General features: G+C 58.4%; 38 protein-coding genes, 6 tRNA genes, 2 rRNA genes and 2 pseudogenes. 7 read left to right on the forward strand and 41 right to left on the reverse strand.

The window, feature by feature from the left end; genetic code table 11:
• Positions 1-522: 522 nt before the first annotated feature.
• The 25 genes and pseudogenes from KGL31_13660 to KGL31_13780 all read right to left on the reverse strand — a co-directional run bounded on the left by KGL31_13660 (position 523) and on the right by KGL31_13780 (position 21,140).
• A complete protein-coding gene (locus KGL31_13660) occupies positions 523-1,827 on the reverse strand; it encodes an MHS family MFS transporter (GenBank protein ID MDE2322937.1) in 1,305 nt (434 codons plus the stop codon).
• Between the two features lie 513 nt (positions 1,828-2,340).
• Positions 2,341-2,757: a PIN domain-containing protein gene (locus tag KGL31_13665; GenBank protein ID MDE2322938.1), complete on the reverse strand. Its 417-nt coding sequence runs from the start codon at positions 2,755-2,757 to the stop codon at positions 2,341-2,343.
• Positions 2,732-2,968, reverse strand: coding sequence for a type II toxin-antitoxin system VapB family antitoxin (locus KGL31_13670; GenBank protein ID MDE2322939.1), 237 nt, complete (start codon positions 2,966-2,968; stop codon positions 2,732-2,734). The genes KGL31_13665 and KGL31_13670 overlap by 26 nt, the downstream gene beginning before the upstream one ends.
• 495 nt (positions 2,969-3,463) lie before the next feature.
• Positions 3,464-3,952: a DUF4440 domain-containing protein gene (locus tag KGL31_13675; protein ID MDE2322940.1), complete on the reverse strand. Its 489-nt coding sequence runs from the start codon at positions 3,950-3,952 to the stop codon at positions 3,464-3,466.
• Between the two features lie 131 nt (positions 3,953-4,083).
• Complete coding sequence (locus KGL31_13680; GenBank protein ID MDE2322941.1) at positions 4,084-4,299, reverse strand: hypothetical protein; 216 nt, start codon at positions 4,297-4,299, stop codon at positions 4,084-4,086.
• Between the two features lie 575 nt (positions 4,300-4,874).
• Positions 4,875-5,705 (reverse strand): hypothetical protein, encoded by an 831-nt coding sequence (locus KGL31_13685; protein MDE2322942.1) that lies wholly within the window; start codon positions 5,703-5,705, stop codon positions 4,875-4,877.
• A gap of 247 nt (positions 5,706-5,952) precedes the next feature.
• Positions 5,953-6,276 (reverse strand): hypothetical protein, encoded by a 324-nt coding sequence (locus KGL31_13690; GenBank protein MDE2322943.1) that lies wholly within the window; start codon positions 6,274-6,276, stop codon positions 5,953-5,955.
• Positions 6,277-6,443: 167 nt separating this feature from the next.
• The gene (radC, locus tag KGL31_13695) at positions 6,444-7,106 is read right to left on the reverse strand and encodes a DNA repair protein RadC (GenBank protein ID MDE2322944.1); all 663 of its coding nucleotides are present in this window, start codon (positions 7,104-7,106) and stop codon (positions 6,444-6,446) included.
• A 4-nt stretch (positions 7,107-7,110) separates the two neighbouring features.
• Positions 7,111-10,041: a type I restriction endonuclease subunit R gene (locus KGL31_13700; protein MDE2322945.1), complete on the reverse strand. Its 2,931-nt coding sequence runs from the start codon at positions 10,039-10,041 to the stop codon at positions 7,111-7,113.
• The gene (locus KGL31_13705; protein ID MDE2322946.1) at positions 10,014-10,400 is read right to left on the reverse strand and encodes a helix-turn-helix transcriptional regulator; all 387 of its coding nucleotides are present in this window, start codon (positions 10,398-10,400) and stop codon (positions 10,014-10,016) included. Before KGL31_13705 ends, KGL31_13700 begins: the two co-directional genes overlap by 28 nt.
• Complete coding sequence (locus tag KGL31_13710; protein MDE2322947.1) at positions 10,397-10,702, reverse strand: type II toxin-antitoxin system RelE/ParE family toxin; 306 nt, start codon at positions 10,700-10,702, stop codon at positions 10,397-10,399. Before KGL31_13710 ends, KGL31_13705 begins: the two co-directional genes overlap by 4 nt.
• A gap of 49 nt (positions 10,703-10,751) precedes the next feature.
• The gene (locus KGL31_13715) at positions 10,752-12,050 is read right to left on the reverse strand and encodes a restriction endonuclease subunit S (protein MDE2322948.1); all 1,299 of its coding nucleotides are present in this window, start codon (positions 12,048-12,050) and stop codon (positions 10,752-10,754) included.
• Positions 12,047-14,029 (reverse strand): SAM-dependent DNA methyltransferase, encoded by a 1,983-nt coding sequence (locus KGL31_13720; protein MDE2322949.1) that lies wholly within the window; start codon positions 14,027-14,029, stop codon positions 12,047-12,049. Before KGL31_13720 ends, KGL31_13715 begins: the two co-directional genes overlap by 4 nt.
• Positions 14,030-14,197: 168 nt before the next feature.
• Positions 14,198-15,538 carry an ATP-binding protein gene (locus tag KGL31_13725; protein MDE2322950.1) on the reverse strand — a complete coding sequence of 447 codons (1,341 nt, stop codon included), beginning with the start codon at positions 15,536-15,538 and terminating at the stop codon, positions 14,198-14,200.
• Between the two features lie 140 nt (positions 15,539-15,678).
• Positions 15,679-16,046 (reverse strand): annotated as a pseudogene (locus KGL31_13730) (HNH endonuclease).
• The gene (locus KGL31_13735; protein ID MDE2322951.1) at positions 15,977-16,135 is read right to left on the reverse strand and encodes a hypothetical protein; all 159 of its coding nucleotides are present in this window, start codon (positions 16,133-16,135) and stop codon (positions 15,977-15,979) included. The pseudogene KGL31_13730 and the gene KGL31_13735 overlap by 70 nt, the downstream one beginning before the upstream one ends.
• Positions 16,136-16,824: 689 nt before the next feature.
• On the reverse strand, positions 16,825-17,037 hold the full coding sequence (locus tag KGL31_13740; protein ID MDE2322952.1) for a DUF2283 domain-containing protein: 213 nt from the start codon (positions 17,035-17,037) through the stop codon (positions 16,825-16,827).
• Positions 17,034-17,282, reverse strand: coding sequence for a DUF4258 domain-containing protein (locus tag KGL31_13745; GenBank protein ID MDE2322953.1), 249 nt, complete (start codon positions 17,280-17,282; stop codon positions 17,034-17,036). The genes KGL31_13740 and KGL31_13745 overlap by 4 nt, the downstream gene beginning before the upstream one ends.
• A 127-nt stretch (positions 17,283-17,409) precedes the next feature.
• Positions 17,410-17,583 carry a hypothetical protein gene (locus KGL31_13750; protein ID MDE2322954.1) on the reverse strand — a complete coding sequence of 58 codons (174 nt, stop codon included), beginning with the start codon at positions 17,581-17,583 and terminating at the stop codon, positions 17,410-17,412.
• Positions 17,567-17,887 carry a nucleotidyltransferase domain-containing protein gene (locus KGL31_13755; GenBank protein MDE2322955.1) on the reverse strand — a complete coding sequence of 107 codons (321 nt, stop codon included), beginning with the start codon at positions 17,885-17,887 and terminating at the stop codon, positions 17,567-17,569. The genes KGL31_13750 and KGL31_13755 overlap by 17 nt, the downstream gene beginning before the upstream one ends.
• A 34-nt stretch (positions 17,888-17,921) precedes the next feature.
• The gene (locus KGL31_13760; protein ID MDE2322956.1) at positions 17,922-18,233 is read right to left on the reverse strand and encodes a DUF433 domain-containing protein; all 312 of its coding nucleotides are present in this window, start codon (positions 18,231-18,233) and stop codon (positions 17,922-17,924) included.
• A gap of 276 nt (positions 18,234-18,509) precedes the next feature.
• Positions 18,510-20,075, reverse strand: a complete 1,566-nt coding sequence (locus KGL31_13765) for a hypothetical protein (protein MDE2322957.1) — start codon at positions 20,073-20,075, stop codon at positions 18,510-18,512.
• A 367-nt stretch (positions 20,076-20,442) separates the two neighbouring features.
• A pseudogene (locus KGL31_13770) lies at positions 20,443-20,624 on the reverse strand (nucleotidyltransferase domain-containing protein).
• Positions 20,625-20,674: 50 nt separating this feature from the next.
• Positions 20,675-20,884: a type II toxin-antitoxin system HicB family antitoxin gene (locus KGL31_13775; protein MDE2322958.1), complete on the reverse strand. Its 210-nt coding sequence runs from the start codon at positions 20,882-20,884 to the stop codon at positions 20,675-20,677.
• A gap of 1 nt (position 20,885) precedes the next feature.
• Positions 20,886-21,140, reverse strand: a complete 255-nt coding sequence (locus KGL31_13780) for a type II toxin-antitoxin system HicA family toxin (protein MDE2322959.1) — start codon at positions 21,138-21,140, stop codon at positions 20,886-20,888.
• Between the two features lie 406 nt (positions 21,141-21,546).
• Between KGL31_13780 and leuC the strand changes: the two genes are divergently transcribed.
• The 3 genes from leuC to pcaD are packed head-to-tail and all read left to right on the forward strand — an operon-like array spanning position 21,547 to position 24,369.
• Complete coding sequence (gene leuC, locus KGL31_13785) at positions 21,547-22,950, forward strand: 3-isopropylmalate dehydratase large subunit (protein ID MDE2322960.1); 1,404 nt, start codon at positions 21,547-21,549, stop codon at positions 22,948-22,950.
• Positions 22,947-23,570, forward strand: coding sequence for a 3-isopropylmalate dehydratase small subunit (locus tag KGL31_13790; GenBank protein ID MDE2322961.1), 624 nt, complete (start codon positions 22,947-22,949; stop codon positions 23,568-23,570). The genes leuC and KGL31_13790 overlap by 4 nt, the downstream gene beginning before the upstream one ends.
• A gap of 10 nt (positions 23,571-23,580) precedes the next feature.
• Positions 23,581-24,369: a 3-oxoadipate enol-lactonase gene (gene pcaD, locus KGL31_13795; protein MDE2322962.1), complete on the forward strand. Its 789-nt coding sequence runs from the start codon at positions 23,581-23,583 to the stop codon at positions 24,367-24,369.
• A gap of 77 nt (positions 24,370-24,446) precedes the next feature.
• Here pcaD and KGL31_13800 read toward each other — a convergent pair whose 3' ends face one another.
• The 3 genes from KGL31_13800 to KGL31_13810 all read right to left on the reverse strand — a co-directional run bounded on the left by KGL31_13800 (position 24,447) and on the right by KGL31_13810 (position 28,967).
• On the reverse strand, positions 24,447-24,734 hold the full coding sequence (locus KGL31_13800; protein ID MDE2322963.1) for a hypothetical protein: 288 nt from the start codon (positions 24,732-24,734) through the stop codon (positions 24,447-24,449).
• 392 nt (positions 24,735-25,126) lie between these two features.
• A complete protein-coding gene (locus KGL31_13805) occupies positions 25,127-26,431 on the reverse strand; it encodes a hypothetical protein (protein ID MDE2322964.1) in 1,305 nt (434 codons plus the stop codon).
• Positions 26,432-26,528: 97 nt separating this feature from the next.
• Entirely contained in the window at positions 26,529-28,967 is a 2,439-nt protein-coding gene (locus KGL31_13810; protein ID MDE2322965.1) for a transglycosylase domain-containing protein, read from the reverse strand.
• A 357-nt stretch (positions 28,968-29,324) separates the two neighbouring features.
• Between KGL31_13810 and gltB the strand changes: the two genes are divergently transcribed.
• From gltB to KGL31_13830, 4 genes are all read left to right on the forward strand, one after another.
• The gene (gene gltB / locus KGL31_13815) at positions 29,325-33,914 is read left to right on the forward strand and encodes a glutamate synthase large subunit (protein ID MDE2322966.1); all 4,590 of its coding nucleotides are present in this window, start codon (positions 29,325-29,327) and stop codon (positions 33,912-33,914) included.
• Positions 33,907-35,352 (forward strand): glutamate synthase subunit beta, encoded by a 1,446-nt coding sequence (locus tag KGL31_13820; protein MDE2322967.1) that lies wholly within the window; start codon positions 33,907-33,909, stop codon positions 35,350-35,352. Before gltB ends, KGL31_13820 begins: the two co-directional genes overlap by 8 nt.
• Positions 35,353-35,649: 297 nt before the next feature.
• Positions 35,650-37,359 (forward strand): S8/S53 family peptidase, encoded by a 1,710-nt coding sequence (locus KGL31_13825; GenBank protein ID MDE2322968.1) that lies wholly within the window; start codon positions 35,650-35,652, stop codon positions 37,357-37,359.
• Positions 37,360-37,520: 161 nt separating this feature from the next.
• Positions 37,521-38,063, forward strand: coding sequence for a YqgE/AlgH family protein (locus KGL31_13830; GenBank protein ID MDE2322969.1), 543 nt, complete (start codon positions 37,521-37,523; stop codon positions 38,061-38,063).
• A gap of 97 nt (positions 38,064-38,160) precedes the next feature.
• On the opposite strand, the gene KGL31_13835 is transcribed toward KGL31_13830, so the two are convergent.
• The 13 genes from KGL31_13835 to KGL31_13895 all read right to left on the reverse strand — a co-directional run.
• Positions 38,161-38,236, reverse strand: a tRNA-Lys gene (locus KGL31_13835).
• A 68-nt stretch (positions 38,237-38,304) separates the two neighbouring features.
• Positions 38,305-38,381 (reverse strand) — tRNA-Arg (locus tag KGL31_13840).
• Positions 38,382-38,494: 113 nt separating this feature from the next.
• Positions 38,495-38,571, reverse strand: a tRNA-Arg gene (locus KGL31_13845).
• Between the two features lies 1 nt (position 38,572).
• Positions 38,573-38,647: transfer RNA gene (locus tag KGL31_13850), tRNA-His, on the reverse strand.
• Positions 38,648-38,696: 49 nt separating this feature from the next.
• Positions 38,697-38,774: transfer RNA gene (locus tag KGL31_13855), tRNA-Arg, on the reverse strand.
• A 22-nt stretch (positions 38,775-38,796) separates the two neighbouring features.
• A tRNA-Pro gene (locus KGL31_13860) sits at positions 38,797-38,873 on the reverse strand.
• 50 nt (positions 38,874-38,923) lie between these two features.
• Positions 38,924-39,526, reverse strand: coding sequence for an RdgB/HAM1 family non-canonical purine NTP pyrophosphatase (rdgB, locus tag KGL31_13865; GenBank protein ID MDE2322970.1), 603 nt, complete (start codon positions 39,524-39,526; stop codon positions 38,924-38,926).
• Positions 39,527-39,562: 36 nt separating this feature from the next.
• Positions 39,563-40,300, reverse strand: a complete 738-nt coding sequence (rph, locus tag KGL31_13870; GenBank protein ID MDE2322971.1) for a ribonuclease PH — start codon at positions 40,298-40,300, stop codon at positions 39,563-39,565.
• 35 nt (positions 40,301-40,335) lie between these two features.
• Positions 40,336-40,908, reverse strand: a complete 573-nt coding sequence (locus tag KGL31_13875) for a GerMN domain-containing protein (GenBank protein ID MDE2322972.1) — start codon at positions 40,906-40,908, stop codon at positions 40,336-40,338.
• Positions 40,890-42,380, reverse strand: coding sequence for an N-acetylmuramoyl-L-alanine amidase (locus tag KGL31_13880; protein MDE2322973.1), 1,491 nt, complete (start codon positions 42,378-42,380; stop codon positions 40,890-40,892). Before KGL31_13880 ends, KGL31_13875 begins: the two co-directional genes overlap by 19 nt.
• Before the next feature lie 278 nt (positions 42,381-42,658).
• Positions 42,659-42,775, reverse strand: a 5S ribosomal RNA gene (gene rrf / locus KGL31_13885).
• 51 nt (positions 42,776-42,826) lie between these two features.
• A complete protein-coding gene (locus KGL31_13890) occupies positions 42,827-43,132 on the reverse strand; it encodes a helix-hairpin-helix domain-containing protein (protein ID MDE2322974.1) in 306 nt (101 codons plus the stop codon).
• A gap of 67 nt (positions 43,133-43,199) precedes the next feature.
• Positions 43,200-43,564: ribosomal RNA gene (locus KGL31_13895) — 23S ribosomal RNA — on the reverse strand; the annotation flags it as partial.

Below are 43,564 nucleotides of genomic sequence, written 5' to 3' on the forward strand. Positions count from 1 at the left end.
CTCGGTGGTCGGTTCTGTGGTCTGCTTCGTCATGGCGGTGCTCTCCTCTCGTTGACCGGGTGTCTGCCCGGTGGGTTCAAATGTCACCCGAGAGGGTACACCGCCTTTCTCCTATTTGCACACCTTTTGAATATAGCTCTGAAATATCGCGAAGCTAGCTGCGGGGTATCGCCCTCTGTTCTGGTCCGTCATTCCGCCTGCCTGTGCGTCTCCGCACCTGTCTGCGTCGCACACGCGACAGGCAGGCGCAGACAGGTGCTTAACACGGAATCCAGCCTTTGACATGATGTGTCCCTTCCTCCTGTAATGTGTGCGCCTTATGAGCCTGTCCTGCAAACCCTCGTTCACCCTTCGACATGCTCAGGGCGAACGGTATTGGTATTGAAAACATTGACTTATTCCGTTCGTGGTGAGCCTGTCGAACCACAAGCAGGGGTTTGCAGGACAGGCTCTTATGAGGTTGTAGAAACTCTCCACTCTGAATTCCCGATGCCCGACTCGCCGACGATCGCGATCCGCATGTCAGAGCACGTCGTCTTTTGTTTCGCGCGACACGATCAGCCCGATGAACGTCAAGACCGCCGACGCGGACAGATAGTAGCCGACGTATTGCAGCCCATACGTCGTGGCGAGGTATGTCGCGGCGTATGGCGCCAGCGAGGCGCCGAAGATGCCGGCCATGTTGAATGTCAGCGAACTGCCGGAGTACCGCACGGCGGTCGGAAACAGCTCGGAGAGCACCGTACCCAGTGGTCCGTAGACCAGGCCCATCAGACACAGCCCCACGACCATCGTCATCACCGCGCCCGCCGTGCCGGCGGCGAACATCGGCGCGAGCACCACACCGAATGCGAAGATGCCGCCGTTCACCCACATCAGCATGCGGCGACGCCCCCGCTCGGCCATGACGGCGGCGAGCGGGATCGTCAGCGCGAAGAACAGGATGCCGAACAGTTGGATGATCAGGAACTTCTCGCGGGTGAAGCCAAGCGCGCTGGTCCCCCATGAGAGCGCGAAGACGGTCATCAGGTAGAACAGCACGAAGGCCGTGAGCGACACGACGACACCCACGACGAGCACCTTGCTGTGATCGCGGAGCACCGCCAGCATCGGCACCTTCACCGGCTCGCGGCCCTTCAACGCGTCGCGGAAGACCGGCGTCTCGGTAATCGTCAGCCGCACGTAGAGGCCGACGAGCACCAGCGCGGCGCTGGAAAGAAACGGAATGCGCCAGCCGTACGCGAAGAACTGATCGTCGGTGAACCACTCGGAGAGCGCGAGAAAGATGCCGCCGGAGAACAGAAACCCGACCGGCGCGCCGAACTGCGGGAACATGCCGTACCATGCGCGCTTTCCGGGCGGCGCGTTCTCGACCGCCAGCAGCACGGCACCGCCCCACTCTCCGCCTAGCCCCAGGCCCTGGCCGAAGCGGCAAATCGCCAGCAGCAGCGGCGCCGCGACGCCGATCGTCGCGTACGTCGGCAGCGCCCCGATGGCCACCGTCGACACGCCCATCGTCAGCAGCGCGGCGACCAGCGTCGTCTTGCGACCAACGCGATCGCCGAAGTGGCCGAAGAGCGCGGAGCCAACCGGCCGCGCAAGAAAGGCGATGCCGAAGGTCGCCAGTGAGGCGAGCATGGCGGACGCCGGATCGGACTTCGGAAAGAACAGCCGTGGAAACACAAGCACCGCGGCCGTGGCGTAGATGTAGAAGTCAAAGAATTCGATGGTGGTGCCGATCAGGCTGGCAAACAGGACCTGACCGGGGCTATTGATGCCCTTAATCGGCATGACAGAGGCTGAAGTCGCTGCGCGAATATCGTTCATCGCCACCCGATGATACTCGGAAGAGACCCTCTCGATTCTCGCGAAGGCGCTCCAACCGCGGCCCGCATGCGCACCAGACGCGACATCCGCGCGAGGCCGGCCAGGTCGGTGATGCTGGTGCACGCGGTAATCGACGCGCAAGCCGCGCCTATCCATGCGGTGGTCGCTCTGTCATCGTGCGCATTCAAATCGCTGTCGCTCCGAAAGACCGCATGGCGATCATTCCCTCGTTGCCCCACATCTCAAGCCTCGCCAGTGCGCTCAAAACGACCGGCAAACGCCGGGTCTTTCAGTTGTTCTTCAAGGGAATGATCGAAAGTGGTCTTTTTCATCTCGCCGACGTGGGCACCGTGCTGGGCGACCCGCAGAACCATCTCCGCCCCGCATGGCGGGCAGGCGGTCTTCGGAGCGGCCCTGGGCGGCTCCGGTCAGAAGAACACTCTCCCACCACGGACACTGAACGAGCAGATTCGGGATGCGCTCATCTCTACGCGGCATTGAACGAGTTTTCCCCTACCGCCTTTCCCTCTTGGCGGATGGTGGTGTGTGATACAGTCGGACTCCAGGAATCTGTTCGAAGTGTTTATCGAGGGAGAAGACCAGGAGATGGTGCCCCAGCGCCAAGGCGCCGAGCGCGACATCTGTCAGGGGCACAGTGACTCCCTGGCGTCTGAGGGCGCAGGCGAGTTGTCCGGCGGCCTTCCAGATCTCTGTAGTGATCTCAAGCGTGGGCAGTCCACCGAACACCTCAGCGATCGTCTGTCCCTCCCGTTCACTCCTGACCCCCTGGAGGAGTTCAGCCAGGACGGCGCCCGTTGTGACCGCTCGCTCTTCCAGCACCAGCCGTTCGACAAAGGAGGCGTTGGGGGCCGAGCCCTTGAAATACTCGATCCACAGAGAGGTATCAATGATCACGCCATCGGCGCTCATGCGCGTGAGCCTCCTGTAGCTCCACCTCCTCGAGCTCTGGGGTGACATCGTCAAGAACGATTTGACCTTTGAGGGCGAGGAGTCGCTCCCGCTTCTTTCGTTTCACAAACTCCTCCATCGCCATGACGATGGCCTTCGTCTTGGACTGTTTCCCGGTCATCTTTTGCACTTCCACAAGCAGGCTGTCTGGGATGTTTAATGTTGCACGCATTGCTCTCACCTCCAGGAGATGCTTGCATCGTATGCTGCGTGCAGATGATTGTCAAGTATAATGGAGACAGGTTTGAGGTCTCGAGAGGGGCCGATGGTCTGGACGCCGCGCATAATGACTGTTATACGCCGTCCAAAGGATTAGAATTGAGACCGAGGAGTGGCGGAATTTTCTCTAGGAAATCCATGAGTTATCGGCTTGTAAGGGGGTTGATCGTGTCCGACGGGAGAGGTGCTGATTCGTCCGCGTTTAAGGGGTAATGGTTATCCCAAAACGCTTGACGCACAACATGTCACGCTCTCCCAATGACGCCCCCGGATCGAGTCCGGGGCAGGCTCTTGCCCTTTTCCTAGCCTTCGGCTTCGCGAATACCTGGCGTGGCGACTTGCACCCCGCTCGCTCTGTGCCATGCCCGGCACACACGTTTGAATGCACCGGCCTACGCGGCTTTCCGCACCGGTCCGGTGGAATGTGATGGGTTATGCTTCTCGGTGCTTACTTCTTCTCAGGCATTGCTGAGGAATGGTGGCTTGTAATGAGCCACTCAGAACCATTCCAGCGATAGGTGTAGCTATAGCGTCCGCTGACCGTTGCCCCTGTCTTGGCAAACGTAAATGTATAAAGACCAGCATCAACCGCAGTGTTGCAATCGATCTCAACAAATCGCAAATCAATCTTGCCGGAGGGGCGATCCTCCAGAAAGTGATGGAAGTAATCCTCCTTCTCGGCTGGCGTGAGACGTGGCTTGTTTGAAACGGTGGGCAAGAGGATTGACCGCTCCGCGTAGTTGGCGACTACCTTATGCGGATCACCTGTTTGCAACGAACGATTCCATCGATCAAACAGTGACGCAATCTCCGCTTCGGATGTTGCCTTGCAGCTTTCCGTGCGTACACCTTGCGCACTGGCCTGTGCGACTAGGTTTGAGGCACAGCCTACGAGGGTTGCAGCAACAAAAATCGAACTTAACGACATGAGTTTCATAAAAGGCTCCTTTGAGAGTTGTAAAAAAGAGGCATAACGATGAGTTCAGCGGTGGCTGATTCAAAGGGGGTCACCTTGTCGATGACTACGTGCGCCAGCCGCCAGGTGCAACGGGTAGTTCTACGGCTTCCTTAGACTGCAACAGGGGTGAGCAGGAAAACGCGGGCGAGACGACTGACCACCCTGACATCTCCTCGTCTTAAGGCTCCTCGCACGGCGTCCAGCTTTTCGGCATCTTCAACCGACAAGTACGGTGACAGCCCTTCGTCCGTTTCGATCAGTTCAACGTCCACCTCGGCAACGTATTGTCCCTCATGAACGAATTTCTTGTGCCACCTTATCCTCATAATCTTTTCCTTCTAAAATCATCTACAGTACACGGACATAAGGCCCCTTCGGATATTCCGGGCAATCTTCGACGACCGTGGCCTGTCGGACGCCGAAGAACACGTCTGAACGTCTCGCTCATCATCTCATGCTATCCGTACTGACAAGATTCGGCAACGGGAATTCGTGAGAATCCGATTCCTATGTCCGTCTAACGTGGAGATAACCGGGCAGGCTTCACTCGCGTTGCGGCCCGCGCACTTGCTAACCTGCCCGAGGCGGGTCTCTGTCCCCGGAGCTTCGACGGCTTGGTCACCCTCGCCATCTCCCGGGTAGCTACCAAGGCGTACCGACACTTCCTTGGGCCGGACTTGCACCGGCTGCGTTGATTTACCTTTCACGGCGCACTCTCACTTATATTGACACTGAGGAAGGAGCCTGGCGAGTGACGGCACGAGTATCGGAACGATAGCTAGCGCATCTGTGACCGCGTCGGCGAGAAATGCGATTCGGAGCAGCTTCTCTTGCTTCGACATGCGACGCTCTCGTTTGGGCGGCCCAACCGCAGAGTTGAGCGGCGCGCAGCGGCAAGGCGCTACCACACGGGAAACTGACGGACGATGAAGGCACCTTGCGTATCGCCGAACCACGCAGACACCCACGCCTCGCAGTTGTTTGATGTGACGCACGTCACGTCGTATCCGTTATAGTCAATGGTCTTGGTGCGCCAGTAGTCCAGTCCGAACTGGAGCGCGGCTCCCCCGTTAACCCTAAATCTGGACTCGACCAAGTACCGCTTCCCAGACGTAAACGGGGCGATGTCTCCCCTTGGTGTCCACCAGTGCGCGTAGTCGCCAGGTGTTGAAGCTAGATCAATGCCCAGGACGCCACCACTTACGCGCGAGCTTGAGATGGTTCTGGAGCTAGACCCAGACGCACAACGCGGCACTCTTACCCAAAGCGCGCCCTCACCAGAGCTGAGCGGCGCGCGAGATTGCGAGTACTCCTCACTGGCTCCCGCGACTGCCGTAAGCTGCCCCGTGGAAACGTCTTCTTCGAGAATGCGGATGTAGTCGATCTCTACGCTTGCGGTTGTCCCTGGCTGATGACTTGCGGAGACCGTCATCGCATTCGCCCATGCAAGCACAGCCAGATAACCTCGGGGTGGAGAGTTTGCATAGGTCTGAAGGGTCTGCCGTTCGATGCATGCGTCTTGTGGAATAGAAGGGGCCGCAAACGAACGTATCTCCAGGCGACCATCAGCATCGAGGCTGGCTTGGAGGTTCTGGTAGACAGTGCCGTCGAAGTCAATGGTTGGAACCTTGAGAATACGCGTTGAGGCGTCAAAACTCGTTTGCGCAGAAGCTAATCCGCTCATCGCGGCAAGAACAAAGATGGAGAGCAGCGGTTTCATGCCCAGATTCATGGTGACCCCCTTCGCCGAACGATGAGTTCAGCGGCGGCATTTACGTCATCCGCGGGAACGATTGGTTAGACACATCCTCTGTGTATCAAACTTAAATGGTCGCTGTCCCTATTTACGGTCTCTCCAACTGTGGTGGCCGTGGCTACGCACCCAGGAAGATCGGGCACGTAAACCGAGTAATTATTTTCAGCCTTTTCAACTACTACCTTGTAACGCATCTGGTGAGCCGTGCTCCAGGTGAGGTGCGTTAGTCGTGACCAAATTGAATGAACAGACCGCCCGCCATGATGAGGGCCAAGCCCACCCAGGTCGAGGCAGGCACGCTCTCTCGGAAAACAAGGCGGCCACACAAAATGCTGACCAGGGCAAAGAAGGCGATGTAGACCCCGAGCATCTTGGAGAAGTCCCACATAACCGAGTTCACGACAAGTCCATAGCACCCGAGCAGCGCGCAACCCAAAAAGACGACTGCCAACCCACGCCCACGCAAACCCTTGCGGACGACCGCGTCGCCAGTAACCTCGAGGAGGGCCGCCGCAATGAAGGCCAGCCACGGCAGCAGAGATTTCATGGTTCCACCTCGTGTCTCCAGGTTCCGCAATGCATCTGAAGCCCCGAGTCCCGCGCAGCAGGTTAACTATTGGGGATTATCAGCAGTTGGCGAGGCGTCTGGCCACTCGGCTGGCGCAGAACCGTTTTCACCAATGCGCAAGTTTCTCGACTCGCCGAAGCCATCGGTTACAGCCGCCCCGCTTCCAGAAAGCTGAAGTAACCGCTCCGGTTAAAAATGATGTGATCCAGCAGAGCGATGCCCATCACACCTCCCGCTGCCTTGAGTTGCATCGTCACGTCAACGTCGGATGCCGACGGCTCAAGGCTGCCGGCTGGATGATTGTGCGCGACGATGATGGCCGAGGCTCGGTCTGTCAACGCGTCCGCGAACACCTCGCGCGGGTGAACCGGGCTCCGGTCGATCAGGCCAATGGATACGACCCGGATGTTCAAGATCTCATTCGCGCCGTTGATGCTGGCGCATAAGAAATGCTCCTGTTTCCGGTCGGCATAGTGGCGCACATGGGGTAGCAGGTCAGCCGACGTCTCGATCTTCGCGCCTTCCGGCTTGATGCGGCGCCGCGCGAACTCGAGAGCCGCGAGGATCAGCGCGGCTTTCGCGTTCCCCACACCCGCATACTGGGTGAGATCCTCGGCCTGAACGCGCAGTCCCTTCTCGTCGACCACTCTCGCCAGCTTACCCGCGAGCGCCATCACGTCCATCCCCGGCGTGCCTTTGCCAAGCAGCACCGCAAGCAGTTCTTGATCGCTCAAGGCCGCGGCTCCTTTGCGAAGCAGCTTTTCACGCGGGCGATCCTGCTCCGGGATGTCCCTGATGCGCTCACTCATGGCGTCACGCCGCGGCCGTCAGATGGGTCTCGATTACCGTCATGGCCATGCTGTCGAAGATCCCCCCGGTGTCGGTGTACTTGGGGTCCGCCAGCTCGTCGAAGCGGGCGAGATTGTTGTAGGTGACCTGTATCTCGCCGTTCACCTGGCCACGGTACGCGCCTTCCAGATACATGACATCCGCGCGGTGGGCCTGAACAGTACTGCGGATGCCAGGGTCTGCGACCTTTTCCTCCGTGACCTGTTTGATATAGAGGGCCTCCTCGTCGCTGATGTCGTACGTGGCGCGAATCTTGTCGATCATGTCTTGAACCGAGACCTTCTTCGGCGACGGCCCCACACCCTTCTTGCCCCCGCCAAGCCTGAGTTTCACTTCACCGCCCGCGCTCCGCACCTCGCCCTGATACTGGACAGCCGCTTTTACGACCTCGGTCTGACGGATCTGCTTCATCAGTTCGGAGACGCTGCCTTGTTTGATGAGCTGCGGACCCACGTATTCCACGAACGTGACGAACTCCTTGACCTCGTCGGCGTAGGTGAAGAAGCAGGTCAGGAAGTGAAAGCTCTTCACCAACCGTGCGAGCAGGTAGACAAAGTTCTTGCGATCATCCGGTGAGGTGAGCTTTGCATGGAAGCGCACCCGCAGGCCGTTGATAGCAAACTGTATCCGCGCGTCCGTACCCGTAACCGCCAGCTCCATGAAATCGTGAGCGTCGGTCTGAGTGAAGACCCCCGCTGCGAGGATTTTGACGAGAAGCCTGATGCAAAGCTCTGGGTCGGGCTCGTCAGACTCGAAGGGCGTGCCTTTACGGTACTTGCTGAATGCCTTGAGGATGGCCGACGCATTGTTGGTAAAGTCAACAACCACGACATCCTTCTTGCTTTCGTGGCTTCGGTTCAGGCGCGACACGGTCTGCACCGCGTGGCGATCGACCACCGGCTTGTCGAGGAACATCCCGGCAAGCAGGGGCTGATCGAAACCGGTCTGGAACTTGTTGGCCACGATCATCAACCGATGGTCGTCGCCCTCGAAGCGATCCTCGATCAACTCCCCGTCCTTCAGGTCATTGATGGCGTGCTCGCTGATAGCTTCGTTGGTCTCAGGATGGACGAAGTCCGAGAAAGCATAGAGTGCCTTGTACTCCGCGCCGCGTTCTTTGAGCTTTTCCTTGATGATCTTGAAGTAGCGCAGACCGGCCACCCGAGAGGTAGTAACAATCATCGCCTTGGCACGGCCGCCGATGAGCGGCATTACATCCTTCTCGAAGATGCGCAGCATCACCTCCGCCTTGTACTGGATCAGTCCGTCGTCCTGATAGGCGACATTCTGCAACGCTTTTGATACGACGCCCTTCGGGTACAACTTCTCCTCGTCCGGCTTGGGGACGATCGGGCAGTGCAGGTTGTAGAGCGTCTTATAGGAAATGATGCTCGCCACAACGTCGACGATGTAGCCCTCGGCGATCGCCTCGGCCTCAGTGTAGCTGTCGAACGGCGCCCCGAAAAGGGTGACGGTGGCCGGCGCAGGCGTGGCCGTAAAGGCGACGAAGAGCTGGTTGCGGTCGTGCTCGCGGATGATCTGGGCGATCCACTCTTCCTCGTCCTTCTCGTCGTCCGCCGCGTCCTCGCCGTCAGGGTCCTCGGGCTTGCGGAAGGGCACGCGGATGGCCACCCCCATCCGGCCCTCCTGTGACCGGTGCGCCTCATCGATGAGGAAGGCCACGCGCAGGGTCTTCAGATCGGGGTTCTTCTCGATCACTTCCAGCACCCAGGCGAACTTCTGCTGGGTGGTGACGATGATCGGCTTGCGCTCCATCAGGAAGCGCGGGAGATCGTCAGCCTTGCGCGCGAGACCCACCACATCCTTCAGATGCGTGAACTTCTCGATGTCCTCGCGGATGTTGGTGTCGAGCGACTTGCGGTCAGTGAGGATGAAGACGACGTCTACGAGCTTGTCGCTGGTGCCGGGCTTGAACAAGCTGTGGAGCCGGTCCGCCAGCCAGCAGATCGAAAGCGTCTTGCCGCTTCCCGCCGAGTGATCGATGAGGTACTTCCTCCCGATATCACCCGTCGTAGCGAAATGCGCTACGGCATCGTCGGCCACTTTCCGTACCATGCGACTCTGGTGGTAGCGCGGCATGATCGTGAAGGCGGGCTGCGCAGGCTTGTCCTCCTCGGCATCGCGCTGGGGCACGCGGACAAGAAAGAACGACAGCGCCTCCAGCAGGTGATCTTTCGACAGGACCTCGCGGTACAAGAATTCGACGGGATACTCGCCCGCTGTCTGCGGCGTGTTGGTCAGGCCGGTGTTGTGCCAGCGGAAGTTCTCGACCCGTCGCGGGTCGGTCGCCGCCATCACGTCGCTGGTATCGGCGGCAAGGTAGAGGAACGGGTGCTGGAAGATCTTGCGGGCGTGGTCACGGCCGGCGAACTGCGCCACGGCGTCATGCACGTTCTGGTTCTTCTCGTGCTTGACCTCCAGCGCTACGATGGGCAGGCCATTGAGGAAGAAGACGAAGCCGATCTCCTGGTTGGTCTCGCCGAAGTAGAAGTGCGGGCGGAAGGTGATCCGGTTCTCGCCGTGCTTCTTGGCGGCGGCGCTCTCGGTGGATCGGGGCTTGGGGTAGTAGAGGTGGAACTCCAGCCCACGCACCTTCAGACGGTGGCGTAAGATCATCCAGAGCGGCGTATGCTCCAGCTCCTTGCGAAGCGCGCGAAATACCTCCTCGCGGGCGTCAGTGCCATAGTCATCTTTGAGCTTCTTGAGCTGGTCGGCCTGGGTGGCGTGAAGAAAGGCCCAGAGCTGGTCCTCGGCTATGCACTGCTCGGCGTCGGTGATGTCGGTCTGTTCGAGCACGCCATAGCCGTGTACGCGGACCAAGAAGGCCGCGATGTGCTGCTGAAAGGTCAGCTCCGGGGCTTTCTTTCGCGGCATGATGCGGAGGTCCGAGTCCGTTCGGTGCGATAGTGCGCGGGAGCCTCAGCGACATGATCGGCCGCGGGCGCATCTTCCGGTTCAATCACCACGCGAACCCTGGCCTTCAATGCCCGTGCCACACGGCGAAGCATGCTCAAGGAATGACCCTCGTAGCTCGGCGATTCGATGCGGCTGATTTGCTGCTGAGAGGTTTTGAGTTTGCGCGCGAGATCCTTTTGAGAGAGACCGGCCTTTTCGCGCAGCGCCGCAATCTGCAACGCCACGTCCCACGCCTCACCCGCTCGCTTGAACCGCTCCGCAAAATTCGGGTCTCGGAGTTGCTGTTCGAGATGAAGGTCAAAATTGGTTTTCTTCATAATTTCATTCTCTCCTGCCAGTCGCGCATGCGCTCCCTGGCAGTATGAATATCACGAGCCGGGATAGTCCGGCCTTTGTTGCGGATGCCATGCACCGCGACGATCCGGCGATGCTTTACGAAAAACCACAACACGCGGGTGTTGAGCTTACCCACGTGGCGCAGTTCAAACAACCCGTCGCCCAGTGCCTTGGTCAGCGGCTCGCGGTGAGCCTGTCGGCTTCGTAGCTTTGCCAAACCAGCAAAGACCGCCGCGAAGTCGTCCGGATCGCTCGCCTCCAGCTCATCGAGAAACTCGCGCATGGGGCACCTCCCCGCCGCAGTTTCATAGTATTCTACCGTAAACTCCATATTACGGCAACATCATATCTGATGTAGCTGTCTCTGTGCTCCGTCGCTGGCCGGTGACGCACTCGTGGATCAGTGACTTGCGGTAGGCGACGAGGACATCAATCTGCGACCCAATGTGATCGCGAACCTGCTTCTGCTGAGATCTCTGTCGCTCGATCTCCGCAACCACACTGCGTTGGACTCCGATCGAGGGCAGCGGAATGTTAATGAGCCCGAGCTCCTTATGGCTAAGCCCCTGCCGAGATGCGCCTGTAAATGAGGAGAGAACTTGCCCCTGGCCCATCGGCGAGGAAAGGAATGCAGCAAGAAAGCGATGATCGATCTTGTGGTTGCCACGAATGATGCAAACATGCTGGTTGACGTTTCCTTCCCCAAAGTTCTCTGGCACAAACGTGCACCGCCCAATCGAGGCACCTGTGATGTTGAGCAGCACATCACGTGGTTTGAGCTGACTGTTCGACATTTCGGCATGTGTCTCCTCCGAGATGAAGGCAACATCATCGAGACGCATGCCGTCGAAGTGAATGTTCTGGCTGCGCAAGAGCGGAATGCCTTCGCTCAGGTAGCCCGTCGCTCCCCCTTCGGGGGTCACGCCACTCCCGATCTTCGATGCCAAGTCTTTGACCCGTTCTCTCGGCCACCCCTCGTTCGCGAAGGCCCGATGAAGTGACGCTTGAAGAATCGCATCCAGCGTTTCGAGCTGGCGGCGTTTGGCGGACACCGCCGCGTCAATCGCCGCGCAACTCGCATCCAGATACGCCGCGATCCTCTCTTGCTCCGGCAGCGGAGGGAGCGGGATCAACAACTCTCGAAAGGCGTGCTGAGATAAGCCCCAGCGAGTTACACCAACTGCTTTGGCTTCATACTGAGCACGGAATGCTTTCGATGCGTGCAGCCAATACAGAAATGTTCCGGAGACACGGCGAGAGCGCGGCCTGATTAGTGCCAGGTGATACCCACAGAGGACTCCCGGTAACTCTTGAGCGACCATGGCCGCTATGGCGATGTCATCCGGTGTCTCCGAATCCTTGGTTACTAACACGTCCCCGCGCACAATCTGGAACTTGCTGATTTCCCTCGGTTCTGCGGATGCCTCCATAAAATCGATCGTGTCAGTGATCCGTCCGTTCTTGTACACGTCAACGTAGTTGCAGAGCCTCACTGGCGTTTCCTCGTCCAGCGTGTGTTTGTCCACATTGCTGAAGAGCACATCCGCTACGGCGTCAAGCCGACAGCGGTCCCAATCGGTCGGTAGTTGCCCTTCCCAGGGCGCGAGCGGATTGAGTTCGCTTGATGTCATCGCGAGTTCGCCAACCCCTCCAGCATCCTCTCCGACTCCTTCTCCAGCTTCCAGAACTCGGCGAGTAAATCCTTGGCGGGCGTGGGCGGCTGGTAGCGGTAGAAGTACTTGTTCGGAAGGATCTCGTAGCCGAGCTGAGGACTGTCCTGCCAGCCGATGATGGGTTTGGCGATCTCGCGCTTGAGGAACACCTCGATCTCCTCGCCGTGCGGGATGTATTCGTCGTCCTTCACGTAGTGGCGATGGGTCCACTCCACCGAGACGATCTCTGGCTTGCCCTCCATGAGCGCCTTGAACTTTTGGGTGGCGTTATCCTTGGGACCGAGGATCAATGTCTCCGTCTTCTCGGTCTTGCCCGCCTTCAGGCGCACGCGGAAGGTGAGGTTGCTGTCATAGAACTCCTGCTCCTTCTTCAGGTTCGCGGCGGTGAAGGCCTTCTCGTAGGGCTCGGTGACGGTGGCGGGCTTGTCATGCTCGTCGAACTGCCAGAAGACGACGTTGACCTTGTGGTAGGCGAAGTCCTCGCGCCGGAAGATCTTCACCTGGTCGTCGGCGTAGCCGTTCTTCCAGCCGTCGCGGTAGCGATCCTCGATCCACGCGCGGTGGGCGTCGGTGATGCGGTTGCGCTTATTGCCGAAGGACTTCGGTTCTTTCTCGAACTGCAGACGGGCGTCGATTAGCATCACTCGGCCCTGGTGTGAGACGGGCTTGTCGTTGCGCAGCAGCCAGATGTAGGTGAAGATGCCGGTGTTGTAGAAGAGCTGGTCGGGCAGCATGACGATGGCGTCGAGCCAGTCGTTTTCTAGAATCCAGCGGCGGATCTCGCTTTCGCCAGAGCCGCAGTCGCCATTGGAAAGCGGCGAGCCGTTGAAGATGATGGCGATGCGACTCGCACCCTTCTCCGGCTCCTTCATCTTCGCCAGCATGGTTTGCAGAAAGAGCAGCGCGCCGTCATTGACGCGCGGCATTCCGGCCCGGTAGCGAGTCGTTTTCAGCTTGCGCGCCTCGGTCTCGTAGCCGTCCTTGCCGCCCCAAGTCACGCCGAAGGGTGGATTGGACAGCATGAAGTCGAAGCGGAGCTTCGATTCGGGCAGTTGGTCGCCCGGTTCCTTGCTGTGTGAGTCGTGCGGGATGAGCGAGTTGCCGAGATGCACCTTGGCCTGCTGGTCGTTCTTGATCAGCAAGTCGGCCTGGCAGATGGCATAGTTGGTCGGCGACAGTTCCTGGCCGTGGACGGTCACATACTTCTCGACGTTGGCCTTCTGCGCCGGTGTGGTCGCGCGGTCGAGTAGATGTTCCTTGGCCACCGACAACATGCCGCCCGTCCCGCAAGCCGGGTCGTAGATGGAGAGATGGCGGTCAGGGATGGGGATATCGAGCAGCTCCACCATCAGGCGAATCACCTCGCGCGGGGTGAAGTGTTCTCCGGCCTCCTCGCCGCTCTGTTCCGAGAAGCGCCGGAGCAGCTCCTCGTAGATGTAGCCCATCTCCAGCGGCGAGAGCGTGTCCGGGCCGAGTTCCAGCTCCTTGTACTGGTTCAGGATCGGGGCGAGGCGATTATTCTTCACCATCTGGCCGATGGTGGCCCGATAGTTGAAGTGCTCGATGATGTCGTCGACGTTCTTCGAGAACCCGTTGATATAGGCGCGGAAGTTCTCTTCGAGAAGCGCGTGGTCTTCCTCGTAGACCCTGCGCAACGTCCAGCCGGTCTTGTTGGAGAACGGGGCCGTACTGGTTTCGAGGCCCTTCACCAGCTTCGCGAGTTCCTTCTCGGTGAGCCCTGGCCGCTTACCGCGTACCTCGGCCGCCTTGTCCTCGCGCCACTTGATCAGCACGCACTCCAGACGGCGGATAACAATGATCGGCAGGACGACGTTTTGGTATTCGTAGGCCTTAAACTTACCGCGCAGCCGCTCGGCAGACTTCCAGATCTCGTCAGCAAGGTTATCGAGCTTGGGTTTGTTCAAAGCAAGCGACATCGGTTCGCGTTTCCTATCGTCTCGTCTTCAGTTGCGCTCCCGACATCGGGGCCGCGCAGATGTAGGTCCTTGGGATCGCCTCGCACTCGGCTTCACCAACGCCTAAGGGGGCTAGCGTTTACCGGTGGCCGTCCGGTGCGACGCGTGTTAGGCGGCTCTTCTCGCGAATCATCCACGATATACGATTGGAAGGCTGCGCTCGGCTGCTGCATACAGTTCCTTGCTAGACTTACACAAGATTTCCGTGGGAATCCCAAGCGCCTCCATGACGGAAGCAAGTAGCGATACGACACTGACAATCAAACCGTGCAACCTATCGTTACCTGACGCATTCTCCGCCTTCTGGACCTTAAGCTCTAAGAACGACTCCGGTGCTGTCCCTGGTGGCGCGAGCGCAGAATCCTCTTGACACACTGGGACACCGCAGTTTCGCACATGCAGCAAGAACGCCTCGGAGTCAAAGAAGGGGATCTTCCGCCACACATTGAGCAGGCGTACCTTGCTAAACACAGGACCCGCAATCCCTGCCTTGTTGATTGCGGCGAGGTGCATTCCGTATAGCGCTGCCAACACTACAATAAACTGATTTGTGTCGACGATCCTTTCCACTGGTAACTTCTGCAACTGAAGCACGAAGTCCTTGGCGAAAGTGAAGCGCGAATTGCACCGAGGGTCGCCCAATGCCACAGGTACCGTAAAGATCGAAGCGCCATTCGCGTAGAACTCCCACGTCAAGAGCCGATACTGCGGGTCGTTCTGGCCGATATGTCTCGCCCCAAATCCCTCCGACATCGTAAACACGTTGTCGAAGTTCAGACTGATCGGACTGGAAGTGGGCGAGCGTACCAGCTCAGCAAAATCCGTAAACGACAAATCTACGCTATCGCCGCGATCACCGAACAGATCCTGTATGAAAAACAAGCGGAGGAAGGAACTGTTGCTTTCAGTTTTGGAGAGCACGTGCTCTGCGGTCAAAAACGACGTGAGACGCTTTCGGGACTGCTGGCCTCGATCAACAAGGAGATCGATCACAGCGCGATCTGTCTCTGGTTTCGGCTCTGAGCTGTCCGCCACACGTCGGTAGATCCGCCCGGAACTATGGATGTACGGCGGATTTGCCCCACTCCCAACACGTACTATGACGATGGCTTTAGAATGGGTCACGGCAGCATCCGCTGAAGGTCCGTAGACCACCCGGATTTCGAAGTGCGGAGTCGGATCCGTATGCGCGCGAACCGCGTCTCTGATACGGTCCACACAACCGCTAACCGTATCAGCGTCGAGGCCAGGAAAGGCCGCCGCAGTCCGCAACCCGTCTTTAGACTCTTGAACGCCTATGAATAGCCAACCGCCTTGGTGGTTTGCAAAAGCCCCCACCGACTTGGCGATGTCCTTCGGTGACGGCAACAGCTCTTTGTACTCAACGAACCATCCCTCGCTCACGTGCCGAAGGGTGGCGAGATCGTCGACAGAAACTGAAGCAAGATCCTTTTCGAATGGCGAGTACATTTCTCGACCTCCAGCAGCTGACCGCTGGTGCCTTGGCGATGCTGCCTAACGCTAGGTGTCAGCCGCACCTGGAAGCCAGACCAAGGCGCAAGCGGAGGCTGGAAGACGTCGGCTGCATACCCTTGTTCGGCTGTGTCTGGCTAGAGAAAAAGGCCGAGGCGCATCCACTGCTGCCGGGCCGCGACCTAGCCGTGCTGTTCATCCCCAAGCGTACCACTGTTGTCCTGCCGATCGGGGTGAGCCCTTCGATCTCTCCGCTCTCGGCAGTGATACGGAAATGGTCCTCCATCGGGTGGAACAGACGAACAACCACATGGCTCTCGGGATCATTGCCGCTGATGTGCGTGGCCTTATAAAGATTGCAGGCGCGGCAGGCCAACGCCCAATTCGCGGCAGTATCGTCGCCACCCCGGGAGACTGGCACAATATGTTCGACCTCTAGCGGTAGGTTGAAGACGGCTTCCGGCGCGTGGCAATACTCACACCGATGGCCGGCCCGGAGCGCCACCCGTGTTCGGCGTGCTTTGTGTCAGCAATGGCACAGCAGGAAAGCCCGTCGTGCTCCGGTGGGATAGGCAAGATGGCTACCTTTGTCATGGCGATGGCCTCCCGCTGGCCAATGTAACACGTTCAAGCCGTACTTTCCCTTGGGCTATAGCCGAACGGTATTGAGTGGGCTGGTCAGTCTAGCTCTGTTACAACCTGTTCACGTTAGGAGGGATTATACGGTAGTTCCCATCGGTTAGAAAGACTAAAGCCGGAAATGCGCCGATCGCGAACACTGCAGCGGCCGTCAGCCTCATCTTGTGTGAGTCGCAGACCCGCCTGCGCGTGGCGCGCGGGCAGGCGATCCGGGCGCATTCCGAGTGCATCGGCCGGGCCACGGACCCCTCTACCCCCTCGATTCAGCAGAGTAGTAGAGATTATGGTGGTACCCACATCCCGGTGCCTCAGCAGTTCCTGGACCGTTTTGATTTTTGAGACTTGCATAAGTAATGTAGACAGCGGATGTCTTCGTTCCGTTCATGGTGAGCCTGTCGAACCATTAGCGGATCAGCCTTCGACAAGCTCAGGCCGAACGGATGAGTGTGTGGTGCGTCTTGCATTACTTATGCAAGCTTCAATAGGTGAGTGGCAAACGAGTGGCGGAGGGTCTGACGGCTTGCCGATTTAGAATTTCAGGTCTCGCGGTCATAGCGCCAATGGCGCTGCGGCTCCTCGTCGGGTGAATTAATGATGGGACGGTCGATAGTGGTTTGCGGCATAACCCTCGCCTTCTCCATGTTTCAACCCGTGATAGGGACCGATTCAAACAACAGCCGACGGACATCCGTCGTCGACGCACGTTTCGAAAGGTAGAGCATCTCGATGCCCACTACGCGATCCTGTTCGTCATAATCCACGATGATGCCCGGTGCAACTTCTTCGGAACGGCTCGCCGGCGTCTCGCTCAAATTGAGATACAGCGCGTCGGCCTGTTCATCAACTTTCAGTTTCATGATTTTGTCCTCCTGCGATCGAAGTATGCCGTGACTACCCGCTGCGGGCTCGCAGTACCGTTGACGACCACCCGCAGCACTCGGTTACCGAATTCGGCGACCGGTGCAAGGCGATGTTCCAGATTCGGGTCAACCGGGTCAGGCTCGATCCATTCCGGCCGAGTTAGAACCTGCTTGACCCATTGCAGCGCAATACGCCGCTTTTCCAGTGCGTCGCGTGCATGCTGGGTCAGCGCGTAGTCCATCTCAGCACTGCCAGTTTCCTGCGCACCTCCCAGATAAACCCTTCTCTTCCAGTGGCCGCTCTCTCATCGTGCGCATTCGAATCGCTGTCGTTCCGAAAGATCGCCTGGCGATCATTCCTTCGTTGCCTCACATGATACGGGTGGCCGGATGCAACGGTTCGGCTAATCCGTAGCAGGCACGATCATGACCGTACACACCACGAATTGTCACGATAATAGTACCTGTCCCTATTTTCCCTCCACCGCCGTAGGCCAGCCACTGTACCACCTTTTGCCGAATCATTTCATCGAGGACGCTCATAAAGCACCTTCCCTTCCAGGGAGGCCGGGCGAGCGACGGTGCCAGGAATATCACGGTCGCGCTCGAACTCCTCAGGGGTAATGACCACGACGTCCCGTGCAAACCCCAAACCGGCGAGCGCCCGATCCATCGCTACCATCAGTGACCGGCGACTGCCAGTCAGCGGGCATACCACCAGAAGATCGACATCACTGCACTCATCCGCCGTTCCCCGCGCTTGCGAGCCAAACAGAATCACGCGGTGTGGTTGAAATTGAGCGACTAGACGATCCCTGGCTTGATTTAATACTTGCTCGCTGATCATCTCCCGCCTCGCAACGTGCTCATCGGCGTAGAACCTAATCTTCTGTTCCATACAGCTTCTGCTTCAGCTTCGAAGGGGTACTCTCCCTCAGAGCCTTGACGAAGGCCTTGCTCTCTTCGATATCGTGGTCGATCTCGGATCGATGGTCGTAGTAGTAGGCCAGTGCCGCGTAGACATCCGCCAGAGTCAAGTCGTACTCAGAAACAATCTCATCAACGCTTTTGCCGATCCGCTCATGCCAGATCACAATGTTTTGCACCGTAATGCGATGCCCTGCAATACGAGGCTTCCCACCAGCTATTCCAGGGGTCACCTCGATATGTTGGTCCAGCGTTTTCGTAGCCATACTATTTTTCCTTTCGCTCTCTTCTCATGCGCCGCGTAACGCGATAGTGATGATCCGCGCCGCCCCTCGGTTCAGGAATCGGACGAATGAAGCGCAGTGGATCGTCCGAATATCGCCTTCCTCTAGTGTTGTGTGTCTAACGTTTCTTTACATTCACCGCTCACCCCGAGCCTATCCAAGGGTGAAGCATTTCGGCCAGTTCCATTCATGGTTCGACAAGCTCATCATAAATGCGGTGTAAAGGAATTTATCGGACACTACACCAGAACCACGTGCTCAGGCATTCCATGCGGAAACTACAAATCGCAGTTGACCGGAAATGCCCGGCGCGCTCTTGCTATCGAACGGAACTGCCATCTGCAATTTGCCGCTCTGGAGTATCTTGTAGGCGAGGGACTGGCTGGCGCGACCGAGATTCTTACTCTGCCAGTCGAAGGTGACTGTCCAGCTCTCGCCTGCCTGTTGAGGTGGGACGATCTCGATGATCATCGTATCCCGGAACAGATATCCACCCTCAAAATGCGCGTCGGGCCAGAATTTGCGCTCAACCTCATAATCCGGTACGCGCACTCCTAGAGTCAGACCGTACGCGAGCGAAGGGCGTGCCGGGTTGACGCGGGCGCGATTGGCCAGGAATACGGAAGACAGAAATATACTCCTGGCGCTCTTGTTCGCTGGGTCCACGAGTTCCTGATGGCTGCGGCAGGCAACCGAATCCTCTTCCGCCACACGGCGCGTGAGATACCAGCGTTTGCCACGAGGCGAGGCCACCAACTCGAACTGGTAGAGGGCGTTAACCGGCTTGCCCTGGATATCAGGCGGCACCTGAACCGCCTCCACGTCCACCCAGATGTCGACCCGTATGTCTCCGAAAAGGAAGCGCGTGAGGTTCTGATACGCCTCCTCGCTATTGACTATGCCGAAATAGCCCGAGTGGGAACGGTAAGCGTACGCAGTGGCACATGGGGTCGACACCTGCCCTTTGCTGTTCACGCCCCAGACCGAGGCATTTTCAATTCTGACTAACCCATCGCTACCGTGCCCGGAGAAGGTCCTGGACAGACCCATGGCGACCTCATAATCCGCCCGATTCGTACCGGCCATACAAAAGAACCGGTCAGACGGGAAGGTCTCTTCCGGCAGCCAATCCACGCGTCCGGTCGCCTTGTAGAGGGATTCCAGCTTGAGATAACCGGCCATGTACTCGCGATTGAAATTGTTCATGTCCATAGCGCTTAGCCATTTGGGAACGTTGAGCCCAGCCATATCAATGCCGTTGTGAGGCGTAGCATAGGTAAATACCTTGTCCACGTACCGTCGGGCCTGATCATCCCCCAGATCAGGGTTCTGCAGAAAGGCGCGGCAAATGAGGCCCCCCATCGAATGCGCGACCAGGTAACAGCGAAAATTCTCTGGAGTAATCCCGCTGTCCGGGTGAGCACAGACCAGATCACGAATGCGAAGGATCAACTGGCTCAACCCTTTCGCGAAATCCGAAATTGCTGGAGTCGTTCCGGTACCTAGGAGTGTAGAGGCCTGCTCATAATAGCGATAGATCACTATCGATCTAGGCGGGATTGTGCCTTCCCAGTCGGTGTCCATGATATCCAGCCCATTCTCGTAAATATCTGCGTATTCGTAGTCAGAGGTAAGCCGCAACACGGGAGACTCGAAAATGAATTTCTTTGCGGGTCTGTCCTTCTCCGGCGTGGCGCGATAAACCGTCGAGCCGAGGTTGAAACCGCAGAACGGATCAGCGGTAGTTTCATCCTGCTCTCGCTCAGTCATGGCGTAGCCGCGGACATAGATGATCGGATGAAACGGGGCGTTTGGGTTTGGCATGACTTCCTCCAAAATAAAAAGCCGCGGTTTCCACGACACTCAAAGAAATGACCAGTGGGGCTGCGGATCAGCGGCGGGCGTACGCACGAGCGTGCTCGCGTGGACGACTATCCGCTGCAGCCGCTTGATGGCCGACGCGAAGCGTCCACGCCATCTATTGAGTACATTGGTCGGTCTATTCCCGCCAACGAGTTTTGTATTGATGGCGGATTCTAGAATCGTATTCAGCGGTTAGCAAGCGATTTTCTGACCCTTTGCCCTCCGACAAACGCTGCTGGTATGGTCAGTCTGCGTGCGGAGGCGCACAGGCAGGCGGAATGACGGGCCAGAACAGAAGACGATACCACGCAGCTTGCCACGGGGTAGCTCATTCCCTCTGTCTGTGATGGGGCTTATTCTGTATGGCCTCTGCAACTTCTCGTCAACATCGGAACCCTCGTCCGCTTCGCCCCGCGCGCGAGACCCAAACAGAATGACCTTCGTGGGGCGAGATGCGGCTACAATGCGGCCAATAGCTTCTTGAACGCTCTTGTAATGCCGGAGGCCAATCGCATCTCATCGCTATGGGATCTCGGACCCACCGACCTTCCTCCGCTATTTCACGCGTACATGAGGCGTCCCTTGGGCTGAGGAATGGGCCGCCCAATCGCCTTGGCCGTTTCGACCCATTCCCGAATAGCCGCCTGCGCATTGGCTACGGCTTCTTCGTAGGTAGCCCCATCGGCCATACAGCCGGGCAGTTCCGGTACTTCGACTACGAAGGCATCGTCCTCCCTGCTCCAGTAGATAATGAGTTCGTACTTGCTCATATCAATCCTCCGTCATGTGATAACGCAGCAGGATCTGTCGGACCTGCTTCATCTGATACGGCTTCCCCTTGCCGCCGCGTGGCTGCAAGTTGATAATTTCCGTCACCCCTTCCTTGTAGAAGATACGGTGGTTCCCGTGCCCCTGGCGCTCAGAGAACCCGAGATGTCGCAGCATCACACAGATTTCCTCGAAATCCATGCTCGCGTCCGCCGAGCCCAGCAGGAGCTTTTCCCGCGTCTTCTTCCAGTTGCTCATGGTAGGTCGAGGATCTTCAGGCTCTCAATGTCCCGGTCGTCCACATCAAGCCGTGACCTGCGCGCGCTTGGTCGCTGATGTCCCCGGTCTCCTTTGATCGATCGCCTAAGAAAGACGCCAGCTTCGCGCTGCCGCCTAAAGCAGCTACCTCGCGGTCAAAATCATCTGCGTGCTCCAGGACGAAGTCTCGCCTGTCACTGAGTGAATCAAAACCGCCTCGGATTTCGCAAGTGCAAGCACTTCGCCGAGCGAGTGCTGTCCTTTACTAAGCTCTAAGCCCTTCGACAACTGGCGCGATTCTCCAGCCTTTCCACGGACTTGTCAAGCTCCTCAGTGACCAGCCTATGAATCCCGTGCGACGATCGGGCTTGCGGCAGGCGCTACCTTCTGGCACAATAACAGCGCTATGGCTGAAACCCTTCTTGACAAGGTCTGGCGGGCCCATACGGTTCGAACGCTGCCCTCGGGGCAGACGCAGCTTTTCATCGGCCTGCACCTGATCCACGAGGTGACCAGCCCGCAGGCTTTTCAGATGCTGCGGGAGGCGGGGCTCACCGTCCGCTTCCCGGATCGGACCTTTGCCACCCTCGACCACATCGTCCCCACCGCCTCGCAACTCCGCCCCTTCGCCGACGCGATGGCCGAGCAGATGACCGTCCACCTGACCAGAAACTGCAAGGAGTTCGGCATCTCGTTCTTTGACCTGGACAACGACCGGCAAGGGATCGTTCACGTCATCGGGCCGGAGCTTGGACTCACCCAGCCGGGCATAACCATCGCCTGCGGCGACAGCCACACCTCCACCCACGGGGCGTTGGGGGCACTGGCGTTCGGCATCGGCACCAGTCAGGTGCGCGATATCCTGGCGACCCAATGCCTGGCAATGGCGAAGCCAAAGCTCCGGCAAATCCGGGTAGAAGGCAGGCTGGCGCGTGGGGTCTACGCCAAGGATGTGATCCTGGCGATCATTGGCAGGTTGGGTGTGAATGGCGGGGTGGGTTACGCCTATGAGTACGCGGGATCAGCCATTCATGCGATGTCGATAGAAGAGCGCCTAACTATCTGTAACATGAGCATCGAGGGCGGGGCGCGCGTCGGCTATGTGAATCCCGACGCCACGACCTTCGAATATCTCAAGGGACGCCCGTTTGCGCCGCATGGCGAGGCGTTTGACCGGGCTGTTGCCTGGTGGAGGGGCATGGTGACTGATCCCGATGCTGCTTTCGACGATGTCATCCGACTGGACGCCCCCTCGATTGAGCCTATGCTCACCTGGGGCATCAACCCTGGGCAATCGATAGGGGTGGGCGAGCGGATCCCGCATCCACACGACGCGCCCGATGTGGACCGGGCTGCCTGGGCCGAGGCACTCGCCTTCATGGACCTTGAGTCCGGCCGGCCAATCGCCGGGACGCCGATCGATGTCGCCTTCATCGGCTCCTGCACCAACGGACGTCTCTCTGACTTGCGGGTTGCGGCCGAGGTTGTCCGGGGGCGAACGGTGGCGAAGGGGATCCGGGCCCTCGTCGTTCCAGGGTCCCAGGCAGTGGCTAGGGCGGCCGAGGCCGAGGGATTGCACGAGATCTTTCTGACGGCCGGGTTTGAGTGGCGCAAGGCGGGCTGTTCGCTCTGTCTTGGGATGAATGAGGATAAGCTGACTGGCCGCGAGATCTGCGCCGCTTCCAGTAACCGAAACTTCAAGGGACGCATGGGCAGCCCCACGGGCCGGACCCTCCTCATGAGCCCGGCCATGGTGGCGGCGGCGGCCATCCAAGGGCGGATCACAGACGTGCGAGAGATGCTGCCATGAGACCTGTCTGCGGGCCACGCACAGGCAGGCAGGACGATATTCGACGCCGGATCGCCGGTCGCGCGATTTCGCTTCCCGGCAACGACATCGACACAGACCGGATCATCCCCGCCCGCTTCCTGAAATGCATCACCTTCGAGGGGCTTGAGGCTCACGTCTTTGAGGACGACCGCCGCCAGATGCCGGATCATCCATTTAACCAGGCCCGGTGCCGTGCTGCGACGATCCTGGTCGTCGGCCAAAACTTCGGCTGCGGCTCCTCGCGAGAGCATGCGCCGGAGGCACTCCGACGCTGGGGCATCCGGGGCATCGTGGGCGAGTCGTTTGCTGAGATCTTCTTCGGCAACTGTACGGCGATTGGGCTCCCCTGCCTGACGTCGCACCGGAAGGACCTGGCGGAATTGGCGGAGGTCCTGGCGCAGCATCCGGATCAGGAGATCATGCTCGATCTGGAGAATCGGCTGGTGCGCTTTGGCGACCGGACGATTCCCGCCATGATCCCTGACGGAACCCGCAATCAGCTCCTGACGGGAACCTGGAACGCGATGGGCGTCCTGCTGGAGGCGAGAGAGGATATCGATCGGGTGGCCGGGTCTCTTCCATACGTCACCGGCTACTGAAAGTGGCTAGATGAAGCTCACTGCTAACGGCATCGAGATCCACTACACGGTCGAGGGAGATGGGCCGGTGATAACGATGAGCCACGCCCTCGGGTGCAACCTCTCTCTCTGGGACGAGCAGGCTAAGGCACTCAGCGGGCGCTATCGGGTACTCAGGTACGATACGCGAGGGCATGGTCAGACCAGCGTTCCTCCCGGCCCTTACAGCCTCGAACAGATGGCTGACGACCTGCACGGACTGCTTACCGGACTTAGCGTCACAGCGACGCACTTCGTGGGAATTTCCATGGGTGGAATGATCGGCCAGATCTTTGCGCTGAAGTACCCGTCGATGGTCCGAAGCCTGGTCCTCTGCTCCACCACCAGTCGCTACCCGTCCGCCGTCCGGTCAACCTGGGTGGAGCGAATCCGCACCGTGGAAACGAAGGGGATGAAACCGATGGTGGAGCCGGCGATTGAGCGGTGGTTCACGGCGGCGTTTCTGGAGCGTCGTCAGGGTGTGATAGACGGTGTACGCGCCATGATCAGAGGTACGCCTCCACAGGGGTATATCGGCTGCTGCTACGCAATCCCGACGATCGACGTGACCGATCGTCTCGGTAACGTTCGCTGCCCGGCCCTCGTCATTGCGGGTGAGAACGATCCCGGGACTCCGGTTACCATGGCGCAGGAGATTCGCGCCGCCCTCCCCTCCTCCGAAATCGCCATTCTGCGTGCCGCTTCGCATCTCTGCAACCTGGAGCAACCGGAAGCGTTCAATCATGTTTTGCTCGGATTCCTCGACAAGGTAACTGGGTAACGCGGACCCACCAAGAACAGAAGGAGGCCCAGCCTTGGGGCCTCCTTCGTCTTGAAAACTACCGTAGCTTCTGAGTCCTACTCGATCATTTGTAGAACCCGACTCTGAACATTTGAGGCTAACGTCATCATCTCATTGCGGAGATCCTTACGCTCATCGAGGGCCAGAATTTTATCAAAGTTGCCGAAGTCGCCAACTTCAATCGTAACGATTCGCTCCAACTTATTAGCTAAATGGTCCCCGTAGACGTGGAACCTCGAGACCCCCGGGTTCGCGAGCCAGAACTTCTTCATCTTGCCAGTTAAGAAGGCATCCAACGCCGCCTCTTGCTCTGGCTTAACTTCACACATGATGTGGTAGACCATGTTGCCCCTCCTTTCACGCTGGGTTTAAACTGCGGCACGCTCTCATCACGTCTACGCTCTTAGTAGCCTCTGAAAAGGCTCGGCGGAAATAGCACGCCCTTCGGGTCGTTACCATTACACGAAGGACCGCTTACTGTCAATCAAATTACGGTTGATCCGTCCTCTCGCTCTGTTCAAGGGCCACCTCAGTGGGCAGACAGGTTGGACAGCAATACTACCGCTAATATATCCCCTTCATCTCAAAACGGCTAGTAGCATCATGTGAATTTGTCGCCCTCACCCTTCACTCTTCTTAACAACCGAAAAAGCTCTACTCATCACTATTCTAGATCTTTAGATTCCATACAGTACGATATATCCCTTCATAGATTATATGAGGTCTGCACACCCCATTATCTGGAGGGTCCGTTTCCGTTGCTGTTGACAGGGTACCTTTTTTCAAGGGTCAAGAGATACTCCCGTATGCTCCCAAGCTTTGCGAGATAGGTATAGGTCTCTTCTTTGAGTCTGGAGGCAAAGTAGCGACGCGTGTTCCGAATCATCGTTCCTTTCTTAACCCAGTCCTTCCCGCGCTTCGCAATCACCCTATTCAATCTATTGGGACCTCCGTTATAGGAAGCGGCCCAGCAGTCTTCGAGCATTTCAGTAGAGATGGAACAGATTTTTTTGACCGTTGGAGTCCACCAGAATGACATGTCGGAGTCAAAAAGGGTGATTGAAGCCTTAACGGCATTTACATGATCTTGCATACCATGCACAAATACCGGATCAAGCTTGGCTTCAGGAGATTCGTTAAGAATCCGCGCGTAGGTGGGGCAGATAAACTGGCTGATGCCCACTGCCCCGGCGGGCGAGACACTCATCCTGAACGCTGAATCCTGGTTAACGGCGACCTCTACCCAGTACTTTTCGATGAGCCGTGATAGCGTCCCGTTTTTCTCATTGTTTTTGAATTCCTCCGGATCCATATGCTCATCAACAAGAAGCGCGTGAATAAAGTCAATTGAGGCGAGTTCACTCAGGTTCTCTTCAGTAAACGTCTTGGATGTCACGTTAAGGTCGTCCAGATCTTGAAGCGCTTGTAAGATGGCCCGCTCCAGATACCTGCGCCCCTCTTCTGCGATTTCGGGCGTATGGAGTTCCGAGGAGTAAGGGACATAGGAACCGATAAGTAGCTCTGCCGGGCCTTGGCGGCATGTCCGTTTGCCGGTTTTGGAGTCAACCACCACGGTGCGCGCTGTACGAGACGTCCACATCGTAAGGTTGATGATGACAAAATCTTCACCATTGCAGGTGAGCAGCAGATCCCTGTTAAAGCCCCAGCGGCTGCCGCCACGCCACATTAACCTACAGTTGTTCTCTTCAGCAATGACTTGAGGAGGCTTCACGTAAGGGTGGTTCTTACGTTCAAGCAGAACGGTTTCTTTGAAGATAAAATCTTTCAGCTCTCCGGTTTTGCTATTCAGCCCCACTAGCGCCACGTCCCGCATCAGCGCCGGATGCTTTACGTAACGAGCAGCACGTCTTCGTCCTCGCCGTTTCGATGGCCTGGCAACGGGAATAGCTTCTTGAACCGTAGTAATCTGATGAGTTAACTCAAGCCCCTCCAGTCGATTCTGAGCCTCTTTAATCTTTTCAAGGAGCGGGGGCTGAGCCAACGCCTGATAACTGCTTGCGAGCAATATGAACAGGATCACGACTACAGACGTAAGAAATGCTGCGATATGGGTCCTAAAACCCCCCTCACCCGAACCCTCTCCCCAGCGGGGAGAGGGGAGCAAAAAATTGTAAGAACTAGAAGTCATCTCGGTCGCCCGGAACTGTGTCTTCTTTCGTCATGTGTTCGGTGGCATGCGGAGTGCCCGCCTCCTCTTTCGGTATCACCAGAGGAGCAGGCGAAAGCGGCAGGGAGAACAGAAACGGTTTCTTCGGGTCCGTCGCCTCAGGAAATGTCTCTATGGGGCGGTTTTCGTAGACCGCCTTCATCGTCTTGATAAACACGGGCAGCGCATTACGGCCTCCGGTCTCTTGAACTTTAATCTTCCGGCCACCAGGCGTCTCTATGATCGTTTCCATGGGCAGTTTCTTTTCCCGTCCGATCCACACCGCCATGCAATAGGAAGGCGAACAGCCATAAAACCAGTTATCAGTGGTTTCCCCCTTCCCGTTGGTGGCGGTACCGGTCTTGCCCATCACCGGGAAATCCAGCTTAGGGATGCCCCGCCCCGGATCACCCGTGGTCACGAGTTTTCCTGTCCCATGCGTAAACTCGATGGGCGCACGAAGCCCACGGGTTATGGCCAGCACCAGCTTCTCAGCCTCCGATTTTGCGTCTGCCTCAATCTTGCGCCTTTCTTCGACTGTCAGTTCGCCGCTGGAGCCGCCTCGGACCTTTTCCAATTCAAGCCGCGCGGCCAACTCCTCCTCAACGATTTTCTGGAAGGCATTCTCAGGCTCTCTCGGCGTGCTGTCGTATACCACATCGCCGGATGGCTCTTCGATCTCCTCGATCGCGTAGGGCTCGACCCGGCTTCCCATGAGTCCGGCCAGGGCGACGGCCATATCAAGGGGCGAGACGTCAATCGAACCTATCGCAACCGTGAGCCCGGGATCGATTGTGTGCTCGGGAAGCCCGAACCGCTGGGCGACCTCTGGCGCAATGAGCGCGATCCCGTCTCGCTTGGCGCGTTCCGGATCTATCGTGGACAGGTGCATACCCAGTCGGGCCATGAGCCCGAGTATCTCCTCCTTGTAGACCAGTCTCGGCACCCGTGAGCCTCTGACGACCGCTCGAACGTCCCTCATCGCGCTCATGGTGCAGGCGTTTCGTGATTCGGCGAGGCAGCGGATCGGCTCGCTGATCCCGACATACCGCGCCAGTGATTCATAGGGGAAGTTCTGGATATGGTGCCTGCCCCGGCCACGGCCCATGGCAATCGAGAGCGCGGACTTGCCCTCCGCAACGCCATAGGAATCGTCCAACTGGCAGGGCCCCGAGCCCTGATCCTGACACGAAAGTCTCCCACCCTTCAGGATCCAGGTCGCATAGAAGAACGGTTTACAGGCTGATCCGCAGTGTCGCTTGATCTGGTTGAGCAAGTACTCGTTTTCCTGAAACGGTGGCTCCTGTGTAAACACCTTGAGCGCGCCGGTCCTGGCATCGATGAGGATGGCCACCCCTCGCAAATCCGTCAACGCGGGATTCCGAGCCTTCATGGCCCCCATCGACTCGTGCAGCGCATCCGCCGCCGCTCGCTGCCAGCCACAGTTGATGCTGGTGTGCACCTTAAGCCCTTGATCAACCAGTCGCGTCTTCTCAACGATCTGTCGACGAACAAATTCGGCGACATGGAGCGCTCTACATGGGTCAAGCTCTTGTCGCTGGGGGAGCGGCAGCTTTTGCCATGCTTCTGCCTGCACTTTAGTAATGACCTGCTCGCCGGCGAGTTGGTCGAGCACCCTTCCTCGAAGCCTCAACGCCGCTTTCGGGTTGATGAAAGGAGAATACTGCGGGGTCCGCCAGGTGCCGATCAGCATCGCAGCTTCTGCGATCGATAGTTCAGCCGGCTGCTTATGGAAGTAGTACTGACTGCACGCTTTGACGCCGTATCGCCCGTGTCCACAAAAGACATTGTTGAGGTACAGCTCGAGGATGTGTTTTCTGTCCACATGTCCCTCAAGCAGTATCGAGAACCACAGCTCTCTCCCCTTCCGCCATAATTTGGCGCTCACCGCCTTGGTTTCCTGCTCTTGTCGGCGTTCCTCTTCTGCAAACAGCATACGCGCGACCTGCTGGGTGATGGTCGATCCCCCCTGCTCGAGGCTCAGCGTTTTGAGATCCTGCCACAACGCCCGCAGGATACCGCGTCCGCTGACCGGTGTCAGCCGTTTCTCAAACGCTTTGTCTTCCGCCAGCACCGCGAGCGTTGGGAAGCGTCCCATCTCGCTCAGTGTGGCCATCTCACGGCAATAGGTGCAGTACTCTCTTAACGCTTCACCGTCCTCTGCGTACAGGACGCTCGTTTCACGGCGGTCCTGTATCCGCGAGAAATCGGGCCATGTGAAGAAACCATTCAGATACAGCGCAAGCAGCCCACCGGACACGATGGGAACGGAGAGAAGAAAAAGAGCCGACACAAATGGAGCGGCTGGCTGGGCGACCTTTTTCAATCCGCCCACCAATCCACGCCCATTTCTCACGGCAATGGTGAGCCGGGTGATATTCGCCTTCATGCCACTGCTCGCGACTATAAGCCATCTCGTAGTCATTGTATATATTATACAGCAATGCCCGTCGTTTTGAGATGTAAGACAAGCCGGTCTGTGAGAGTCCTCACGCCGAGCTCGCTCCATCTTCTGCGACTCCGCCACTTTCCGCTTGACAGCAGCATCGAAGAACGCTATCAAACTATGCCCGATCTGCTTGGGGTTCTCCGCCGCTAATTTTCCGCCTCGTCTTCCAGGAGACCCGCGAAGGAGAGGATTTCCTGTTGCTCGGTATGGCTGTATTTCACGTGACTTACCCATCGGTTTCGGCTATATTTAAACGCACATCATGGATCGACGATAAAAAGATAGAAGGAGAACTGTGTGACTGACCAGACGGATTTGGTGTCTGTGACCCCTTACGGAATCCCGCCCAGACAGGGCCTGTACGACCCGACCTGCGAGCATGACGCCTGCGGTGTGGGCTTCGTGGTGGATATTAAGGGACGCAAGTCCCACACCGTCATCCAGCAGTCGCTGACGGTCCTGAAGAACCTGCTGCACCGCGGCGCGTGCGGCTCCGAGCCGAACACGGGTGATGGGGCCGGCGTCCTTATTCAGATGCCCCACGCCTTTCTCGCCCGCGAGTGCGGGAAGATCGGGATCACCCTGCCCGCTCCGCGACACTACGGTGCCGGATTGGTTTTCCTTCCGACCGACCCTTCACAAGCCGCCAAATGCCAGGCAACCTTCGAGGAGATCATTCTGGAGGAAGGGCAGGCGCTGCTGGGATGGCGGGACGTGCCGACCGACGACTCGCCGATCGGCCCCAGCGCCAAGGCCGCCAAGCCGGCCTTCAAGCAGATCTTTATCGGCCGCAACCCGGCTATCCAGGACGACCGGTCGTTCGAGCGAAAGCTCTACATAATCCGCAAACAGGTCGAGCATATAGTCTATTCCTCGACTCTTGCGCAGCGAAAGCTCTTCTACGTCCCGAGCCTCTCCTCCAACACGCTGGTCTACAAGGGGATGCTGATAGGTGATCAGATCGAGACGATATTTCCAGATCTGACGGATCAGGCGGTCGAATCGGCGCTGGCGCTCGTTCACCAGCGCTTTTCCACCAATACCTTTCCCTCCTGGCCGCTGGGTCACCCTTATCGGTATATGGCGCACAACGGCGAGATCAACACGCTGCGCGGCAATATCAACTGGATGCGTGCCCGCGAAGCGTTGTGCCAGTCCGAACTGCTGCCGGACCTCAAAAAGATCTTCCCGATCGTGCTGGAGGGCGGGAGCGATTCGGCCATCTTCGACAACGTTCTGGAGTTTCTCGTAATGGCCGGCCGTCCCCTGCCCCACGCCATCCTTATGATGATCCCGGAGGCCTGGAGCGGCCACGAATCGATGAGCGACGAGCGTAAGGCGTTTTACGAGTACCACGGCTGCCTGATGGAGCCGTGGGACGGGCCGGCCTCCATCGCGTTCACCGACGGGACCGTGATCGGGGCAGTGCTGGACCGCAACGGACTGCGCCCGTCGCGCTACTACGTGACAAAGGACGGCCTCGTGGTCATGGCTTCCGAGGTGGGGGTGTTGGATATCGCGCCCGAGAATGTCCTGATCAAGGAGCGCCTGCACCCCGGCCGGATCTTCCTGGTCGATACCGCCCGGGGCCGGATCATCGACGACGCAGAACTCAAACACGCCTTTGCCGCCGAGCATCCCTACCGGGAGTGGCTGCAACAGCACCTGGTCCCATTGGAGGAGCTTCCCACGCCCCCGCATGTCCACGAGCCGGATCACGAGACCGTGCTGCAACGACAGCAGCTTTTTGGTTACACCCACGAGGACCTGCGTCTTTTGCTGGGTCCGATGGCGCTGAGGGGTGAGGAGCCTGTCGGCTCGATGGGAAATGACGCGGCGCTTGCCGTCCTTTCCAACCGACCTCGCCTGCTGTATGACTATTTCCAGCAGCTCTTCGCCCAGGTGACGAATCCGCCGCTGGACGCAATCCGGGAGGAATTGGTCACGCAGATGGCGACGACAATCGGTCCGGAGCGCAACCTGCTCAGGCCGGAACCTGAGAGTTGCCGGCAGATCAAGCTGAAGACACCGGTCCTGGATAACGAGGAGCTGGCGCGCATCCGTTATGTCGATCTGCCCGGCTTCAGATCGGTCACGCTGCCGATGCTGTTCCCGGTAGCCGAAGGCGGCAGCGGTCTTGAGCGGGCGCTGGAGGAGCTGTGCCGGAAGGCCAGCCAGGCCATTGCCGACGGCTACACCTTCCTCATCCTCTCCGACCGGGGCGTGTGTAAGGAACTGGCGCCGATCCCCGCCCTGCTGGCCACAGCCGGCGTCCATCACCATCTGGTCCGGGAAGGGACCCGAACGAGGGTCGGATTGGTTATAGAGAGCGGCGAGCCGCGCGAAGTCCACCACGCGGCGCTGCTGATCGGCTATGGCGCGGGGGCGATCAACCCGTACCTTGCCTTTGAGACGCTCGACGATATGATCCGAGAGGGGCTGCTGCCGGAACTGGACCACAAAAAGGCCGTCAAGCACTACATCAAGGCACTGAACAAGGGCGTCCTGAAGGTCATCTCCAAGATGGGGATCTCCACGATTCAGTCGTATCGCGGCGCCCAGATCTTCGAGGCGATCGGCCTGGACAAGGCGTTCGTAGACCGATGCTTCACCTGGACCGCGTCCCGAATCGGCGGCATCGGTATCGATGTCGTCGCCGAAGAGGTGATCCTCCGACACCGCCGCGCCTTCCCCAATCGACCCGTCGGCCAGCCTGATCTCGAGTGGGGCGGCGAATACCAGTGGCGGCGCGATGGCGAATCTCATCTCTTCAACCCCGAGACGATCTCCAAACTTCAGTACTCTACCCGTACCGGCCAGTACCCGATCTTTAAGGAGTATACAGAGCAGGTGAACGATCGTAACCGCAACCTGTGTACCCTTCGAGGGCTGTTCGACCTCAAGTTGGCCGAGCAGCCGATTCCACTGGAGGACGTCGAGTCTGTCGAATCGATCCTCAAGCGCTTTGCCACGGGGGCCATGTCGTACGGCTCGATCAGCCAGGAGGCGCACGAGACCCTCGCCATCGCGATGAACCGGCTTGGCGCCCGGTCTAATACCGGCGAGGGGGGCGAGGACCCGGCGCGCTTCACGCCGGACCCCAACGGCGACTGGCGTCGAAGCGCCATTAAGCAGGTCGCCTCCGGCCGCTTCGGTGTAACCAGCGAGTATCTGGTCAACGCCACCGACATTCAGATCAAGATGGCGCAGGGCAGCAAGCCCGGCGAGGGCGGACAGCTCCCCGGCGCCAAGGTCTCTCCATGGATCGCCAAGGTGCGGCACTCGACCCCTGGCGTAGGGTTGATTTCGCCGCCGCCACACCATGATATTTACTCCATCGAGGATCTCAAACAGCTCATCCATGACTTGAAGAATAGTAATCCAACTGCGCGAATTCACGTAAAACTTGTCGCAGAGGTTGGCGTCGGTACTATCGCGGCGGGGGTAGCCAAGGCGTTCTCCGATGTCGTACTGATCTCCGGGCACGATGGCGGCACCGGCGCCTCTCCGCTCAGCTCCATCAAGCACGCGGGGCTGCCGTGGGAGTTGGGGCTGGCCGAGACGCAGCAGGTGCTGGTGATGAACAAGCTCCGGGATCGAATCGTCGTCCAGGTCGATGGTCAGATGAAAACCGGACGCGACGTCGTCATCGCCGCACTGCTCGGCGCTGAAGAGTACGGTTTCTCCACGGCGCCGCTGGTGGTGATGGGTTGTATCATGATGCGCGTCTGTCACCTGAACACCTGCCCGGTCGGGGTCGCCACCCAGGATCCCGAGCTTCGGAAGAACTTCACCGGCAAGCCCGAGTACGTCGAAAACTTCTTCCGCTTCATCGCCAGGGAGGTGCGCGAGTTGATGGCACAGCTCGGATTCCGCACTATGGACGAGATGATCGGCCGCATGGACAGGCTGGAGATGAAGCAGGCGGTGGACCACTGGAAGGCGCGCGGGCTCGACTACTCATCAATCTTGTACCGCCCGGAGGTGGGATCCGAGGTAGCCATCCGCAAGGTGCGGGAGCAGAATCACGGGCTGGAGCTGTCGCTGGACAGGACGACGCTCGTCCCGCGCTGCCGGCCTGCACTGGAACGGCGCGAGCCGGTGGAACTGCATCTGCCTATTCGGAACGTCAACCGCACCGTGGGCACCATCCTAGGTTACGAGGTGACTCACCGCTATGGAGGCGAAGGACTGCCCGACGACACGATCCGGATCCACTTCACTGGTGCTGCCGGGCAAAGCTTCGGCGCCTTTATCCCTCAAGGCATCACGTTGATCCTGGAGGGCGATGCCAACGACTACCTGGGGAAGGGTCTCTCGGGCGGTAAGATTATTGTATTCCCGCCGCGCGAGGCGACGTTCACCCCGGAGGAGAATATCCTGGTCGGCAATGTGGTGTTGTATGGCGCGACGAGGGGTGAGGTCTACCTTCGCGGGCTCGCGGGCGAGCGGTTCGCGGTGCGTAACAGCGGCGCGCATGCGGTGGTGGAGGGGGTCGGCGATCACGGCTGTGAGTATATGACCGGCGGCCGCGTCGTCGTCATCGGCGGCACCGGACGCAACTTTGCCGCCGGTATGTCCGGCGGCGTCGCATACGTGCTGGACGAGGCCGGCGACTTCAAAAACCGATGCAATCTGAGTATGGTTGATATTGAGCCGCTGGGCGCAGAAGAGGATATCGAGGAGGTCCAAGAGTTGCTGAACCGCCATCTCCACTATACCGGCAGCGCGGTGGCTGATCGGATTCTGAAACACTGGCAGGCAATAGAGGCAAAGTTCGTCAAGGTCATACCCAAAGACTACAAACGGGCGATGAAAGCGCTCAAACGGGCCGAGCTCGAAGGGATCCCATGGGAGCAGGCGGTGATGGTGGGTGCCCATGGGTAAGCCGACCGGTTTCATCGAATTCAAGCGCGAAAAACAGCCGTACCGGCCTGTCGAGGAGCGGATCCACGACTGGAAGCAGGTCATGCTGCCGTGGCCGACGGAGACGCTGAGACGGCAGGGGGCGCGCTGTATGGATTGCGGCATCCCGTTCTGCCATCGCGGCTGCCCGCTTGGCAATATCATCCCGGACTGGAACGATCTGGTCTACCGCGACCGATGGCGGGACGCCATCGAGCGTTTGCATGCGACGAACAACTTCCCCGAGTTTACCGGGACCGCCTGCCCAGCACCATGCGAAGGATCGTGCGTCCTCGGTATCAACAACGATCCGGTGACGATCAAGGCGATCGAACTGGCCATCATCGAACATGCCTTTAAGGCAGAATGGATCAGGCCGGAGCCCCCCGCCGTGCGCACCGGTAAGAAGGTCGCCGTGGTCGGCTCAGGCCCGGCAGGACTTGCCGCGGCCCAGCAGCTCAACCGCGCCGGTCACTGGGTCACGGTCTTCGAGCGGGCCGACCGGATTGGCGGTCTGTTGCGCTACGGGATCCCGGAGTTTAAACTGGAGAAGCGGGTCCTGGACCGTCGGCTGGACCAGCTTCAGAAGGAGGAGATCCAGTTTCGGGTCAACGCGAACGTAGGGATGAATGTGCCCGTTGAAGAGCTGCGGCGAGAGTTCGATGCGATCCTGCTCGCCGGAGGCGCCACGGCGCCGCGCGACCTCAAGATCCCCGGACGCGAACTGCGTGGTATCCACTTCGCGATGGAGTATCTCACCCTTCAGAACCGGCGATGCCAGGGCGAGGTCATCCCTGACGAGGCGTTCATTACGGCTAACGGAAAGCGTGTGGTCATCATCGGCGGCGGCGATACCGGCGCCGACTGTCTCGGGACCGCCCACCGGCAAGAGGCCCTCTCCGTTTACCAGTTTGAGCTACTCCCGCGTCCGCCAGACACCCGCGCGCCGGAGAACCCATGGCCGCAGTGGCCCGTCGTCCTCAGAACCTCGTCCGCTCATGAAGAGGGCGGCAATCGGGAGTTCTCGATCTCCACCACGAGCTTCTCAGGAGAAAATGGGCAGGTTCAGAAGCTGCACGCCCATCGGGTCGAGATGACGACCGAAAACGGCCGGATGAGCTTCAAGCCGATTCCGAGCACCGAGTTCGAGATGGAGGTCGATCTCGTCCTGCTGGCCATGGGATTTCTGGGTCCAGAGCGCAATGGGCTACTGAACGAACTCGGCGTACGACTCACCGAGCGCGGCAGCGTCTGGCGGGATGAGAGCTGGATGACCAGCGTGTCGGGCGTCTTCACGGCGGGCGACATGCAGCGCGGTCAGTCGCTGATCGTCTGGGCTATTGCCGAGGGCCGCAGCGCTGCCCGCGGTATCGACCAATACCTGATGGGCCGCTCCGACCTCCCCGCGCCCCTCTCATAAGCTCACCGCACTTCTACTCGCCCGAAAAAGTTTCTTAAGAGCGTCCGTAGTTGGCTTAGCAGCGCCCCTTTTCGTCAGCCCATTGCCACTCCAGGTCAACGTGAGGGTTTTGCTCGCTCAATGGTCTGCGCAACACGCCTCCATTCTCATCCCAAATCAGATCATGCGCATGGTACAAATATTGCTTACTCCCTATGGATACATTATTTTTTACATTTACGCCGATATCAAATAGAGTGTACTCGTGACATCGCTCACGCGACTCTGTCGGCTTCCTTTAACCTCAAGGAGGATCTCATGAACACGGGAATCGCTCTTGGGAAACAGACGCGTTGGTTATCTATCCTCATCGTGGTAGTTGCTCTGATTACCTCATGGGCTCCGTGGGTCCGGGCCCAATCTGAGACGATCACCCTTCCACAGCACATACACCCCGCCCTGAAGCACCTTATCTTCGAAGGTCGGGCCGATCGCGCCCACGTCCTCGATCTTGTCGTGGGTCTCTCGCTTCGGAATCAGCCGATCCTGGATGCGATCCTCGCCGCCCAGCACGATCCATCCTCACCCTGGTTCCACCGATGGTTAAGCCCCGACGAGTTTGGCGCCTGGTTCGGTCCTACCGAGCAGGCTCATGGCAACGTCATCAAATGGCTCCAGTCGCATGGTCTTACGGTCACCCAGACGTGGCCTAATCGCCTCATCATCAACGCCCGCGGCTCCGTCGCTCAGGTCGAAGCAGCTCTCGGCGTCTCTATCAACCGCTACCGCCGCAACGACCAGCTCTTTTATGCTAACGCCCGGGATCCTCAAGTTCCAGCCGAACTCGCGGGTATCATCAGCTCTATCCAGGGACTTGAAGATCTGAGCCAGCTTACGCCTCATCTGAATGCCATCCCCTACACGCCTTCTGAAGCAACCGGTAACGTACTGCCTCACCTGAAACTTGGCAGCACAACGCTCTTCGGCCCGAAAGACCTCTACGCGGCGTATAACTTCACTCCCCTCTTTAACGCCGGATCTACCGGCGCGAGCCAGAAGATAGCGATCGCCACGGCCTACACTTTCAAGGTCGCGGATATCAACAGCTTCGAGCAGAACTCCGGTCTTCCTAAGAGTCCCAGTAGCCGTTTCCAATGGTATTTCCCAACAGGAATGACAACCACACTTGGCGACGAGACGACGTTGGACGTGGAATGGTCCAGCGCCATGGCTCCTGGCGCCAAGATCCAGGGCGTCATCGGGAAGAACGCGCTCCTCTCGACCTTCACAACGGTCTACAACTATATCGTCACAAACTCGAGTCTCTCCTCTACGCGCGTTGTCAGCACAAGCTGGGGGCTCTGCGAAACACAAATGCCACGCGCTACTATGACGACCGATAACAACATCTTCAAGCAAGGCACCGCCCAGGGACAGAGCTGGTTTGCCGCTTCCGGTGATGGGGGGGCCGACGACTGCGGCAATGGTGGGACCACACCGGAGGTCGATTTTCCGGCCTCAAGCCCGTTCGTCACCGCTGTCGGCGGTACGACCCTGACCACACCTTTTAACAGCTCCGGAACCGCCACAGGCTATGGCAGCGAGACGGCCTGGAGCGGCAGTGGCGGCGGGAAGAGCATGATCTTCGGCAAGCCAAGTTATCAGAACGACGTGACCCCGGCAGACGGGGGACGCGATGTGCCGGATGTGAGTCTGGAAGCCGGCCCTACCCCCGGCAACCTGCTCGTCTATAATGGCCGTCTTTACCGCGCCTGGGGAACCAGCCTGGCGGCCCCTCAATGGGCAGGACTCTTCGCGATTGTAAATCAACGCAAGAGTGGCGCTGGACTCGGCAACGCTAATCCAAGACTGTACGGTCTTGGCGTGATTGTACCCAATGACTTCCATGACGTGACGATAGGGAATAACAGCAGCGGAACAACCGCTGGGTTCTCAGCCGGTCCTGGGTACGATCAAGTCACCGGCTGGGGCTCATACAACGCCTATCAGCTTGCGATCAGCTACTGATTGATTTCCGCGCATGAGATCAGACCGACGCGAGGGGAACAGCAGACATGCCTCGTCTTGCTAAGATCGGCTCCATCCTGTGGCTTCTTTTGGGCCTGGCAGCTATTGCGGGGCTACTGACATCGGAACCAGGTCCGTCGAGCGCAAGCATCGCATCCAGGATGGCCGCTGCCGCCCAGTCCCCTGCGCTCGCCGGTCAGCTTCTGGTTGCCAGAGATGACCTTCGAGACCCGCGATTCTTCCGCTCCGTGGTCTATGTCGTTCACCATGACGCGGGAGGAGCGATGGGTCTCATCCTGAACAGGCCGATCGGGGAAGTGCCCCTGTCCGAACTACTAGAACAGGCCGGGTTAGAAGGCACAGGAGTCAAAGGGAAGATTCGCGTACACTTTGGAGGACCGGTAGAGCCGGACCGGGGATTCGTCCTGCATACCGCGGACTACAAGAGCGAGGGTACTAAGGTCGTCAAGGCTGGTATCGCCGTAACGGCACGGCCCGAGATCCTCCTGGCCATGGGTACCAGGACCGGTCCGCGCAAGAGCCTCTTTGCATTAGGCTATGCCGGTTGGGCGCCCGGCCAGCTCGAGGCAGAAATCAAGGCAGGCGCTTGGGAGATCGTCACGGCCGACGAAACGCTCGTGTTTGATGAGAACGCCGAGACGAAGTGGGAGCGCGCCATGGCCCGACGGACGATTCGCCTCTGATTGTCACGGTAGGACCAATATCCTGTTAACCATGGCCTCGCTGCACTCGACCATGACAATTAACCGGATCGAATGCGGCGCCTACCATCTATATCGTTGGTGGGCCGTATAGGACTCGAACCTATGACCCGCTGATTAAGAGTCAGCTGCTCTACCAACTGAGCTAACGGCCCGTCTAGAAAAACAGCCTTTCCTGCTGACCACTAATCGCTAGTCACTGATCTAGTGATCACTACCAACGTGGCGCGCCCAGGGAGACTCGAACTCCCGACCTACTGCTTAGAAGGCAGCCGCTCTGTCCGGCTGAGCTATGGGCGCAGCAGAACAGGGCATAAGGTAAAGCGGCTAGGGTTTAGAAAATACAACAAATCGGCGAACTGTCGGATTGTCATTCTCAAACCCCATACCCTACACCCTAACCCTGTATTTTGTGGCGCGCCCAGGGAGACTCGAACTCCCGACCTACGGATTCGAAGTCCGGCGCTCTGTCCAACTGAGCTATGGGCGCGTGGGGTGAACGGAGGGACTCGAACCCTCAACCCCTGGAGCCACAGTCCAGTGCTCTGCCATTGAGCTACGCTCACCATACCATTCCCATATCGTCTACTCTTTAAACCCTGGACTTTGTATTTCTGGCGCGCCTGGCCCGATTTGAACGGGCGACACACGGCTCCGGAGGCCGTTGCTCTGTCCGGGCTGAGCTACAGGCGCGAACATCTTACACCTTTTTGTGTGGTCGGGGCGAGAGGATTTGAACCTCCGACTCCCTGCTCCCAAAGCAGGTGCGCTACCAGGCTGCGCCACGCCCCGCTCTGCATCTTTTCCAACTCCAGTCGCCAAGAGGTCAATCTCCGATCAGCTCATGCTGCGGCAAGGGAGAGGCGTTGCAAATACGGTTTCATATTCTCGAGGGCCCGCGCGCGATGGCTGATTCTATTCTTGACCTCCGGTGGAAGCGAGGCCATCGTCACACCAAGGTCTGGAACGATGAAAATAGGATCATAGCCGAACCCGCTATTGCCGCTCAGAGATTCGGCGATGATCCCGTCGCAACTTCCATGAGAAAGCGTTAACTCTCCTCCGGGGCCGGCCACGGCCGCCACACACTGAAAACGAGCCCGCCGTCGTACGAGCGGTATCCCTTTCAGCAACTCAAGGATCCGCTGGTTACGCTCCAGATCAGTGGCCGTCAGGCCGAGGTACCGGCCGGAGTGAGCCCCGGGCTGTCCTCCAAGGGCTTCCACCTCGATGCCGGAATCATCCGCAAGAGCCCAACAACCACTGAACGCTGCAACCGCCTGAGCCTTAGCAGCAGCGTTCTCAGCGTACGTAGCGCCGGACTCGACCGGCGGTATATACCCGTGAAGCGAGGCAAGCGATAAAAAAGAAATCCTCAGCTCGCTGAGGATGGTCACGATTTCCCGAATTTTTCCCGCGTTTGCCGTCGCCAAGACCAACTGCATTCTAGAAACCTCGCCCCCCGATGTCAAGCTACATCTTCACATCTTGAGACCGTTAATCTCAGCCCCCAGAAGTTGACGTTGAAGGTCAACAAGCTTGTCGATGCCTTGCGTCGCCAAGTGAAGCATCTGGTCCAACTGGGTCTTGTCGAAGGGAACCTCCTCGGCGGTTCCCTGAACCTCGACGAATCTCTTGGAGCCCGTCATCACGATATTCATATCCACATCAGCCATCGAGTCCTCTGCATAGTTGAGGTCCAGCAAGAGTTCCCCCTCCACATACCCGACGCTCACGCCAGCTACGAAATCTTTCAGAAGCGGTCCCTTGAGTTGGCCGTTCTCTTGAAGACGAAAGAGCGCATCGGCCATCGCGACAAAGGCTCCTGTGATGGCCGTGGTTCGAGTCCCTCCGTCAGCCTGGATTACGTCACAATCGACCAGCACGGTGCGCTCCCCGAGTCGCGTGAGATCGATCACCGCTCGCAGGGATCGGCCAATGAGACGCTGAATCTCGAATGTCCGACCGCTGGCCCTCCCGGTTGCACTTTCCCGTGGAGTCCTCGTCTTCGTCGCGCGGGGAAGCATCCCATATTCCGCCGTGACCCATCCTTGACCGGTTGCGCGCAGGAACAGTGGAACCTTCTCCTCCACCGTAGCTGTGCAGAGGACTCTGGTCTCGCCGACCTCAATGAGCAGTGACCCCTCGGCATGCTTGAGATAGCCGCGGTCCACCTTCAACGGCCTGATCTCGTCCATCTTTCGACCATCACTCCTCACAGGCTCTCCTTTCGCGCGTTCGCCTACCCGCCATCTCAAAAGACGTACTGGGGAGGCAAGGCCATTCGTGTATCAACGTGTCCTGCTAATGTGGAAATCTCGGCCCCCTCTATAAGGATCTGCACACGCGTAATCTGGGCAAAGTTCGAGGCGAGCGTATTGACAATCGAGAATACGGTATAGAGCTCCTCTTGAGCACCTCCCGGCAGACCATCCCGAAACCCCTGATTGAAATCGACGTACGCAGTTCCGGAGGAATCAATAAACAGGTTAAGAAGCTTGGTTCCCGGAGAGACTGTCGGCACGAGGTCGCCACCCTTCGGTCCTTTTACCAGCTCGGTCAAGGTCCGTCTGGCATCCTCTGTCGTCGTCCCACTTTCTATCTCTCTGTTCTCCTCGCGGAAAGAGTAGCCCTCACGGGCTAAAAAGAAGAGCGTCACGCTCTTCTTTGCACGTTCAAACGCCGGCTTCCTTGTCTCTAAGGCAGTACGTTGGGCAGCGGGTCTGTTCACTGTGACCGATCTGGTACCCCAAAGAGCGATCGCGCCGACGGTCACCACCAGCAAGGCGATCAAGACAACCGCAGTCTTCATCTGACGACAGGCGATGGCGCGGACATTGACCCCACCCGTTTTTCATACCGTGTCTTGAACTTGGCGATACCGTTCAGCAGAGCCAGTGCGACCCGTTGTCGATATGTCTCCTGCTCAAGTTTTTGCTCTTCCTCCGGGTTCGTGATAAAGGCCACCTCTACGAGGACCGATGGCATCGCCGCCCCGATCAGAACAAAGAAAGGCGCCGACTTGACCCCGCGATTATCCACCTTGAGATTCTGCCCGAGTTCGTTCAGAAGCAGCTCCGCCAACTCACTGGATTCTCTGACATAGAACGTTTGAGCCAGATCCCAAAGAACGGTTTTCAGACCTCGCTGCGCGTCCTGACCGACGCCCTCAAGGTTGAGGGCTGTGTTCTCTCTGACAGCAGAAGCCCTTGCACCACGATCCGATGGTTCACGGCTCAAGAAATAGGTCTCAAAGCCGACAGCGCGACTTCTGGGAGCTGCATTGACGTGCAAACTGATAAAAAAATCGGCTCGGTGTCGATTGGCAATCATTGTCCGATTCTCTAGCGGGACAAAGACATCCTCCGTCCGAGTCATGATGACCTTCATCCCGAGATTCTCTTCGATCAGTTGCCGTAACCTGATACCGATATCCAGAACGATATCTTTCTCCTTTGCTCCTGACTGGCCGATGGCACCAGAATCTCTTCCTCCATGGCCGGGATCGATCACCACCGTCTTGACGAACTGTCGCGACAACAATAGGTCAGAGGGCTCAGTCGACTCGACACCTCGAGCCACCGGTTTCAGCTTATCTGCTCGTTCAGGTGTCGTCTTCGTTACGGTCTCGGCTTGTCGCGAACTACGCTCTGGCCCTTCGCGAGGAAAGAGATCGATTACAATCCGATCAGGTCGTTCCAACGCAAAGACTTTGCTCCGTAAACGGCGCTCTGCTCCGTGGATTGTAATCCGGCTGTCGTTATCAAGCTGCTGTATTTCGATGGAGGCCACAAGACCGTCAGGCACCTGGCTCGATCGGATTGAGGGGCTTACGATCCCTCGCTTCAGCTCCAGCACAACTCGTCCTGATGCGCCATCCTCTCTAAGAACGAAATCGTGCGGTCGGGTTTCTTCCACGACAACCCGCGTGTGATCAGGGTATGCACGTACTCGTAAAAGACGTACCGAGTATGCCCTTTCACCGATCCGCGCTACCCGCGTCTCAGGATCCCAATTTACATAGTTTTCACCGTACCGCGCACCCAGCGCAATCGGCAGCAACTCGAGCGGCACGATAATGCCGCCTCCAAATCGGCGAGGCGACTCGGACAGCACAACAACGCTTTTTCCCACTCGAACCTTCTGAGAGCCTACTGTCAATACAAGGGAAGAGCTCCCAAGCTGAATCCGCACGGTTCCACGCGTCCGTGCCAGTATCGGAGGATTTCCTACAACCTTGGCCAGGCTCTTCAGTGACAGATATTCTGCGCCATGGATCTGAACAGATGGAAGAGTCACCCGTTCCTCTTTCAGATACAACGTCACTTGGGCGCCCTCTGCCCAGGACAAGAGGGCCGCCGTAACCACGAATCCCCAAAACAGAACGGCTGACCCTACCAATAATTGGTGAACCCGGCTCTTCCACCTCACACCGATCCCCTCATCCGTTGTCGCAACAGGCAAATCGGTAGCCTGCCTGATCTCGCAATGATCCGCTCGTCAGGTTATCAAGAACGAGCCACCACGCACAAAAACGAGAAGCCCACACGGCCTTCCGTATGGGCTTCTCAATTAAATCCTGGCGGCGACCTACTCTCCCGCGCAGTTGCCCACGCAGTACCATCGGCGCTGGAGGACTTCACTTCCGTGTTCGGAATGGGAACGGGTGTTTCCCCTCCGCTATGGCCACCAGGAATGCTTCATAAGCTTTCCGGATCTTTCACGTTTATAATCGAACTCACAACCTACGGCATCGAGTTTCCTGCCTGAGTCGGATTTACGCGAATTCGCTCCTTGATTCTAGCGAACTCTTTTCGACCCAACACCTTTCTGGAGATTAACTCGTCAAGCTTATGGTATGGCCGGTGCTGAAGAACTCGCTCCGCCAGCTCTGGGCCCATCCCAGGGAGCTGCTTAAGTTCCCGAATCGACGCCGAGTTAAGATCAACCTTATACGGTGTCGACTTGATCGCGGTAGTGCTTTCCTCGGCCGCTACGTTCCGTCCAGACCCGTACCAAGCTGTCATAGTGACGAAGGCCGTAAAGACCATCGTCATCCCCGCGATCATAAGCGCGATCTTCTTCATCACCGAGAATCCAATACAGAGAAAAAAAATTGGGGTCAAGCCGCACGACCGATTAGTACCAGTAGGCTGAGCGCATTCCTGCGCTTACACGTCTGGCCTATCAACCTTGTGATCTACAAGGGGTCTTCAGGGGCTTACGCCCGGGAGATCTCATCTTGGGGTGGGCTTCGCACTTAGATGCTTTCAGCGTTTATCCCTTCCGAACATAGCTACCCAGCGATGCCCTTGGCAGAACAACTGGCACACTAGAGGTTCGTCCATCCCGGTCCTCTCGTACTAAGGACAGCTCCCTTCAAATTTCCTTCGCCTGCGACGGATAGGGACCGAACTGTCTCACGACGTTCTGAACCCAGCTCGCGTGCCGCTTTAATGGGCGAACAGCCCAACCCTTGGGAC

This window comes from Candidatus Methylomirabilota bacterium (genome assembly GCA_028870115.1).
Lineage (GTDB): Bacteria > Methylomirabilota > Methylomirabilia > Methylomirabilales > Methylomirabilaceae > Methylomirabilis.

Excerpts from the sequence above, each read along its gene's own strand:
- KGL31_13680 (MDE2322941.1), bottom strand. The coding sequence starts at position 4,299 with ATGAGGATAAGGTGGCACAAGAAATTCGTTCATGAGGGACAATACGTT.
- KGL31_13740 (MDE2322952.1), bottom strand. The coding sequence starts at position 17,037 with ATGAAACTGAAAGTTGATGAACAGGCCGACGCGCTGTATCTCAATTTG.
- KGL31_13720 (MDE2322949.1), bottom strand. The coding sequence starts at position 14,029 with ATGTCGCTTGCTTTGAACAAACCCAAGCTCGATAACCTTGCTGACGAG.
- KGL31_13820 (MDE2322967.1), top strand. The coding sequence starts at position 33,907 with ATGGGTAAGCCGACCGGTTTCATCGAATTCAAGCGCGAAAAACAGCCG.
- pcaD (MDE2322962.1), top strand. The coding sequence starts at position 23,581 with ATGAAGCTCACTGCTAACGGCATCGAGATCCACTACACGGTCGAGGGA.
- KGL31_13685 (MDE2322942.1), bottom strand. The coding sequence starts at position 5,705 with ATGAATCTGGGCATGAAACCGCTGCTCTCCATCTTTGTTCTTGCCGCG.
- KGL31_13705 (MDE2322946.1), bottom strand. The coding sequence starts at position 10,400 with ATGAAGAAAACCAATTTTGACCTTCATCTCGAACAGCAACTCCGAGAC.
- KGL31_13700 (MDE2322945.1), bottom strand. The coding sequence starts at position 10,041 with ATGCCGCGAAAGAAAGCCCCGGAGCTGACCTTTCAGCAGCACATCGCG.
- KGL31_13755 (MDE2322955.1), bottom strand. The coding sequence starts at position 17,887 with ATGATCAGCGAGCAAGTATTAAATCAAGCCAGGGATCGTCTAGTCGCT.
- KGL31_13780 (MDE2322959.1), bottom strand. The coding sequence starts at position 21,140 with ATGAGCAACTGGAAGAAGACGCGGGAAAAGCTCCTGCTGGGCTCGGCG.
- KGL31_13660 (MDE2322937.1), bottom strand. The coding sequence starts at position 1,827 with ATGAACGATATTCGCGCAGCGACTTCAGCCTCTGTCATGCCGATTAAG.
- KGL31_13775 (MDE2322958.1), bottom strand. The coding sequence starts at position 20,884 with ATGAGCAAGTACGAACTCATTATCTACTGGAGCAGGGAGGACGATGCC.
- KGL31_13765 (MDE2322957.1), bottom strand. The coding sequence starts at position 20,075 with ATGCCAAACCCAAACGCCCCGTTTCATCCGATCATCTATGTCCGCGGC.
- rdgB (MDE2322970.1), bottom strand. The coding sequence starts at position 39,526 with ATGCAGTTGGTCTTGGCGACGGCAAACGCGGGAAAAATTCGGGAAATC.
- leuC (MDE2322960.1), top strand. The coding sequence starts at position 21,547 with ATGGCTGAAACCCTTCTTGACAAGGTCTGGCGGGCCCATACGGTTCGA.
- KGL31_13825 (MDE2322968.1), top strand. The coding sequence starts at position 35,650 with ATGAACACGGGAATCGCTCTTGGGAAACAGACGCGTTGGTTATCTATC.
- KGL31_13890 (MDE2322974.1), bottom strand. The coding sequence starts at position 43,132 with ATGGTCTTTACGGCCTTCGTCACTATGACAGCTTGGTACGGGTCTGGA.
- KGL31_13830 (MDE2322969.1), top strand. The coding sequence starts at position 37,521 with ATGGCCGCTGCCGCCCAGTCCCCTGCGCTCGCCGGTCAGCTTCTGGTT.
- radC (MDE2322944.1), bottom strand. The coding sequence starts at position 7,106 with ATGAGTGAGCGCATCAGGGACATCCCGGAGCAGGATCGCCCGCGTGAA.
- KGL31_13800 (MDE2322963.1), bottom strand. The coding sequence starts at position 24,734 with ATGGTCTACCACATCATGTGTGAAGTTAAGCCAGAGCAAGAGGCGGCG.
- KGL31_13665 (MDE2322938.1), bottom strand. The coding sequence starts at position 2,757 with ATGAGCGCCGATGGCGTGATCATTGATACCTCTCTGTGGATCGAGTAT.
- KGL31_13760 (MDE2322956.1), bottom strand. The coding sequence starts at position 18,233 with ATGGCTACGAAAACGCTGGACCAACATATCGAGGTGACCCCTGGAATA.
- KGL31_13745 (MDE2322953.1), bottom strand. The coding sequence starts at position 17,282 with ATGGACTACGCGCTGACCCAGCATGCACGCGACGCACTGGAAAAGCGG.
- KGL31_13810 (MDE2322965.1), bottom strand. The coding sequence starts at position 28,967 with ATGAAGGCGAATATCACCCGGCTCACCATTGCCGTGAGAAATGGGCGT.
- KGL31_13710 (MDE2322947.1), bottom strand. The coding sequence starts at position 10,702 with ATGCGCGAGTTTCTCGATGAGCTGGAGGCGAGCGATCCGGACGACTTC.
- KGL31_13790 (MDE2322961.1), top strand. The coding sequence starts at position 22,947 with ATGAGACCTGTCTGCGGGCCACGCACAGGCAGGCAGGACGATATTCGA.
- KGL31_13735 (MDE2322951.1), bottom strand. The coding sequence starts at position 16,135 with ATGACAAAGGTAGCCATCTTGCCTATCCCACCGGAGCACGACGGGCTT.
- KGL31_13725 (MDE2322950.1), bottom strand. The coding sequence starts at position 15,538 with ATGTACTCGCCATTCGAAAAGGATCTTGCTTCAGTTTCTGTCGACGAT.
- KGL31_13675 (MDE2322940.1), bottom strand. The coding sequence starts at position 3,952 with ATGAAACTCATGTCGTTAAGTTCGATTTTTGTTGCTGCAACCCTCGTA.
- KGL31_13715 (MDE2322948.1), bottom strand. The coding sequence starts at position 12,050 with ATGACATCAAGCGAACTCAATCCGCTCGCGCCCTGGGAAGGGCAACTA.
- KGL31_13750 (MDE2322954.1), bottom strand. The coding sequence starts at position 17,583 with ATGAGCGTCCTCGATGAAATGATTCGGCAAAAGGTGGTACAGTGGCTG.
- KGL31_13670 (MDE2322939.1), bottom strand. The coding sequence starts at position 2,968 with ATGCGTGCAACATTAAACATCCCAGACAGCCTGCTTGTGGAAGTGCAA.
- KGL31_13690 (MDE2322943.1), bottom strand. The coding sequence starts at position 6,276 with ATGAAATCTCTGCTGCCGTGGCTGGCCTTCATTGCGGCGGCCCTCCTC.